Origin of the sequence: Novosphingobium lindaniclasticum LE124, from assembly GCF_000445125.1 — a bacterium.
Lineage (GTDB): Bacteria > Pseudomonadota > Alphaproteobacteria > Sphingomonadales > Sphingomonadaceae > Novosphingobium > Novosphingobium lindaniclasticum.
This window is the reverse complement of record NZ_ATHL01000082.1, coordinates 1-57671: the sequence shown is the minus strand read 5'-3', so window position 1 is coordinate 57671 and position 57671 is coordinate 1. Positions and strand designations below refer to the sequence as shown.

Sequence of the window (57671 nt, the reverse complement as noted above, 5' to 3'; positions counted from 1 at the left end):
GCCATGGTACAGGCCGCTGGCATCACCATGGCTCGCATGGATCAGAACGTGCGTATCAATCCAGACAACAAGCAACTCCTGACTGTTGCGGCGCTGGCGAACACTGGCCGCGCCGGCGCCGCGCTGAAGGTTCTGGGTGACAATGTCAGCGAACATGCCGAACCAGCTGCGCAGGCCGCGGAGACATGGCTGGCTCTCTCCGCAGAGGACCGGGCTGTAACCGCCGTCTTCGTTTCGGGGCGCGAGGCACGTTCCGAGATCAATACCAAAATTCAGCAAGGTTTGCGTCGGGAGGGCACTCTGAAGGGAGACAGCCTGGACCTGACTGTCCATGACCGGGTCAGCAAAGAGCGCGAGCAGCTGCGCTATGCCCATCACTATACCGTCGGCCAGACGCTAACGGTAACGGGGCAAATCCGAGAAGTCGGGCTAGGGCGCGGGCAGTATCAGGTCAGCCGCATCTTCGACAACGGCAAGGTCCAGTTGACGGGCCCCAACGGGCGCAACCTGCGCTTCGATCCCCAGAAGATCGATCCCAGCATCACCCGTAGCCGGCTCGAACTCTCCAACCTCGAAACGCTCAGAATCTATGAGGGCGACACGATCCGCTGGACCACCAACGACAAGGAACGCGGCCTGGACAATGCCGCACTGGCAACGATCGTCTCCATCGAGGGGGGAAACGTCACCGTCGAAACCGCGAATAACGAGCGCCTGACACTCGAGCGCGGTGATCCCATGCTCAGCAGGATCGGCCTCGCCTACGCCCTCAATATGCACATGGCTCAGGGCGTCACGGCCGATAAGGGGATCGGGGTGATGCTCTCCTATGAGCATAACCTCTCGAACCAGCGCCTTTTCAACGTCCTCGTAACTCGTGTGCGCGACGGCCTCACCATGATCGTCGATAATCGCGAGAAGCTGGAATGGCGCTTGAACTCCAATCCCGGTGACAAGACCTCCTCTCTCGAAAGCACCGGGCAGCTCGACATCGATGGTGTCGATGCCAAGCAGGAAGCGGCCGACGCTGCGCTTACCGCCGCATTTGATGCTCTCGAGGGTGAAAGAGGTGCCGGTGGCGCGCCGAACGACCCTGGCAGGGATGCCACCGCTGATTTGAGCGATCTGCCCCCAATGCCCGCGGCCGATGCACAGGACGGCCGCGCTGGAACTGGCGCCAGTGGCAACGAGAACGCGGCCGCTGGAGGCAGCGAAGTGGGGACGAGCCAGAACGGCATGTCCGGCCCCGATTCACTGGATCTGGACGACCTGCCCCCAATGGGGCCATGGGACACTGACTATTCCACCTTCGATGCCAGTGCTGATCAGATCTACGATCCCGGTGCCGACGAGCCTCCTGCCCCCGCGCAGGACCAAAAAGACGTCGATCCGTTCCGGCAAGCACTGCTGGATCACCTCGAGGGGGATGGCCTCGGCATCGGCGATACCGCCGTTGATGACCTAACCGGCATTCCGCCGATGCCTGGCCGCGATGACGATCAAATTCCAGGCCTGCCCGAAAAGAACCTGGGTCTCGATCTATGAGCCGAGACGAAGACGCGCTACGTCGAAGACGGCAGGATGCCGATACACAACAATCTTCTCGAACGTAACATCAGGGCTTTTGCAATAGGAAGAAAATCGTGGCTTCTCTGCGACACCGTGGACGGCGCAAGCGCGATTTCCGTCATCTACAGGCTGGTGCTGACTTGCCGCGCCTGCGGCGTCGAGCCTCTCGCATGGCTACGCCATGTCCTCACTGAACTGCCCCAGCGCCCTCACGACGCTGATATCGACGACTTGCTGCCATTCAACTTTGAAGGACAAGCCTGACCCGCCGACGTCGCTGCGGTGGCCTGTCTCGTCCAGCGTCAACTGTGATGGCCGCACTGCCCGCGGAAGCAGCGTGCTAAGAAATGCGCGCTTACGATGAAGTCGTGGCCGCCAGCCCTGCACCACTCGATGACCTCGGGGCAGCGATAGTGGCTGTCACGATGCAGCAGAATCTGCGTTTTTGGGCAAGCCTTGCGCAGCGCGCCCACCAAGGTGCCGCAGAAAAACCCTAATTTCTTTGCCTTTGGGCCGCTTGGCCGGGCGCAACACGTCGGTGATGAAGGGCCCTTCATCACCGACGAGGCTAGCAGGCAATGCCTAGCGCATGAAGTTAGGCGTCTCACTTTTCAAGCGAAAGCTCTCCGGCGAATTTCGAAGGGGTTTGGACTTCGCACACGCGAAATCGGGGGCGAGGAATTCAAGCCGACGCATGAAAGCGCTATTAGTCACGCTACGCCAATAGCTAGGCAACAATGCCCCATGCTTCATCCGACAGCTGAATCGCAAGTTCACAAATTCGACATGAGTGTCCAGACGGATTACGATTGATGAAGGCAATGGCTCCCAGCCCATTCTCCTTAGCATTATTCGTGCCCGGAGACCGTCCTGAATGGTTTGCTACGGCCGCAGCCAGCCAGCCCGACGCAATTATCCTAGATTTGGAAGACGCCGTGGCGCCGTCGGCAAAGGAGGCTGCGCGCAGCTCCTTACGATGTGATTTCACGCACTTGCCGGTGCTGCTGCGGATAAACCCTGTCGGAACGCCATGGCACGAACAGGATCTGGAGGTGGCGGCGCGATTGCCATTGGCCGCGATCGTTGTTCCCAAAGCTGAAGAAGTCGAGGATCTGGCCCGGGTTGCCTTACATCATCGAGTTGTGGCGCTCATTGAAACTGCCAGGGGAATGGCGCTTGCGCGTGACATCGCGTGCAGCGGTTCTGTCACACGCTTAGCTTTTGGATCGTTGGACTATATTGCCGATCTCGGATGTGACCACTCGCGAAACTCTCTGCAGACGGCCCGTGCGGAACTGGTGCTCGCATCTCGTCTCGGTGGGCTAGCAGCCCCGCTGGACGGCGTGACTACCAATGTCTCCGATGGTGCCGTCGTTCGGGACGACGCCCGATACGCCAAAGGTTTAGGCTTTGGAGGCAAGCTGCTCATCCATCCGCGGCAAGTCGACCCAACGCGTGAAGGCTTCAGGCCCACCGCCGCTGAAGCCGATTGGGCCAGGCAAGTTTTAGATAGCGGTGACGGAGCGGCCAAGGTGGACGGGGCTATGGTTGATGAGCCTGTACGTATTCGCGCTCGTGCAATCCTTGCAAATGAAGGCAGCCTAAAAAGACTAGATTGAAAGGTAGAACTCTCGATGAAAATTCTCGTGCCCGTGAAGCGGGTCATTGATTACAACGTCAAGCCGCGGGTGAAAGCCGACGGCACCGGCGTCGACCTCGCCAACGTCAAGATGAGCATGAACCCCTTCGACGAAATCGCCGTCGAGGAAGCCATCCGCCTCAAGGAAGCGAGCAAGGCCGAAGAGATCATCGCGATCTCGGTCGGGACGACGAAGGCGCAGGAAACTCTGCGCACTGCGCTCGCCATGGGCGCCGACCGCGCCATCCTCGTCGAGACGGACGCCGAAGTGGAGCCGCTCGCCGTCGCCAAGATCCTCAAGGCGATCGTGGGTGAAGAGAACCCCGGCCTCGTGATCCTCGGCAAGCAGGCGATCGACGACGATTCGAACCAGACCGGCCAGATGCTCGCCGCGCTCACCGGCCGTCCGCAGGGCACCTTCGCCAGCAAGGTCGACGTGGCCGGCGATTCGGTTGCCGTCACCCGTGAGGTCGACGGTGGTCTCGAGACGGTGAAGCTGGCGCTGCCCGCCATCGTGACCACCGACCTGCGCCTGAACGAGCCGCGCTACGCTTCGCTGCCCAACATCATGAAGGCGAAGAAGAAGCAGCTCGATGTGAAGTCGCCCGCCGACTACGGCGTCGATATCGCTCCGCGTCTCAAGACCCTCAAGGTCGCCGAGCCGCCCGTGCGTGTCGCAGGCGTCAAGGTCGCCGACGTCGACGCGCTCGTCGCCAAGCTCAAGGAACTGGGAGTAGCCTGATGTCCAAGACTCTCGTCTGGGTCGAACACGACAACGCCGCCGTCAAGGACGCGACGCTTTCCGCCGTCACCGCTGCTGCAAAGCTGGGTGAAGTCCACCTCCTCGTCGCTGGATCGGGCGCGCGCGCCGTGGCCGATGCCGCTGCGCAGATCGCTGGCGTGGGCAAAGTCCACTTCGCCGACGATGCCGCATTCGAGCACGCGCTGGCCGAAAACGTCGCGCCGCTGATCGTGGAACTGATGGGCCATCACGACGCTTTCGTCGCGCCTGCCACCACCACCGGCAAGAACGTCGCGCCGCGCGTTGCCGCTCTGCTGGACGTGGCCCAGATCTCGGACATCCTTTCGGTCGAAGGCGAGAAGACCTTCACCCGTCCGATCTACGCAGGCAACGCCATCGCCACCGTCGAATCGAGCGACGCCAAGCTGGTCGTCACCGTGCGCGGCACCGCCTTCGCCAAGGCTGAAGCCACCGGCGGTTCGGGCGTGGTCGAGGACGTCGCCAGCACCGGCGACGCGGGCCTCTCCAGCTTCGTGGGCGCGGAAATCGCCAAGTCGGAGCGTCCGGAGCTGACCAGCGCCAAGATCATCGTCTCGGGCGGTCGTGCGCTGAAGGATTCGGAAACCTTCGAAGCGACCATCCTCCCCCTCGCCGACAAACTGGGCGCCGCCGTCGGCGCTTCGCGCGCGGCTGTCGATGCGGGCTACGTCCCCAACGACTACCAGGTGGGTCAGACCGGCAAGATCGTGGCTCCCGACGTCTACATCGCCGTCGGCATCTCGGGCGCGATCCAGCACCTTGCAGGCATGAAGGACGCCAAGACCATCATCGCCATCAACAAGGACGAAGACGCCCCGATCTTCCAGGTCGCCGACATCGGCCTCGTCGCCGACCTGTTCACCGCCCTGCCGGAACTCACCGGAAAGCTCTGAGCGGGGATAACATCGCATACTCGACATCGTTCGATCCCCGCGCTGCCGAAGTGCAGCGTGGAGGAACGATGCTGTTATGCTCCACGACTGACAAGCAACGAGAGGTATCCATGGGCGACATTTCGGCTTGGATCGGCAGCAAGATGACACGGTCCGACCGGCTGGATGTGGCACGGGTCAACGCCCTGCTCGTGGCCTTGGGCGACGACCCGATCGCTAATGGTTCCATCTTGCCACCCCTTTATCACTGGCTGCACTTCTGGGACGTCTCTGCGCCCGACCACACCGGTCACGACGGCCACCCGCAGAAAGGTGGATTTCTTCCGCCGATCGAGCTTCCTCGTCGGATGTGGGCCGGAGGCTCCCTCCGGTTCATCCGGCCGTTACGTCTTGGTCAGGCAATTTCGCGGTCGTCGCAGATTACCGACATCTCGCACAAGGAAGGCAAGAGCGGCAAACTCGCCTTCGTGAAGGTCCATCACGAAATCTCGGACGATCACGGGGTCGCCATCGAAGAACAGCAAGACATCGTCTATCGCGAGGCGGCTCGCCAGACGTCGCCCTTGCCGATCGGTGGCGATCTGCCCTCCGCTCCCTGGCAGAACGATATCGTTCCCGATCCGGTACTGCTGTTCCGGTTTTCCGCTCTCACCATGAACAGCCATCGGATCCATTACGACCGGCCTTACGCATTGGCGGAGGAGACCTATCCGGCCCTGGTCGTTCAAGGCCCATTGCAGGCCATTCTCCTTATGCGCCTTGCCGCTCGTAACCTCAGCACGCCGGTCACTGCCTTCGAATTTCGCGGTTTGTCCCCGGCGTTCGACACAATCATGCTGCATACTTGCGGCGAAGCGCATGGTGCCGGTGCAAAGTTGTGGAACCGCCAAGGCAACACGATGACCATGTCTGCCTCAGCATCAACGGAATAGAACTATGAACGCCACTGATCTGGACGCGAACAGCACCGCCCTGCTGCTGATTGATCTTCAGAATTTCACGCTGGATTTCGCCACGCATCCCCGGACACCGGCGGAATGCGTGACCGGCGCTGCCCGCCTCGCCCGCGCCTGCCGAACGGCAGGCATGCCCGTCATCCTGGTCCGCGTCGGCCACCCGGGCAGCATGGTGCCTCCCCTCGCCCCCCTTCTCGAACATCCGGCGCAGGCCTATGCGATCGCGCCGGATGGCCATACTTTATGCGCCGCACTCGAGGTCCAGCCGCAAGACATCATCGTCGACAAATACAATTGGGGCGCGTTCCATGGCACCAGCCTCGACACCCACCTGCGTCGCCGCGGCGTAACAACGCTGATCGTCGGCGGCCTCGTGCTTGGGATCGGTGTTGACACCACCATGCGCGAGGCCATGGCACTGGGATATGACCAAATCCTGGCGGAGGACACTACGACCTCATTTTCAGCCGAAGAACACGATATGATATTGCGCTCGATCATGCCTCGGCTTGCGCGTATCCGGACGGTCGAAGCGATCATCGACGCGATCTTTTCCGGCCGCGAGGACGCGGATCAGACCCCTGCGAAATTATCATAAGCGCCGAAGCGCGAAGCCAACCAAGCCAAGCCGTCTTGCGTTGGTAACGATCAAGCGAAAGCCGTGAGGCGGCAGGCCCTCCTGCCTAATACCCCACGACCGGGTCGTTCATGTTGCCGGTAGATAGATGGTCTGCACTTCCTGAAACGATCGCAGCCCTTCGATCCCACCTTCACGCGAAACGCCCGACTTCTTGAGCCCGCCATAGGGCAGCGTCCTGTCGATATACAAACCAGCGCGCGAGACATTGCCCACTCGCAACCGGCCTGCGAGCCGGCAGACGGCATCCTCGTCATCGCTGTAGACACTAGCATAAAGCCCATAATCGGAGTCATTGGCGATTGCGATGGCTTCTTCCTCGCCATCATACTCGATGAGACTTACCACTGGCCCGAAGATTTCCTCCCGGGCAATACGCATGGAATTGGAGACGCGGGCAAAGATGGTCGGTTCATGATACCATCCACGCTCGAAACCCTCGGGACGTCGCCCACCGTATGCGAGCGTCGCGCCTTCGGCGATGCCTGAGCTCACATAGTCCTCCACTCTGTCCCGCTGCCTTTCCAGCGCCAGAGGCGCCAGCGAAGTGGCAGCGTCGTAAGGGTCACCCACCTTCAGTTTCGCGAACTCTGCGACGAGCGCTTCGGTGTATGATGCCGCGTGCTGCCTTGGCAGGAGGACGCGGGTCAGGGCCGAGCAAGCCTGCCCCGTCAAGCGCATGGATGCAGGGGCCAAGCGGCGAGCGACGGTCTCGGCATCCATGTCCCGCATAACAATCGCCGCGGACTTGCCTCCCAGTTCCAGCGCCTGCCGTGCGACCCGGGATCCGCACACCGCCCCTATATGCTGCCCTACACCGGTGCTCCCGGTGAAGGTGACCTTGTCGATCCGCTCGTCCCGGAGCAGGGCCTCGCCAGCATCGTTGTCTCCAGGAAGGATACTGACGACACCCTCGGGGAAACCGGCGTCGTCCATGCATTCCGCCAATAGCAACGCATCGAGCGGGGTTGAGGGCGCTGTCTTGAGAATAATCGTGCAACCCGCCGCCAGTGCCGGAGCCAGCTTGAGGATCGACAGGCTTAGCGGGGCATTCCACGGCACGATCGCTACGACAACCCCAACTGGAATCTGAGCGACATACGCCTTTCCGCCGCCCCAGGCGCGCTCCTCCCTATCGGGAACGGACTCGGCAAGGTCGGCATAGTAGTCGCAAAGATTTGCGGCGGCCCGTGCGCCTGCAAGGGATTCGCTCAGTAGCGCGCCCATCTCAAGTGTCACGGCGTGGCCAATCTCATCGGCGCGAGAGCGGATCGCAACGGCCAGCCGGCGTAGCGGCGCGGCACGTTCGGCCATGGCCAGCCTTGGCCAGGGTCCATGATGAAACGCTCTGTGCGCTGCACCCACCGCGCGATCAACGTCCCCCCGACCGGCCGCCGCGACCCGAGCGACCACATCGCCGCTAGCCGGATGCACGATGTCCAGTGCCGCCTGCCCCACCGGCCGCTGCCATGTGCCGCCGATGTAGAGACAGCCCGGGTGCCGCTGCTCGAAAGCGCGCATCGGCGTGAGGGTCGGGATCATCGGTTGTCCTCCAGGATCATGTCGGCGGCCTTCTCGGCAATCATCACCACCGGCGCGCAAGTATTGCCCGAAACCATCGCCGGCATGATCGATGCATCGACCACCCGCAGCCCGGCAAGGCCGTGGACCCGCAGGCGCGGATCCACCACTGCATCAGGCCCGGTGCCCATACGGCAGCTACCCGCCAGGTGATGGCCGGTGCCGGTACGTTCGCGGATATAAGCCATCAGTTCTTCGTCCTCAGCATCAGGCCCCGGCTCGCTCTCGCTCACGAAAGGTGCCATGGGCACAGCTTGCAGGAGGGCACGAAGCTGCTTCACGCCGGCAAGGGTCACGCGCCGGTCGATTTCAGAGCAAAGATGATTGAGGCGGATCTTCGGTGCCGACGAGGCGTTCGCATCTGCCAGCGCGACTTCGCCGCGGCTTTCCGGCCGCAACTGATAGCCCGAAGTCATGAAGCCTGAAAACGGTTCGAGCCGCGTGCCACTGGCGTCGGTGCGGAACAGCAGCAGATAGCCCTGAAAGTCTGGTCGAGTGAGCCTGGGATCGGTGCGGTAGAACGCCGCGCCGAAGCCAGCGCTCACAGTGAGCGGTCCGGTGCCCTTCAGCAGATATTCCAGCCCGGCACCCGCCTGGCCCCACAAGCTGCGCAGCCGATCATTGATGGTGATCGGACGCGCCGCACGATAGTTCAGTCGGACATTGGCATGGTCCGCTAGGTTGCGACCGACACCGGCTACGTCTGCAATCACATCTTTACCGAACCGTCCCAATTGCGCGCCCGGTCCGACACCGGACAGCAGCAGGAGATGCGGCGTTGCGATGGCGCCGGCGCACAGGATCACTTCGCGCCGCGCAATCATGCGCTGCGTGCGTCCACCACGCTCATACTCGACGCCGACCGCACGCCGACCTTCGAACAGGATGCGCGATGTGGTCGCGTGCGTGAGCACACGAAGGTTTGCCCGCTTGCGAACAGGGCGCAGGTATCCAGTCGCGGTGCTGGAGCGCCGCAAGCGCCGCGTGGTCATGTGATAGTAACCGACACCCTCCTGTGAAGCGCCGTTGAAATCGTCGACGCGCTGGAGCCCTGCTTCCTGTCCTGCCGCGATGAACGCCTCTGCGAGAGGATGATGAGCGGCGGGTGGGGAAACGCACACAGGACCGCCGGTGCCGTGGAAAGCATCGGCGCCGGCATGGAAATCCTCGGCCTTGCGAAAATAGGGCAGCACTTCAGCGAAGCTCCAGCCGGTGTTTCCGGCTGCCGCCCAGTCGTCGTAATCCTGCGCCTGTCCGCGCACATAGAGCAGCCCGTTGGTCGAACTGCAGCCGCCCAGCACCCGGGCTCGCGGGATGCCCAGGCAGCGGCCCGCCAGGGCGGCCTCCGGTTCGCTTTCATAGCGAACGCTGTAGCGCGGATGCGCGGCAAGCTTTCCATAGCCCAGCGGAATGTGGATCCACGGGCTGTTGTCTTCTCCGCCCGCCTCGATCATGCATGCCGTAGTCGTGCCGTCGGCCGTCAACCGGTTGGCGAGGACGCAGCCCGCGGTACCCCCTCCCACGATCACGAAATCAGCGCTTTCGGTGTTCATGGGAGCGTCAGAGCCGAAGGCTGCCGCCGTCGACGATGAACGACTGCCCGGTGGTAAATGCGGCATCCTCGCTCACCAGGAACGCGACCGTTGCGGCGATGTCTTCGGGCGTGCCGTCACGCCCGACCGGAACACTTGGCTTTGACCTGGCGATCGTTTCCTCGTCGAGGGGGACACCGCCCATCTTCTTGCTCATCCCGCTCAGGGTCCGGCTGGTAAATATGAAACCGGGCAGCACCGCATTGGCAGTGATGCCATCGCCGCCCAGATCGAGCGCGAAGGTCTGCGCCAGCGCAATCACGCCTGCCTTCGAGGCGGCATAGGCGGAATTGGCCTTCGATCCCACGCGCCCCGCCACCGAGGCGACGTTGACGATCCGCCCCCACTTGCCTGCCCGCATGAAAGGGATCGCCGCCTGCGACATCAGGAACGTGCCGGTGACGTTGATCTGCATCACGCGATCGAATTCTGCCGGATCGATGTCGGCAACGTCGCCGTGAGCCATGCTGAAAGGCGCACCGGCATTGTTGACGAGGATATCGACCTGCCCGAAACGCGTGGCGACCGCTGCGATGAGGCCGTCGACGTCGCCCTTGCTGCTGATGTCGCCGGTCAGTGCCAGCGCATCGCCCCCCGCTTGGGCGATCTCCGCAGCGAGATCGTCGACACCCTTCCACTGCGCCGTTTCCGGTCGGTCCTGCTCGAAGCGGTCGCGCACCCCGGTTGCCGCGATGTCGGTGACGACGACCGCGATACCCTGGCTGGCCAGGCGCCGGGCAATGGCCGCACCGATGCCATCGCGCTTGCCGCATCCCGTGACGATCGCCACCCTCTGCGTCGAACTCATAATCTCATACTCCAGAAAAAGGGACATGCGTTGGCGCGCGATGCCGATCAGCGCAGCGCGCTGCGGTGCGAATGGCGTACCCGCAACCCGGCGGCGAAGTAGAACAGTGCGGCCAGCAGAAACATGGTGCAGACGGTCACTTCGGCCCAGCGCAGCGGATTGGCGATACCGGCGCGATCATAAAAATCGCTCGCAGCGCCAGTGATCACCGGGCCGGCTCCGTAGCCCATCAATGTGAGGGCAACGGTGTGGATGCCGGTGATCGTCCCTCGGACCCAGGCCGGGGTGAGGCTGAGAAGCATGGAGAAGTGAGTGCCGTAGTAAAGCGCCAGCATGAAGTTGGAGAACGCCAGCAACGCCATCGCGACATGCCAGTCAGGCATCAGGAACGCCGCGATCGAGGTGGGAGCCGTGACCAGCATGACCACACCGATCATGAACAGCCCTGCCCCACCCCCGCGCCGCGCCATGCGGTCTGCCAGGAAGCCGCCTGCCAGTACGCCCAACACGCCCGGGACCAACTGGGCCATGCCGCCGGCAATCCCGGCCTCGGCGATGGTAATGCCATGTACGCGCATCAGGAACGGGGTGATGAAGGCATGGCTGCCAGCTTGGCCGACGACCAGGCTCATGCCAGCCAGCATCACCAAAGGAATGGCGGGAATGTCACGCAGCACTCGCAGCGCCGCCATGAGGGATGGCTTGTCCGCCGTAACCGCCGCCGAAACCGGTCCGACGCTTTCGAAGTTTCCGCGGCCGGGATCCTTGACGAACAGCAACAAGAGAACTGCGAGAATCAGGCCTGGTATGCCCGCCACCATGAACACCGTGCGCCAGCCGAATTCTGCGGCGAGGTAACCGCCCAGACCCAGCCCGATGGCAGTCCCGATTGGCGTCGACATGTAGAAGAACGACAAGGCGACACCGCGTCGTTCCGGTGGGAACAGGTCGCTGATGATCGACATCGAGGTCGGCGATGCGCCCGCCTCGCTGCCACCCACGCCGATGCGTGCGAGCGCCAACATGAAATAGGATTGTGCTGCACTGCTCGCGAACGTCAACGCGCTCCAGATCACCAGCAAAGCCGCCAGCAGGCGGGGCCGATTGACACGGTCGGCAAGCATGCCGAGAGGAATGCCGCACACCGCGAACGACATCGAAAAGAACAGGCCAGTCAGAACCCCCAATTGCGTGTCGCTCAGCCCGAAATCGCGCTTGAGTGGCTCCGCGATCGTCGAAATGATCATCCGGTCGATGCTGCTGCACAAGTAGATAAGTGTGAGCAGTGCGAGCGCGAGATAACTGGCCTTGCCCAGCCCCGCCCGGGCAGGCGTCACCGGCGGCGCGGTGATATCAGCATCCAGCATCTGGCCGCCTTTTCGATGGTCCCGATGCATACCGCACCTCACGAATTGCCGTTGATGGCGGTTTCGGCCGCAATGGCCCCAAAAGCGAAGGCTTCACCAAGATTGGCTCCAGGCGACGGATAGAGCATGCCGATGACACCGCCCAGTTCCCCGGCTCCGAACAGGCCCTCGATGGGCTCGTGGAAAGCGTTCAGAATGCGCCCGGATACGTCGCGGCGCGGGCCGCCGTTGGTGGTCGCGCCGCCCGGATATACCGGCACGCAGTAGAACGGCCCCTGATCAATGGGGACCAACGAATCGGCGGGGCGGCCCAGTTCGTCTTCACCGCTGGCGCAGACCTCGTTGTACTTCTCGATAGTCCGGGCCGCCGCTTCCGGATCAAGGCACCCGGCCGCCCGGGCTGCTTCCTCGACGGTGGCCGCCTCCTTGATCCACCCCATGTCTATCTCGGCCCGGTTGTCCTTGCTCCAGGCGTAGTGTCCATAAGAGCCTCCTGAGAGCGGCCTGGCATTGAGACGACGGGAATCGAAGATCCAGTAAGCCGGGATGCGCGGATGCTCAAGAAGGTCGGCATCGTAGTGCAGAAGTTCGTAGTAGAAGTTCGGCTTCGATACCGCCTGCAGGTATTCATTCGCGAACCGCTGCCCATACTTGTCAACGATCGCGTAGCCGGGCGGGTTGACCGAGATGTTGAAAGTGATCTCGCGCCCATCAGGGTGCTTGAAATGTCCGACTGCGCGGCCGATCATCTGGTTCATGTGCCACAGGTCGGCGCCCACGGCCTGGGCCATCCGGATGCCATCTCCGGTGTTGGCTGACGCACCATAGAAATAGATCGGATAGGCCTTGAGATGGTTGCGGATCATCTCCTGGTCCTGTTCGAATCCGCCGCAGGCAAGCACCACGCCCTTACGGGCACCGAAGGTCACTGAGCGACCATCCGCCTCGCAGGTTATACCCACCACTTTTCCGTCATTTTGCACCAGACGCGATGCGGCATGCTCGAAGAACACGTCGATCAATGGATGCGCGGCGACCGCTTCCAACAGCTGGTCATGAAGGGTTTGGCCATTCCCGAATGGAACCGGCCCCTTGAAAGCAAGTTCTCCCGGCGCTGGCATATCGATCTTCACGCTGGCCGGATCGATGCCTTTGTCGAGGGGGGCAAAGACCTCGATGGATTCGAACCCCGGCAGCTTGGGATACCATCCTCCCGCCATGTGCACCGTTTCAATGCCGATGTCGCGCAACCAGTCGCTTACCGTTATCGCCCGCTCCGCCCATGCCCGACTGACTTCAGGCGGAATCATGTCTCCGGAACAGGCGTCGAGGTAACGGGCGGCAGCATCCACATCGTTCGCACCCATGATCAGGCCGCCTGACATCCGGGTACTGGAATAATGCGCATCGGCAGGCTGCTTGTCCAACAGTGCTACGTTGGCGCCAAGCCTTGCCGCGGTGATGGCGGCAGCGGCACCGGCAGCGCCATAACCAACAACGACCAGATCGAAGTCTTTATCCATGCCCATCTGTCTCGACATCCCGTGCTTGGCCTGCGTGGCTCGTAGTATCTCTCAAGGCCAGCGGAAGCGGATGCTGGCGCCGATGAACCTGGGTTCAGCCTGTACGCCGTAGGCTCCGCTGACCGCAGTCGGCGACGTGGATACGCCGATGGTGTTGATGCCCACGTCGGTGAAATACTTCCTGTTCGACAGGTTGGTGCCATAGATCGCAAACTCCAGCCGATCGTTCGGGGTCGTCCACGATATGCGCGCGTCGAAGAGGTCCAGCTTGCCGGTCTCAGCACCCGGAAAACCGATCACGCTCAGCGTGCTGTTGCTCTGATGGTTCCAGCCACCGCCCACGCGCATTTCGCCGCCTGCGACGTCGCGGGTGTAGAGGAAGCCAAGGCGGCTGTTGAACTTCGGCGTGCTCAGAAACTTCTGGTCACTGAGGTCGAGCGGGTTTCCGTCGATGCCAGTCGTATCGAAGCGCTTGTACTTGGCGTCAGTGTATCCGAAGAACCCGCTGATCTGGAAGCCTTCGGCCGGACGCAGCGTGAAGTCGCCCTCAAGGCCCTGCACTCGCGCCGAGCCGGCGTTGATGATAAGGTTCGATACGCCGACGCCGCCAGGCAGAAGATTGCTGAGGTAGCGCTGCAGGTTCTGATAGTCGCTATAATACGCCGCAAGCGAGAAATCGAATGCGCCGCCGAACAGGCCGGAGCCCTTCAGCCCCACCTCGTAGTCGCGAACCCGTTCTGGCTTGTAGGGCGGAACCACGGTGGAGACGACCGGAATGTTGTATCCGCCAGACTTCTGGCCGAGCCCGGTGCGCGCATAGACCGAAAGGTCGTTGTCGATCTTGTAGCGCGCGGTGAATTCGTACGACCAGTAGCTGTAGTTCTTGCGCAGGGTCACATCCGGGCAAGCGCCCGAAGCGATCACGCTGGTGCCGACCGTTACGAAGCCACCAGCGGGCCTTAGTACGCCGTCCTGCGGACTGGTGAAAAGACAGCCGACGTTCTGGACCCGGCCCGCCTGGAACAGCGGATACGTGGATCCGTTAGGGTTGTCGTGCTCGAGATAGCGGTTCGGAGAAACCTCCCGCTGATCCTTGGTGTAGCGCACGCCGGCCGCCAGTTCGAGCTTGTCGGTCGCCTTCCATTCAAGATGCCCGTAGCCGGCATCGGAGATGTTGTGCGCATTCTCTCGGATGACGATGCTGTTGCGGAAGGGGGTTGTGGGCGCGGCGGCGTTGATGCCGTAGGAATAAGTGTTCGCGACCAACTGGCCCTTGTCGCTGTAGTGATAATACCCCAGGACATAACTAAGCGTGTCGCCGAACAGCGAACCCGAAAGCTGCGGCTCGATCGTGAACTGCTTCGAGGTGCCGCCATTCTCGCTTTCGAGCTGCGTGGCAGGTGACCCTTCGAGGTCGATGCCGCCCGAAGCCACGAATTCGCGATAGCCCGCAATGACCTTGAACGTCATGTCGTCGCTGATCTCGGCCTCGGCTACGGCTCGCACGAAGTCGATCTTCGCCCTGTCATTGGGCATCTCGTAACTGGTCGCACCGTCCCAGAAGCGCTTGGGCAGAAGCTCGTCGGCGCTATACTGCGCACCGGAAGGGTTCTGCGCGGTACGCGTGCCTGAAAGCAGTGCGTTGTACGTCAGACTGCCCGGAATCAGGCGCCGGCCTGCCGGGTTCTGGTCTATGTCGGTATGCTCATATGTGGCGCGGACCGAGATGCCGGGAGCCGGTTCGAACAGCACGCCCGCACGCACGATCCATTCGTTGCGTCCGCCGAAACCCTGTCCGGTGATGACGCTGTGGCCTTGTGCATCCTGTGTGATCCGCTGCGCGCCCAGACGCACGGCAAGCGTTTCACCCACCGGGATGTTGGCGATCGCGTGGAGCTGCAAATAATCGCGCGATCCGTAGGTTATGCCGCCATCGGCGGAATACTCGCCCAGTTCCGGACGGTTCGTGTAGACGCTGATGGCACCGCCGGTGTTGTTGCGGCCACGCAGAGTTCCTTGCACACCGCGCGCGACTTCCACCGATGCGATGTCGAACATCCCCGCGGTGGCGCCCTTCGGCTGGCCCAGGATAACATCGTCGAAATAGAAACCGATTGGGGAATCGTTGGCAATATTGGCCTGCGCGATGGTCTGCCCGCGGATAGTGGCCGCAACTGTGCCACCACCGCCGTTGGTCTGTCGCAGGATCACATTCGGCGCAACCTTGGTCAGATCGGTAAAGCTCACGACCGACTGGTCACGAATATTCTGGGCGCTCAGCGCGGTGATCGCCAAAGGTGCATCCAGTGCCGTTTCGGATCGACGCCGTGCGAAGACGACAATCGCGCCGCCGTCGGTATGAGGGGTTTCAGCAGCCGGCCCGCCCTGCTCAGGAGGTGGCGCTTGGACCGGTGGTGTCGTTGCGGCATCCTGAGCCGTCGCAACTGTCGCTCCAGCTGCAATTCCCAGCGAAATAACGGAAACCCGGATTCCAAGCCGAACCTTAGCCCGTGCGCGCCTTGATACCATGTTCTTGCCTCTCCCAGCCTTATTTGCCCTTTCGGCATGCCGTTGATTTTGCTTTTCTAACGTGGACTTGGTATCGTCGGACATTGCGGCTGGGAAGCCATTGTGTCGGCACTTCAACATTCATCGCTTATTCGAACACGCTTGGTTCTTGGATGATATCCACAATCTGTCGACAGTCTTGCTAGTATTGTAGGCTGAAGTAACCCCCGCCGTTGACGTGATGGAGGTCGCCACTGATCCCCGAGGCACGGTCACTGCATAGAAATGCAAAAGCCTGCGCCACCTCCTCTGCAGACAGGTAGCGATTAGCAACGGTCTGGTCGGCCAAGTGATTCACTGCCTCAGCCGGAATGTGTTTCAGGCGTTGCAGCTTGGGGCTTTCGGGCCGCTTGAAACCGGCTTGGGCGGTGCGCACGATCCCCGGGGAAACGGCGTTTACGCGCACCCCGTGTTCTGCTGCTTCGAGCGCCAGCGTGCGGGTCATGCTGACGATACCACCCTTGCCGGCCGCTTGCAGCGCGAAGCCATACATCGGGAAGAACGCAGCGTCGGCAGACATGTTTACGATCGCGCCAGATTTTTGCTGATACATGATGCGCAACGCCTCCTGGCAGCAGAAGAAAGTGCTGCGCAGATTGGCATTGAGCACTTTGTCCCAGAGTTCTTCGCTGACTTGCAGCGTCTCTCCACGCCAGGAATACCCACCGATGTGAACCGAAGCGTCGAGGCACCCGAATAGCTCCTGCACTGCGGCGAACGCGGCCCGAATTTCGTCGACCCTGCCCAGATCCGCAGTCAGGCGCAGCACTTCGACGCCCAACTCGGTCAGGACTGCCTCCGTCTCGCGGTTCGGTTCATCTGCGATGTCCACGCAAGCAATACGCGACGCCCCCTCGCGTGCGAATGCCAATGCCGTTTCCCGGCCGATCCCGCTTGCCGTTCCCGTTACCAAGACAGTTTTTCCTGCGACAAGGCCATTCATGCATTTTCTCCTTTGACGTCAAGGTGGCCGCATTCGGACGATCGAGATAGACCACGGATCACCCTCGACGATTTTTCGCATATTCGAACTCTATCAGAGCAGGGTGATTTCAGCGCATTGCGCCTCTAGCTTCCGTTGCGAGGAGGCGCCGATGCAGCGACAATTAGACGGCAAGGGATGGCGGCGCGCGGTGGAGCCACTGCGCATAAAGGTGTTCCGACGCTTCTGGCTTGCCGGCATTGTCGCCAATCTTGGCAGCATGATGCAGTCCGTGTCTGCGGCGTGGCTCATGACGTCGCTCACGCCGGGGGCGCAGACGGTGGCTCTCGTCCAAACCGCGACCAGCATTCCCATGATGCTGTTTGCTCTGGTCGCGGGAACATTGGCGGATATCGTCGACCGACGTACGATCATGATCCTGGGACAGGCTACCATGGCGATCGTCACCCTTTCGCTTGCCGCCCTGACCCTGGCCGGCTGGATTACCCCGGCAGGGCTGCTGATCACCACGTTCTTGATCGCCTGCGGGAATGCCCTTTATGCCCCCGCCTGGCAGGCATCGGTTGTGGAGCAGGTCAGCCGCCCCCAGCTCGAAGCGGCGACCTCTCTCAACAGCATCGGCTTCAACGTCGCCCGCAGCATAGGCCCCGCTATCGGGGGAGCGCTTGTTGCAGCGACGGGCAGCGGCGTGGTGTTTGTGCTCAATGGCTTGGCCAACCTGAGCCTTATCGGCGTGATCTCGACCTGGCGCAGGCCGAAGCCGGTCGTACAACTGCCCCCGGAAACGATCGCGGAAGGCGCCATCGCGGGCATCCGTTACGCCTGGCTGTCTCCCCATTGCTTCGCCCTGATGGTCCGCGCTGCCGCTTTCGGCTTCTGCGGAAGCTGCGTGTGGGCGCTCACGCCCGTGCTCGCCCGCAGCGTTTTCGGTGGCGGCCCCGTGACGCTGGGGCTGCTGCTGGGCGGCTTCGGCGCCGGCGCGATTATCGGTGCGATCATACGGGCGCACCTGCCGATCACGCGGGCAAACCTCCTGCGCTATTCGACGATGCTGACCGCCGTGGCTACGGTGGCGCTGCCACTGCTCCCCCTGTTGATTCCGGCAATCGTCCTCATGGCCCTGATCGGCGGAGCATGGGTGGCAACGCTGACCGGTCTAAGCGTGTCAGTGCAGATGATCGTGCCGCGCTGGGTCGTTGGCCGCATCATCGCCCTGAACCAGATGGCCGTCTTCGCGGGGCTGGGATCGGGCAGCTTGATGTGGGGGACGGTGGCCCAGTTCACCGACATCCGCAGCACTTTCATCGCAGCCGCCCTGACGATGGCGGCATCGCTGCTGCTCGACCGATGGTTTCCGGTCGCCAGCGATCTCGAACCGGATATCCGGTCTGTCCGCGACATGCCTCAGGACCCCATCTCTCCCCCGCTCGACGATGGCACAGGGTTGATCGTGATCTCGCTGACTTACGAGGTTCCTTCCGCGAACGCCCAAGCATTCGTTGCCGCCATGCAGGACCTCGGCAGGATCCGAAGCCGCGACGGCGCCCGTCGCTGGTCGATCCAGCAGGACCTTGATGACCCGAGGCTGTGGGAAGAGCGTTTTTCGAGCCCGAACTGGCTTGAGCATTTACGCCGCCAGGTGCGTCCCGTCCACGAGGACCAGTCGGTGCGGGAACGGGTGGCGGCCCTTCACATAGGGCGGCCGGTGATCCGGCGCATGATCGAACGCGGCCGCGTCAGCCTCACCAGACCGTGGGATGCACCTTCAGGCAGCGTTCCGCCGATCTGACGGTCCGCGGAATGCTCTCCGGTCAGCGAGGCGCTTTCCAATAGCTGTGATGGGCTTTCCAGTCCGGGTTGGGACGGATGAGCGGAGCGCCGCCATCGACCGAAATAGTCTGCCCGGTGATCCAGCGTGCTCCTGGCCCAGCAAGGAACGCAACCAGTTCCGCGATGTCCCAGGCATTCCCGCCATAAGGCAACACGACGCGCTTCGCGCGCTCTGCCTGAAGCGCCTGCGCCGCATCATCCGTGGGGCAGTTGCGGTCGACCATCGCAGTCCAGACCTCGCCCGGACGCACGGTGTTGCAGCGGATGCCGTCTGGCCCGAACTGCAACGCGATATGTGCGGTCAAAGCTTCCATAGCCGCCTTGGTCGCGCTGTAGGCCAAGCTGGCGGTTGGATGGAGGACCGCGGTGGTCGATAAATTAACCACCGAACCCTCAGCGCTCATATGCGGCAGGGTTGCCTTGGCCATGAACATGGCGGTCTTGAGGTTGACGCTGACTGCGACGTCGAAATCCGCCTCGACCAGATCGGTGACGACCGAGCCCTTGCCGATGCCGACGTTGTTTACGAGGATATCGATCCGGCCGAAGCGGTCGAGCGCGGTCTTGGCCACTATCTCGCATTCGGTCTCACTCGTCAGGTCGGCGCATACGGCCACGGCATTACCACCGGCATCGGAGATGATATCCGCTGTATGCTGCGACGCCTGCTCGTCAATGTCCGCGATCACGACGCTGGCACCCCTGCGGGCAAGCAACTGAGCGATCGCCTCGCCGATGCTGGGGACGCGACCATTGCCGGAACCAGCCCCGGTGACGATCGCCGTCCGCCCTTCAAACTCTGCCGTCATGCGCGGGCCTTCAAGTGCGCATAGCGCAGATCGTCAGGCGCCGGCCGGGCGAGGTTGCTGCCTTGCGGGGGAGTGCGGTCGACCGGATCGATGCGCGCCCATTCGTCGATGAGCGTGCGCGCTGAGAGTTGCCAGCCTGCGTTGCTGCGCACGAAACGATCAAGATAGCGACCGGCGCGCACGCGTGTAACCTGCTCGTCGTCCAGCATTTGGTCCTGCCACGAAACGATCTGCGATTCTGCGCAGGCGACGTCGCCGTCGAGCTGGATGATAGCATTGGACACGACATGCATGCGCCCGGGGCGGGGCGTCGCCGGGGCACGCAGCCCCGCGGCGAAGGCCGCGCCTGTCATGGGCGTTTCCCCTCCCATGTCGAGTACGGCGTCCGGTGCGATGGCGATCTGCAGCGCCGGCCCATCGTAGCGGTCGATGCCACTGGCGATCACATAGAGCAGTTCGGTGATCGCCGCGCGATCCTCAATGGCTCGCAGGCGTTGCTCGATCGTTAGCATGGAATCGCTCACACCGCTTCCTTGCTGGTTTCCACTTCGCCCCATGCCAGGCTCTGTGCTTTTTCGCCTGATGGCATGCCCAGCACCTTGATCTCCAGATAGGCCTCGAAACCCTGGCGCCCGTACTGACGCCCGATGCCGCTCTGCTTGAAGCCGCCGAAGGGGATGTCCATGTGCATCCAGGTGCCGCCGTTGACGCTGACCGTGCCGGTGCGCAGCTTCGTTGCGAACGCATAGGCCTCCTCGTTCGTGGCTGCAGCCACTTGCGCGGAAAGGCCGTAGATGCTGTCGTTGGCGATCTCCAGCGCGTGGTCTTCGTCATCGTATGGAATGACTGCCAAGACCGGCCCGAAGATTTCCTCTTGCGCGATGGTATCGCCTGGGCGGACATCGGCGAACAAGGTCGGCTCGATGAAGGCGCCATCGGGCAAGTGAGCCGGCACGTGCCCACCGTGAACCAGACGGTTCCCCTCCGCCAGTGCCTTTGCAATGTGGCTCAAAACCCGTTCGCGATGATGCTTGCTGTTGAGCGGTCCCATGAAGTTGTTCGGATCCTGCGGATCGCCATAGCGGACCTGCGCCATGGCATCCCTTGCGGCGGTAACACCTTCTTCGTACCGCGCCCTGGGCAGCAGCAGGCGGCTACGCGCCACGCATCCCTGCCCGGCATTGGCGCAGATCGTGCGCGCAGCCAATGCGGCATGCTCCGCCACATCCGCGCTTTCGAGCACGACATAGGCCGATTTTCCGCCCAGTTCGAGCAGCAGCCGCTTCAGCGATCCCGACGCCGCTTCCGCAACGCGCCGACCGTTGGGAGCCGATCCGGTGAAGGCGACCATATCGACGCGAGGGTCGAGGGTCAGGATTTCGCCGGCGAGATTATCCCTTGACGTGACGATGTTGACGACGCCGGCCGGGATATCCGTTTCCTCGGCGATCAGCTTGCCCAGGATCGTTCCCATCCATGGAGCATCGGGAGACGGCTTCAGGATGATGACACTGCCTGATGCGAGCGCTGGCCCGACCTTGCCAAGGCCCGAACCCCACGGACCATTCCACGGGATGATCCCAGCGACGACGCCAACCGGTTCGTAGCGGATACGCCGCTTGCTGACGACACCCCGGAAATCGACGTCTTCCAACTCCTCGTCGAAAGCGAAATTCTCGGCCTTGTCGGCATAATCCAGAAGCCGCTCGACCGGAACGTCGAACAGCGTATCACGTGTCAGCCATATAGGGGTGCCGACTTCCGCCACTAGCAGCGGACGAATTTCCTCGGCATGGCGTTTGAGAGCCGCGTGCAACTGGCGCAGGCACCGGGCTCGCAGCGCGTTGTCCCGCGACCAGTCGGTTTGGTCAAAGGCCCTGCGCGCAGAAGCGATCGCCAGTTCGAAATCCTCGCGAGTGCCGTCTGCCGTCACGCCCAGAACCTGTCCGGTGGCCGGGTTGACGTTGTCAAAAACCGCTCCGGACGAGGCTGGTACAAGTTGGCCGTCGACAAGCATGCGCCATTCGGCGATCGGCGGGTTCTTGATCTCGGCCATAGCTCTCTCCATTTCTGTTTATGTCGACACTATGCCGCTTCTCGGCATTCCCGCAACTGCCCAAACAGCTTATCGAGCATGCGAAGTGCCCCGCCTGCGGCGGCTGATTTGATCAATACGAACGTGGGAGCCCGAGGACATGCTCCGCGATGTACGAGAGGATCAGGTTCGTCGAAATCGGCGCCACCTGATAGAGCCGCGTTTCGCGGAACTTGCGTTCCACATCGTACTCCTCGGCAAAGGCGAAACCACCATAAGTCTGCACGCACATGTCTGCCGCAGCCCAGCTAGCGTCGGCTGCCAGCATCTTGGCCATATTGGCCTCAGCCCCCGGATTCGAGCCGGTGTCATAAAGTCTGGCCGCATGGTGAACCATCAGTTCGGCGGCGCGCATCTGGGCATATGCCTTGGCGATGGGGAACTGTACCCCCTGGTTCTGGCCGATTGCCCGTCCGAACACTTGGCGTCCGCGCGCGTAGTCTGTTGCACGCTCAACGAACCATTTGGCGTCGCCGATGCATTCCGCCGCAATCAGGATACGTTCCGCGTTCATACCGGACAGGATGTAGCGAAAGCCCTTCCCTTCCTCGCCTATGATGTTGGCGGCGGGCACGACCATGTTGTCGAAGAACACCTCGGTCGTCGCGTGATTCATCATCGTGCGGATTGGCCGGATGGTCATGCCGTTGCCCACAACCTCCCGCATGTCGACCAGAAACACCGACAGCCCCTCGACCTTCTTGGCGACCTGTTCAGCCGGAGTTGTCCGGGCCAGCAGGAGCATGAGATCACTGTGCTCGGCCCGGCTCGTCCAGATTTTCTGGCCGTTGATGACGTAATTGTCGCCATCGCGAACCGCTGTGGTGCGCAAGCCCAGCGTGTTGGTGCCACTCGTCGGCTCGGTTACGCCAAAGGCCTGAAGCCGCAGAGATCCGGCAGCGATACCGGGCAGGTAGCGCTGTTTCTGCTCCTCGCTGCCATAGCGCAGGATGGTGTTCATCACGTACATCTGCGCATGACAGGCAGAGCCATTGCATCCGCTCGCCTGGATTTCCTCCATGATGACCGCGGCGGCCATCAGGCTCAATCCGCTGCCTCCATAGGCCTCGGGAATCAGCGCGGCGAGAAAGCCCGCTTGCGTCAGGGCGTCCACGAAGGACGTGGGATAGGCTCCCTCACGATCCAGCGCGCGCCAGTATTCTCCCGGAAAATCTTCGCACAAGGACCGCACCGCACGCCGAATTTCGGCCAGATCTTCGGTTTCTTCGGTTAGCGCAAGCGTCATCGGGCTCAATCCTTCCAGCCGTCGAACACGTCGCCGGCTTCGCGCTGAACCATCGTTGCCGCCTCCATCTGGCCATAGACCAGGGCGTTTCCGATCGTGTCGAGCGTATCGCTGCGACTGACGCCCCAGGCCTTGCAGAGCAGCACGTTTTCGCGGATGCCTTCGGCAACCCGGCTCATGACGTGGTAGTACAGCATGGCGGTGGGCCAACACTGCTTGGGCAGAACATAAAGCATGTTTTCCATGCGTGCACGGTGCGTCTTCAGCAGCATCGGGCGATGTTCGGCAAGAAACCGCACGTAAGGCGGAATTTCACCGATGGTGCGCAGATACCAGTCGTAGAGCTTCGACTTCTCGCCATCGTCCAGCGTCACCGTGGTGAAGTCCAGCCCCGACCGGAATGCATCCAAGTCCGGCGCCCAGCCCTGCGGGAACCGCGCCGGCTTGTCCGGCTGCTCGGGAAATTCCAGTCCCTGCATGGCCTCCTGGATCGTCTCCATGCCGCGCGGACCGGCATGTACGAAGGCCAGGGCGATCATTTCATCCGCTTGCGCACGGCTGAGGCCATCGTTCAGGAAGCTGTGCATCACATAGCGCGCACCTTTTACGTAGCCCATGAGCATGTAGTACGCGAGCGTCCCCCCGCCCATCACAGCAGGCTCGACGCGCAGGGTCAGGCTGCAGTACAGCCGGTAGCGCTTGAGCACTTCGGGATTGCGGTCAATCCACCAGTCCAGCCCGGTCATCGGTACACCGAACTGGCCGCCGTAATGCCTCTTGAACGCCTCGATTTCCTCCGGGGTGATCGTGGTCGGCGCCGAAAGATCGAGCCCGCGGTGAACCCAGTTTCCGCTGGCGGGGGCAAAGCCGCCACTGACCTGACGACGATCCTGCTGATCGGAAACTGACATGCCTATTCTCCCAAGAATTTCCTGCGCCCTGCAGTAACTGTCGACAGTTACTGCTTCGGAACCATCGAGCCTAGGTGGCCGCGATAATTTCGGACTGGCGATGGATCATGCAAATTCGCGCAAGACCTTGCCCGGACGGGCACTTCCAACTTCGATAGGGCCATCGGCATTCGCCACCTGCACGCCGTTGACCCACACCCCATGCACGCCAACCGGATCCGTGCGCAGGCGACTGGCCCCAGCAGGCAGGTCGAACAAACGTCGCTTCGCGCCGATGCCAACCGTCGCCGGGTCGAACAACAGGATGTCAGCGGCCGCTCCCGGCTTCAGTTCGCCCCGGTCGACGAAGCCGAACAGGTTCGCCGGCTGGGAAGTGAGGCGGCGCACCGCTTCTTCAAGGGACAGCACACCAAGGTCCCGCACCCAGCGCCCCAGCAGGTGCAGGCCGAACCCGGCCTCGCACAGGAAGGACAAGTGCGCGCCGCCATCACCCAGTGAAATCTGGTTTTCCGGATCCGCCAGGATGCGGCCAACCGCCTCGACATCGTAATTGGAAAACTCGGTCGTGAAATTGGTGCGCAAGTCTTCCGACAGACCCAGGTCGAGGAAATAGTCCAGCGGGTGGACACCGCGTTCCGCCGCCAGTTCGCCCACCGAACGCTCTTCGAGCCCCCGGTTTTCGGGTGTACCGGCTTCCGCGACCATCATCTTGAACCAGTCGCCCCGAAAGATCCGCGCGCCGGCGCCGTTCTCGATGTCGCTTTTCATCGCCGCCCGGAAATCGGCAGAGGCGAGCACGGCCTTGTAGGCATCGCCCGATCCGGCGCGGATGGCTGGCGCCCAGGCGTCGTAAGCTTCGAACGGATAGGGATCGGCCAGCGTGAAATCCATCGACATCGGCATGCACGAGCATTGTCCGTAAAGCCGGTTGCCCCGCTCGCGCGCTGCACGCATCTGCCGCAGGTCATCGAACACCTGGTCGGGCTTAGAGGGGTGATGCCGCATCGCCGAGACGAGCATCGGCCTGTCAGCCGCTTCCGCTAGGCCTTCCAGATAGGGCACGCTGGTGGCGGAGCCCTTCACGACCATCAGCATGCCCTTGCCACTTTCCCCGACCGCACCCATCAGCGCGCGCATCTCGCGCTCGTCGGCCAGGCGCGACGGCATCGGCACGCCGCCATCACCGACATGCTGCTCGTGCGTCGAAGTCGAAAAGCCGGCCGCACCCGCGACCATCGCCTCGGCCACGATGCCACGCATGACGGCGATTTCCTCGTCGGTGGCGACTCGGCTCGTCGCGTCGTCCCCCATGACATATGTGCGCAATGCGGAATGGCCGATGTAGACCGCGAGATTGGGGCCGACACCCTGTCGCTCCAGCATGTCGAGATATTCGGGATACGTCTGGAAATCCCAGCGGATACCTTCTTCCAGCGCCTCGATCGACATGCCTTCCACCCGCATCAGGTGACGCATCATGCGCTCACGGTGGGCAGGCTGGGTCGGAGCGATGGTGAAACCGCAATTCCCGACGACGACACTGGTCACGCCATGCGCCGGCGAAGGATCGCAGAACGGATCCCACGTTACCTGAGCATCGTAATGGGTATGCGCATCGATGATGCCAGGCATCAGCGCAAGCCCCTTGCCCGCAACCTCCTGCCGCCCCGGGCCGATCTGGCCGCCTACTGCGCTAATGCGATCACCGTCGATCGCCAGATCCGCGATGAAGGGCCTGCCACCGCTGCCGTCGACAATTGTTGCTTCGCGAATGACGATATCGTGCACGTTGATCTCCTTTCCGGACCACCAATGCGTCCGGCATTGAATGCGATGCTCTGCTATGCAGGTCCGATCACCTGCGGCACAGCAAGCCCGTGATCGGCAGTGGCGGAAAAAAGGGGTTCAAAGCCGATCCGCACCTGCTGGCCCGGATCGACGCTGACGGTGCCCGGCACATAAAGGGGGATCACCGCCTCTTTCACTGCCACCATGGCGATGCCGTAAGGCATGAGGGGCGCAAAGGCCTGCTGGAAGGCGCGGCGATAGACGCATAGCGACCTTACCGTGCCGACCGGCGTCACCTCCACCCATTCGACCGAACCCCAATCATGCGGGCTCACCGGTGCCGGCGGCCAGAACAGCCGCCCCGTGCCCAGGCAACGCGGAAGCACCAGGCTGCCACGCGAACCGGCTTCCCAGAATGGGCGATTCAGGTCGTTGACCGTCGGGGCTATCGTTTCACTGCGCATCAGGCCTTCTCCAGGACCAGCGCATCGCCGCCGACCGTCGCCCACATCGCGGTCCTAGCCGCGGTCACCTGTCGCGAGCCGGCCTCACCCCGCAACTGGGTCACGAGTTCCCGGATCTGCCCCCAGCCATTCATCTGCGCTTGGCTCAACTGTCCGCCGCTGGTGTTGATGGGAATTTCCCCGCCCAGGCCGATGCGCCCGTCCTGAACCCAGGCCAGCGCCTCGCCTTCTCCGCAAAAGCCGAAATCCTCCAGCGCATAGAGCGGCAACGGTGAGAACGAATCGTACAGGCCCAGCACGTCGATGCCGTCAGGGGTCATGCCAGCCATCTCATAGGCGGCCTGCCCGCGTGCCTGCGTGCGCGTCAGGCGCTGCCCGGACTGCTGCCCGACACCCAGGCCGTGCGGCGCGAAGATGAAGCTGTCCCGCCCGGCACGGATGCCCTGGACGCCGGTGATGACGACCGAGCGGCTGTCCTGCGGCGCGGAGACGATCATGCACACCGCCCCGTCCCCCACCGGCGAGCAATCCAGCAGCCGCAGCGGATCGATGATGGGGCGAGCGGCGTGATAGTCCGCCCAGTCCATTTCGCGGGTCATCAGGGCATCGTCGGTAAGGCGGGCATGGCGGCGAAACGTGATCGGCACCGCGCCCAGCAGTTCCCGGTCGTGGCCATAGCGCCGGCAATAGAAATCGAACGCCATCGCCGCCCCGGCGATGGGAGATGCCATACCGACATGCCCCGCTTCGCCGTGCGGCCCTCCGTTTTCGCGGAACTGTTCGTGGAAGAACGGATTGTTGGCCTCGCCGATGCGCCCCAAGTCGCTGTTCTTCATCGCCATCACGCAGGCGACACGGGTGGCGAGCCCGGTTGCCACTGCCATCGCCGCATGGGCGAGCACGGTGGCGGCGAACCGTCCATGCGCCCAGGTCTGGCTGCAAAACCGCGGTGTCAGGCCGAATGTTTCGGCGATGCCATCATAATCCGCGCCGCGCGGGCTGCCAACCTGAACGATGAGACCGTCGATCTGCTCCTTCACCAGCCCCGCGTCAGCAACTGCAGCTACCAGCGCGTCGCCAGCGAACTGGAACACCGAGGCGTCCGGTCGCTGCGCAAAACCGCTCGCCCCCACTCCGACAATGGCGGCCTTGCCAGACAGGCCGAAAGGCTGGAAGTCAGAGTCCGAGTTCACGCCGGGCTTCCTGCGCCAACTGGTGCTTTGCCACCTTCCCGCTGGCCAGGCGGGGAAGCTGTTCCTCGCTGCGGAACAGCACGTGATTGGGCACCTTGAAAGAGGCCGCACGCTCCTTGACGTAAGCCTGCACGTCCTCGGCCTGCAGCGGCGTCAGCGGATCGACGAAGGCGACGACGAGCTCGCCTTTCACCGGGTCGTCGCAGCCGACCACGTAGGCATCGCGGATATCGGGGTGGCTGGCGATGAGTTGTTCGACTTCCACCGGCGAGATATTAATGCCCCCGCTCTTGATGACTTCCTTCAGACGGGCATGGAAATGGAAGCGTCCATCAGCGTCCAGGAACGCGAGGTCGCCGGTATCGAAGAAACCGTCCGCCCCCATAGAGCGTGCGGTTTCCTCCGGGTTGTTGAGGTACTGCTGCGCCACATGGCCCCGGATCAGCACCAGTCCGGTCTGCCCCTGCGGCAAATCGTTTCGGGTCTGCGGATCGACGATGCGCACTTCCATGCCGTCGAGCGGGGTTCCGCTGGTTTCCAGCTTCGCCTCCAGCGGATCGTCGGGCCATCCCACGGTGGCGTTCCCGTAGGTTTCGGTAAGGCCATAGGCCGGCACCGCGCCCCTGATCCCCATTTCCACAAGCGTCAGGCGCTTGTATTCGGCCATCGTGCCGGCATTGCCCTTTTGCAGCGAGCCAATGCGTGCCTGGCGATAGTCAGGATGATCGAGCATCGCGCGGGTTATGTTGCCGGTGCCGTAATAGACCGTCGCTTGGGTGGCCGCGATCGTCTCGATCGCGCTGCCGGCCTCGAAGTAGTCCTGCAAGACCAGGGTCGCCCCTCGGGTCAGCGTCGCCGGCAAGGCATTGGTCGCCCCCAGGCCATAGAACAGCGGAGTGCCCAGCCAGACCCGGTCCTGCGCGACAATGCCGCGCCTCAGCCCCAGTTCTAACCCGTTGGCGACGACGCCGCCATGGCCGAGCACGACGCCTTTGGGGTCAGCGGTGCTGCCCGAGGTATACAGGACGAATGCCGCGCCTGTGGCCGATACCGTCGCCTCTGCCGTCGCCAGCTGCGACAGGGGAACGGTGTCACCCAGCCGCAGCAGATCGTTCCAGCTGGCCGATCCCGACGGCGCCTCGCCCACGAAAAGCAGGCTGCCCAGCATCGGGAATCGGGAGTCGGCGGCCTCGCCCAGCTTCTTGCCGAGCGCTTCGGGGGCGACCTGATGCAGCAGCGCAACGAAATCGGTGCGGATGAACCGGGGAACCGCAACGAGCAGGCGCAACCCGCAATGTTCGAGCGTCCAGGCCAGTTCGGTGCGCTTGTACCAGGTGTTGAGCGGTACGAACGTCGCGCCGATACGCGATGCGGCCAGTGCGATGACCACCCATTCGGGCTGGTTGCCCAGCAGCGCGCCGATCCGGTCGCCAATCCCTATGCCCAGGGCAAGCAGCCCGCGTGCCGCGCGACAGACCTCGTGATCGAGTTCGGCGTAACTGATGGATTGCCCGTGATAGAGGATCGCGGGGTGATGGGGCTGGCGTGCCGCGGTTTCGGCCAGCACTCTTGAAAGCGTATCACCCTGCGGTCGGGGCCTGCCGTCCATGTTCATCCGTTTGCTTCCTCGATAACCCAGCAGCGCTGCATGTCGGCAATGGCAAGAGTATCCATCCGGGCTTGCGCGAGCAGAGCATCGGTCTGGCCGATCAGGCCATCGGCAGCCAGGCCACGCCACAGCGCGCCCAGCGCGTCGCTGACCGCGGCCACCCCGTTGAAGGGATAGAGCGCCAACGCAAAGCGCGCACCGGACAGATCTTCCCTTGAAGGAACCGGCGCGACTACGCCGCCGATCCATATCACCGGCAAACCGGGCACTGCCGCCTGCAGCGCAGCCACGTCGGCCGGTGCCAGATCCAGTACGATAAGACCGTCGATCCCGGCCTGGGCATATCGCTGTGCCCGCTCGATCGCTTCATCGAGCGAGCCGGAAACCCGCAGTGCATCGGTACGGGCAAACACCAGCATGTCCGAACGCGCAGCGCAGGCTACCCGCAAGCGCGCGACCATGGCATCCACTGGCACCAGCGCCCCCCGCCCCCGATGATAGTCCGCCTGCTTGGGATAGGGCTGATCGTCGATATGGATCGCAGTGGCGCCGGCTCTTTCCAGTTCGCGCACCGCAAGATGCAGGTGCGACACCGCGCCGAACCCCGCGCCCGCATCCACCACAAGCGGCAGATCCACCACGCGCGCTACGCCAGCGGTGATCGTGGCCGTTTCGGTCAGGGTCAGATAAGGCTGGCCCTTTCCCAGCCCCAGCGCCATCGCGTTGCCGCCCAGATAAAGCACTTCATGTCCGGCCATCGCGGCTATCCGCGCGCCAAGAGCATCGTGGATGCCCGGCGCCGGGACCGCACCGCTACGCTGCAACAGGGCCCGCAGCTCGTGGATGGATGCACTGGCCATTGTCAGGCCGCCACGGCAATGTCGAAGCGGGCCTTAAACAGGGCATTGGCCCCCGGCACGGGATGCATGTCGAGGATCAGGTCCTCGCTCACCGCGCCTTCCACATAATCGCTGGCGAGATAGGGGTTGCCGGGAATGAAAAGCTGCGTGATCAGACGCTGCTCGCCTCCCACGCGCACCAGCAGATGGATGTGCGCGGCACGGCGGTTGTGCCGGCCCATCGCCCGGAACAGTTCGCCGATGGGATCGTCGTCGTGATCCGAGTAATCCTTGGGAACCGCAGTGCGCACCCGGTAACGCCCCTCGGCGTCGCTGACGACAACCCCCGAAAGGTGATGCCCATGGCGATCGTAGTGCCCCTCGTGGTCGGCCTGCCAGAAATCGAGCAGCGCACCAGCAATCGGTTGCCCGGTCGCAGTATCGGTAACAGTGCCCTCCAGGATCAGCACCGGCGATCCTTCCGGAGCATCGGCATCGAACAGATCGCCATCCAAGCGCACGGGCGCGGTCTCCTTGTGAAACGGCCCCTTGAGGTTGGGCCGCGTGCCGCCGGAAACCCGCGCAGTTGCATCCACGCTGGTCATTGCCAGGGAAACGTCGACCAGGCTGCGGCAGAACCCGGACTGACCAAGCCGGTTGAGATAATCGCCCGCGACGTGAAGTTCTTCCTGGGTGATCTCGAATTCGCGGACCACTTCCTTCATCTTGTCGACGATACATGTGTAGATCGCCTTGAGGCGTTCATCGGCAACCACGCCGGGAAGCTCTGCCCCGATCTGCTCCGCTCCGAACTTGTCCTGCATCATGGCTTCAGCACCACGCGACCTGCCGTCGCGCCTCCTTCTACGAGCCGATGAGCATCGGCCACTTCGTCGAGCGTCATGATCTGCGCGATCTCGGGTCGGATCATGCCGCGGGCGGTAAGCGCGATCACATCTTCCAGCTGGACGCGGCTGACGCTGCCGACGCCCAGTATCTGTGCGCGCTTGAAGAATATCCGCGCCGGGTTGATGGAAATGGATTCCCCGAACAATTGCCCCACCATGGCATAGCGCCCGTGGACGGCGAGGCTGTCGAATGCGGCATCAAAGACGCGGCTTCCGATCGTATCAACAACTACGTCGACGCCTCGACCGGCGGTCAGTTCGCGTACCTGAGGCGCAAAATCGGCCGGGCCAGCCACGACGACATCGTGCGCGCCCACCGCTTCGAGCATGGCACGCTTGCCTTCGCTGCGGGTCACCGCAATAACCTTGGCACCCATGCCGCGGGCGATTTGTACCGCCGGCACGCCAACACCGCCTGTGGCACCCGTGACCAGCACTGTCTCGCCAATGGATATGTGCGCGGTATCGCGCAGGGCATTCAGGGCCACGCCAGCGCCCGGGCCAAGCGAACAGCTCACCTCGAAAGGCATGTCAGCAGGGGTCTGCACGCAAGCGTCCTGAGCCAGCACGACATATTCGGCATATCCGCCACGCACCGTGCGCCGCTCGGCACACGTCGTCTCGCGCCCTTCCCGGCAAAGGCGGCAATTGCCGCAACTGGAAAACGCCTTGGTGCAAACCCTGTCGCCCACGTGCAGACGGGTAACACCCTCGCCACGCTCGACGATCGTGCCGCTGATCTCCAGCCCGATAATAAGCGGATAGCTGACGTCACGCCGATAAGTGCCGTTGCGCTCGACCACGTCGCGAAACGATACCCCGCAAGCGCCGACCCGGATCAGCACTTCGTCAAACCCGACAGGAGGCTGCGCCACATCCTCGATGACGAAGGCCTCGGGTGCGCCGGGCGCATGAAGTACGGCAGCCCGCATGGATCAGCGTGCTCCCTCTAAGAAATGGCGATTGGCAGGCCGTGCCAGCCCCAGACTGTCGCGCAGGGTGCTGCCTTCGTATTCGGTACGGAACAGACCGCGCCGCTGCAGTTCCGGGATGAGCAGATCGACCAGCGCGGTGAGCCCATCGGGCAGCGAGGCTGCAATCAGGTTGAACCCGTCGCACGCCTTATCGGCAACCCATTCCTGCATGATGTCGGCAACCTGTTCGACGCTTCCCTTCATCAGGACGTGACCGCGCGCCGGCAATATCCGGCGGTACAGTTCGCGCATCGTCAGATTGTCACGCCGCGCCATTGTCTCGATGAGATTGCGGAAGCTGGTTATGCCCTTGGTTTCAGGCAGCGGTGGCAATGGATCACCCGGAGAAAAGCCCGAAAGATCAAGGCCGCAAAGACGACCGAGCGTCGGCATGCCAACGCTGTCGGGGATCAGTTCCTGCAGGACGCGATAGCTGCGTTCGGCAGCCTCCTCGTCCGCGCCGACGAAGACACTGGCGCCGGGCATGACAACTAGGTCCTCGGGCTTGCGGCCGTACTTGGCCATGCGTCCCTTCACGTCGGCATAGAAGGCCTGCGCGGCTTCCTTCGTCTCGGCAACCGTAAAGATGACATCGGCCGTGCGGGCCGCAAGTTCCATGCCGTCCGGCGATCCGCTGGCAACGACCACGACGGGGTGCCCCTGCGGCGGTCGGGCGCTGTTCAACGGGCCGCGCACAGAGAAATGCGAGCCTTTGTGGTTCAGAAGCCTCACCTTGTCCGCATCGAGAAACTTACCGGCCTCCTTGTCAAAGAGGAAGGCGTCATCATCCCAGCTGTCCCACAGATCCTTGACCACATCGACGAATTCACTGGCCATCTCGTAGCGCCTGGTAGCGCCAGCGTGTTCGAGATGGCCGAAGTTCTTCGCATCGTCCGGATTGGACGAGGTTACGACGTTCCATCCTGCACGGCCCTTGCTCAACCAATCGAGGGCAGCATAACGCCGGGCGACGGTGAATGGCTGGTCGTATGTGGTGGTCGCTGTCGCAACGAGCCCTATGCGAGTGGTGACCATCGCCAGAGCCGAATGAAGGCATACCGGCTCAATCACCACCGGGCGCGTGGTCGGGTTGCGGCTGAGCAGTTCGGGATTGTCTATGCCGTTGACGCCATTGCCATCGGCCAGGAACAGCATGTCGATCTTGCCGCGCTCTGCGATCCTGGCGAGTTCGACCCAGCGGTCCACCTCATAGCCCGCATCACAAATCGCCTCCGGTAGACGCCAGCCGCCAACGTGCCCGCCAGTGGGCGACATGAAAACGGACAGCTTCATCATGCAATTGCTCCTCTCCGACCGTTGCCTTGGCAAGGTGTCGACATTTCATGTTTCAATGACGGGGCGCATCCGCTTCGTCAACACGCGCCACTTCTGCCGGCGATTGATCGAGTGGGCGAAGTGATCCCACCATCCGCCCTCAGCGGTTCGATCATGCGATGAATAGGGCGCAGGCAGATTGCGCCTATGGCCCACCCGTCAGGACCATGCGACGAAGACGCGTGGCCCCGCATTCACGGGCATGACCGGAACGAGAGGAGATTATATGCCTTCGGAGACAGTGGCGACCTTGCGTGCCATCAACCACGGATTCGACCCTTCCAGTGGCAACTGGACCCACCGCGGCCTCGATCTGTCGACACCACAGACGATTACGGCGCAGGAGAAGGACGCTTTCCGCAGCCACTACGCGGCCCAGTTCGGTCATTCGCTGGACGGCCTCGACTGGTGGCTCGATCGCAATCCTGAGGTGCTCAAACGCTACCGGCTCTATTCGAGCCTCACGTTGCGCGTCGAACCGGCCCTGACGGGAAATGGTACCCTGACATTCTATGCTCTGCGCGGCCATGTCACCGGAGTACGCTACGTCCTGCACAGCTGGCTCAAGCGCGGGGTCAACCAGGCGCAGGCGCTCGAAATGCTGGCGATTGCCTTCATCCACGCCGGTCCACGGGGTATGGAGGCGATTCAGGAAGCTGCGCGCGACATCCAGTTTCCGGAAGTTGCCGAAGCTCCCGCACGATTCCCCGAAGGCTGGGCCCCGGACTTGGAAGCATTCCGTTCTGGGCTGGACTTCTCCACCGTGACCCTGGACGATGGCGAGAAGTCGAACCTCTACGACTGGTATCTGCGAACCATCGGCGAAATCCCGCCTTACGTGCGGTTCCTTGCGGAACATCGCCCGATGCTGCTGAAGACGCACCGCGCGCGCATGGAGAACATGCTCTACGTCTTGCCTAAGCAGTTCTGGCCCACCTCAATGCTGTACTACCACGTCATGAGCCGGGTTGCCGAAGGCATCCGCGAGAACGTGCTGCTCTGCAAGGCCTGGGGTGTCAGCCGCGCCGATACTCTCGACACCATCGGAAACGCCCTGGTTTATGGCCAGATGGAAGCCGCAACCATGATCCAGCGCGAAGCAGGTGACGTGTTCGACGGATGGTCCGCGTGACCGGGCGCCGCTGGCTCATCACCGGCACGTCCAGCGGACTGGGCGCGGCGCTGGCGAAGGCAGCCCTGGCGATCGGCGATCAGGTTGCCGGCACTACCCGTTCGCCCGATGCCGCCCGCGCGTTCAGCGCGATCGCGCCCGGTCGATCCTTTGGCATCCATGCTGCCTGCCAGGATGTCGGACAAGCCGCTGCCATCGTCGCAGAGGGCATCGCCGCCATGGGCGGGCTGGACCGGCTGGTGAACAATGCCGGCTATGCGCTGTCCTGCGCAGTCGAGGTCGCCAGCGAAAGCGAAACACGCGCGCAGTTCGATGCCAACCTGTTCGGTCCGCTTGCACTGGCCCGCGCCGCCCTGCCGCATCTGCTGGAAACCGGAGGACGCATCCTCAACATCTCGTCACTGGCGGCGCTGGAAAGCTATCCCGGCCTCGGTCTGTATTGCGCATCCAAAGCGGCCCTATCGGCAGCTTCGGAAGCTCTGGACCGTGAGGTTGCGCCTCTGGGAGTCCGCGTGATCGCCATTGAGCCGGGCGGCATGCGAACCGCGTTTGCAGGGGGGAGCTTGCGCACCGGCGAAGGGCAGCTGGATCGCTACGTCAGCTTCGATGCCGATCGGAGAGCGGCCTTTGCACGCTCCGACGGCAATCAGACAGGCGATCCAGCCCGCATTTCGCAGTTTGTGATAGCTCTCGCCGACCATGCCTGCCCACCTGCGCGCGTGCTGGTCGGAGACGACGTCCTGACCCGGGCCGAGGATGCGTTCGCCGCAAGGCTGGAAGGGTATCGCCGCATGATCGCACTCAGTTCGGATATCGCCTTTCCCTGAACGGAAGAGCCGCCCGGCCTTGGCGCGGGCGGCCCTGACCGTCAGACAGCATCCCGAATGGGCAGCCTCTGACCGAAGACGCCTTCGGCGATCCGATTGAGCAGGATTTCGGTGGTGCCACCCGCGATCATCCAGCCTCGCGTGCGACGGAAGCAATATTCGATCAGGCTTTCCTCGCTATAACCCATGCCGCCCATGATCTGCATGGATTCATGCGCCATCTCGAAACCGGCCCGGTTGCATGAAAGCTTTGCGATCGCGGTATCCTGCGGTGAGGGGAAACCGGTATCGGCACCGATTGCCGCGCGGTAAAGAAGCAGTTGCGCGGCATCGGCCTTCACCTGCATTTCGGCGAATTTCCACTGCAGTCCCTGGAAGTTCGCCAGCCGCTGGCCGAACTGCCGGCGATCGACCGCGTGCTCGCGGGCGCGATCCATGGCATAGCGGCCAAGGGCCAATGAGCGCGAACTGTTACCCAGGCGTTCCACGTTGAAGCCGGCAATCTGCTTCTTGAACCCGCCCGGGCCCAGGACGACGTTCTCCTTGGGTACGTAGACATTGTCGAAGTAGAGCGTGTTCCAGTCTTCTCCCGACAGGAAACGCGAAGGCTTGCCAAAGCTGAACCCTTCCGCGCCGCGTTCGATCAGCACGGACCCGATCCCATCAAGACCCGGCCCGAAGCGAACATAGACGAGGAACACGGTCGCATGCAGGCCATGGGTGGTGAACACCTTTTCCCCGCTGATGCGGTAGCCTTCGCCATCGGGCGTAGCGCTGGTGACCAGTTCGGTGACGGCCGAACCGGCACCGGGCTCGGTCATGGCGACTGCGATCAGCGCCTTGCCCTTCAGCAATGGCTGCAGAACCCGCTCTTTCTGGTCCGGCGAGCCATACTGCGCCAGCACGCGGATCGCGCCGAAGTTCCCGGCCTGGACCACATCGGCAGACCGCGGACAGGCGCCCGCTACTTCCTCGATTGCGATCACCGCATCCATCAGGGTTCCCCCGACGCCGCCATCCTCGGCCGGCGTGGTGATCCCGATCAGTCCCGCCTCGGCCATGCGTTCCGCAACATCCCAAGGGTAGTCATCGCAATGCGCGCGTTCGAGCGCACCGTCCTTCAGATAGCGCGCACCGAACCCCGCGACGGAGTCCCGAAACATCGCCTGTTCTTCAGTCAGTTCAAAATTCATGAGTAAAACCCTGTTCAGGAAGGTTGGCGTTCCAGTACCATGGCGATGCCCTGCCCCAGACCGATGCACATGGTGACGAGCGCGAACCGGCCCTGACCGCGCTGCAACTGGCGCGCAGCGGTGATCGCCAGCCGTGCGCCGGACATGCCCAATGGATGACCGATGGCGATCGCGCCGCCATTGGGGTTGACGCGGCTGTCTTCGAAATCGACGCCCAATAGCTTCAGGCATCCCAGCGCCTGGCTGGCGAAAGCCTCGTTCAGTTCGATGAGGTCGATATCGGCCAGCGAAAGGTTCGCCCGCTCAAGCGCCTTCAGGGACGCGGGCACCGGACCATAGCCCATCACTCGCGGCTCGACGCCTGCCACTGCCGCGGAAACAATGCGGGCCAGCGGTGCAATTCCCGCCTTTTCGCCTGCGGCGAGGCTGCCCACGAACATCGCGGCCGCGCCGTCGTTCACACCCGACGCATTGCCTGCAGTCACCACCCCTCCATCGAACAGGGCGGGCAGCTTGGAGAGACCCTCCAACGTGCTCGATCCACGCGGATGTTCGTCCTGGTCGACCACGCTGATCGCGCCCTTGCGGCCGGTAATCGTCACCGGCGCGATCTCGCCGGCGAAGAAACCATCGACCGCGGCACGCGCATATTTGGATTGTGAGGCCAATGCAAAGCGGTCCGCCTGCTCACGGGTGATGCCCTGTTCCGTCGCGACGTTCTCGCCGGTCTGCGGCATGCTTTCCCGCCCGAACTGGCGATGGATGATCGGATTGGGAAAACGCTCGCCCAGCGCCTCGTACACGGTGGCCTTGCGCGCGAACGCCGTTTCGGCCTTCGCTATGACGAAAGGCGCGCGCGACATGCTTTCCACCCCTCCTGCGATGAAAAGCCCCCCCTGTCCCACCTCGATGGCGCGGGCCGCATCGGCCACCGCCGCGAGCCCGCTTCCGCACAGGCGGTTGACGGTCTGTGCGGCAACGGTCACCGGGATGCCTGCAACCAGCGCGGCATGACGCGCGACATTGCGGGCATCTTCGCCTGCCTGGCTCGTACACCCCATGATCACGTCCTCGACGTCCGCCACGTCAAAGGAATGGGCATCCACCAGCGCCCGCAGGACGCCGGCGAGGAGATCGTCGGGCCGCACCTGAGACAGTGTACCGGCATAGCGCCCTACCGGAGTGCGGAGGCCAGGATAAAGGAATGCACCGCTCATGAACTCGCCTTCACATAGATTTCGCCGTCCTTGATCTTGACGGCATAGACCGGCACGTCCTGCCAGGCAGGGCCGCCCGGAACGCACTTCCCGGTACGCACTTCGAAGCAGGACTGGTGAAGCGGGCATTCGATGCGCCCGTCCTCGAACCAGCCGGTCGAAAGCCGGACATGTTCGTGGGTGCAGATGTCACCCATCGCCAGAATGTCTCCTTCCATTCGGTACAGAGCGATCTCGACACCGTCGATTTCGGTCGGGAAGGGTTCGCCTTCCGTTACGTCGCCTTCGTCGGCAACTCGGGTCCAGTCAGTCATGGCGTCTCTTGCTTCAGAGTTTCATTTCGCGGCGGTAGAATTCATAGAAGGCGCGGATCAGCGTCTCCGTCATCATCGTGGATTGCGCCCCGGTGCCGTGCCCGCCCATTTCCAGCACCTGCTGAGAATCCGGGCGGCTCTCGACTACCGGCTGCATGAGCGAGAGAACCTCGCTGTCCTCGAGCGAAACGAAGCCTGCGGGTCCAACCAGATTGCTCTGCTTGAGGCGCAATTCGCGCATCTTCTCGTCATCGTCCGCGTAGCCGAAGTAGGTCCACGCCAGTTCATGCGCGCCCGGCCCCTTGGGGATCATATGCCGCACGACAAGGCAGTTGAAATACTGTTGCACGAGCACGGTAGGGAACAACTGAAAGGCTCCCATCATGCCGTCGTTGAATTCGTCGATCACCGAAGTGACAACTTCGGTGTCCTGGATCTTGAGGTCGTTGCTGATGCTCTTGATCTGCTGGCTTGCTTCCGAGGTGCGATTGCGCAGTTCAGGATCGAACTGGGAATAGGTATATTCGTGCTTGCCGCCTTCGAGCGGCACGCTGTGATAGTCGCCATCGGTGCGGAGGATGCCGAACGTTGATAGAAACGGGTGCATCAAGGTCGCGTGGTAGGGATCGCGACTGTTCTCCCAGTAGAGCTTCCAGTTGCTTTTCACCATCTGGCGGCTGTAGCCGACCAGGCGCAAGGGGCGCCGCGATACCAGACGGTCCAGCCGTTCGAGGATCTCCGGGCCGGTGTATTCCTCGAACGATAGGGTGTCTTCGCTGTAAGTCGCCCATACCGTGCCCCCGCGCACCGCGACGCGCAAGCGGGTCAGGCCATGCTGGCTTTTGTCGAAGCCACGTGGCATCCCGCCCTTTCCCTGCGCGCCGCGCAGGAACGGCAGGCCCATCAGGTTGCCTTTCAGGTCATACGACCAGTGATGGTACGGGCAACTGAGATCGCGCGCCTTGCCGCGCGTTTCCCAGCAGATCAGCGAACCTCGATGCGCACAGCGGTTCTCGACGACATTGATCGTGCCGTCATGATCGCGCACCATGATCACCGGGCGCTCGCCCACCCAACTACGTTTGAATGAGCCCGGTTCAGGCACTTCGCAGTCCAGGCCGACGAAGTTCCAGGTCTTTCCGTAATGGAAAGTCTGCATCTCCCGCGCGTAGATGTCGGGATCGCTGTAGATCCACGCCGGAACACGGGTGATGCCATCTTCAGGCCAGCACTTGGCCGGCGGCGTCTCGATAGCTGCAGTCGTCATGGGATCGGCCTTTATGCAGGGATCACAAGCGTGGTGCGGATGTGATAGTTGTCGTAGACACAGGAGCGTTCACGGAACCGCAGTTCCCCCTCCTCACGAACGATCCGGTCGAGATAACGACCGACCATCAGGATTTGCGGCTCCTGCTCCACCAGCGATTCGATGATCAGGAAGTTTGCGCTCGACCGGATTTCGTCTCCGTCGTCGGACAGGATCCGCACACCGCTGATGAAGTGCCGCAGCGAACGCGGCTGGTAGAGCGCCACTTCTCGCGTGGACGTCACGCGGTCTATGATCATCGCCTTTCCACGGCAGTGGATCGGGGCATGGTCCAACCCGTCGTCGTGGTTTTCTCGGCTAATGACGCGATAGAGGCAGTCCTGCGTAAAGAATGCCGGGAACGCCGCCAGATCTTCAGCATCGAGAACTGCCGCACAGTCATCGTAGAAGTCCCGGATTTCTGCGCGCGATGCAGTAGCCTTTGTCACGCTGCCTCCTCTCAATATGTCGACACTTATAGCCTTAATTCGGCTTTCTGTAGTGATTACGCTGCAAATCCGGAATATCGAACTGGCGAAATGTCGCCACTCTAGCCGCCAAAGCAGTTGCCATGCCCGGATATCGGGCGCTTCATTCCCCCATGATCTGGGAAATCAATCAGTTCGAAACGGACCCCGCGCTGGCAAGGGAGTTCGAAGGCGCTTTTGCCGAAGCAAGACCCCTGCTGCTGGACGTGCCAGGATGTTGCGAAGCACGCCTGCTACGGTCAGTGGAACGCCCCGGAGTCTATCTCGTGCAAGTTGGCTGGACTAAGCTTGCAGACCACACCGAAGGCTATCCCGCCAACCCGCTGTCAGCGCAGGTTCGCGCATTGATCGGCCCGTACGTGCGCCGCATTGAGCCTGGCCATTTCACGGAAGCCTGATATCCGGCGCACCATTCCAGAGGCGACGCCGCCTACCTCGCGATCGCAAGCGGCAATGACATCGGCGATCTGCACGATGTGCATGTCGTGCTCCACGGCGAACGCTTCCAGATAGGCTGGACCGGCGAGATTGCCCTGCTCATCCAATATCTCGCAGATCACGCCCGCCGGCGTCATTCCTGCCAGAAACGCAAGGTCCACAGCTGCTTCGGTATAGCCTGCATGCTGAAGCACGCCACCGCTCTCCGCGACGAGAGGAAATACATGCCCCGGCGTCACGAGGTCGCCCGCAGAGGCTTCGGGGTCCAGCGCCGTCGCGATCGTGCGCGCACGGTCGAATGCCGATATTCCGGTTGTGACACCTTCACGAGCCTCAATCGAAACGGTCGATGCACTCTCTTGGCTGCGTCTGTTGCGGGCCTCCATCCGCTGCAGGCCAAGTTTCCACGCACGCTCCACCGTCAACGCCAAGCAGATCAGGCCGCGTGCGTGACGCGCCATCAAGTTGATGGATGCAGGCGACGCATGCTGCGCCGCGACGAAAAGGGCGCCCGCCATTGGTCGGTCGCTTGAACCGACAAGCACCACCGGACGACCTTCACGAATATCGGCAAGCGCCAGGTCAAGCGGGACGGTCATCGTTGCGCTCCCATGGCAGCCGGCCACGAAGGACGTGCGGAATGGGCTGGCGGCATCACTTCGAACAAGCCGAGATGGCGGGACATCGCGCTCTGCATCATTCGCAGCATTGTCTCGCGGCAAGCCCCCGGCCCGACTCGCAAACCAAGAGCAAGCGGCTCCGTCGGCTCGCTTTGCGGCAGGTTCACCGCGATCGACAATCCACCTGCATGCTCGACCCAGGCAAAGCCGCTATCGCTGACTTCATCCAGGCGCGCCGCCAGTTCATCGAAGCTGACACGGGCTTCCGCATCGACGGCCTCGGCGTTCAGGCGATGCACGTACCGCCGCACCAATTGCCGCTCACAGCGGGACAGGAGAACCAGACCTTCGGCAGAATGAAGCAACGGCAACATGTCGCCCTGCTGCACAGCGCCGATGGAATCCCCTCCGCCGACATCGTTACGACACACCGCATGAAAGCAACGCAATTCGACGCCGTTGTTGCTGGCAAGCACCACGGAGCCGCGCGTTTGCTCGGCAAGGCTGTCCATCAGTGGCAGGAGCCGGCCGTCACGCACGAGCCGCGGCTGCACCCAGGCACCGAGCATGGCCACGCGCATCGACAGTTCATAGGACCGGCTGCCGCGTCCGCGACGCAGATAGCCGAGCGAAACCATGTAGCTCAGCAACTCGGACGCGCTGGACTGCGGGTAATTGAAGCGCCGGGCGATATCCATGACACCCGCCTCGCGATGATCGGCATCGAAGTATTCGAGAACCTCGAAGACGCGCTGCGCCGACTTGATGGATTTCGCGCCGATCTGTCTGGACATGCTTCTCTCCTTTGCCAGGGCTTTTTTGCCCCGTTACCGAAAGCATGCACCACGATTGCATAAGTGTCGACACTTTTTTGCACCTCCGCCGCGGGTCTGTCGAAGGCACATCAATCCGCAAGCTACCTTTTGGCTGAAACCGGCGGCTTTCCCGGGCATGGCCCGCAAACGCGACTCGCATGAGAAAGAGCGATCTGGCCCAGCATCGTCATTTCGATAAGTTCCACAGTCGTATGTCGACAGTTTTTTCCACGTCGCGTTTTGGCTAGGCACAGTGAAGGCGCTGCCCACAGTCCCGGAACACCCCGGAAGGAAACACGAGTGCAAGACGATATCCGGATCCCGCAAAACCCATCGCGAGCGGGATCGCTTGCCTGCTTTCTCGATCCCAGATCAATTGCCGTGGTCGGCGCCTCCGAAGATGCCACCAGGATCGGCGGTCGCACCGTCGCGAACCTCCTGCGAGGGCGCTACGCGGGACCGATCTTCCCGATCAATCCCAAGCACGAGACGGTGCAAGGCCTGCCCGCGTGGCCCTCGATCGCAGAAGTTCCTCATGCGATAGATACCGTCGTCATCGCCGTCCCGGAGAATCACGTCATTCCCGCGGTGCAGGAGGCGGCCGCCAAGGGCGCGCGCGGTGCCGTGATCTTCAGTGCGGGTTTCAATGAGGCAGGCCCCGATGGCGAAGCACGACAGAGGGCCCTGGACCGCATCTCGCAAGAGAGCGGCCTCCGTATCATCGGCCCGAACTGCCTGGGCGTCTACAATGCCCGTAATGGCGCCTGGCTGTCGTTCACTACGCAGTTTCAGGAAACGGTCGACGGCCCCACTATCGGGCTGGTCAGTCAGAGCGGCGGTTCCGCGGCCCATATCCTGAAGCTGGCGCAGCAGCGCGGACTGACGATCGGCACGTTCTTCACCACGGGCAACGAGGCCGATGTCGAATTCGGCGAAGCGATGCATGCACTGGTGGCGGATCCGGCGACGAAGGTGATCGTCGCCTACATCGAAGGCATCCGCAACGGCGCTTCGGTTCTTGCGGCGCTCGAAGCGGCCCGCCGCGCCCGCAAGCCTGTCATAACACTGAAGGTCGGGAGGACCCAGGCGGGCGCCCTCGCGGCGGCATCGCACACCGCCTCTCTGGCGGGCGAAGATCGCGTCTACGACGCCATCTTCCGCGCCTATGGCGTCCATCGCGCGGGTTCGACCGAAGAACTGCTCGATGTTGCACAGGCGGCGCTACACTCGACCGGAAACTTTCCCAAGGGGGGCCGGCTTGGCGTGGCGACCATCTCGGGCGGCATGGGCGCACAGATCGCCGACGCTGCGGCAGATGCCGGGCTGACCACGCCTGCGATCGACATGGCTTCACAGGCTCTGCTGAAGGCGCTTTGCCCCCCGGGAAGCCCACGCAATCCGGTGGACATCACCGCACAGTTGTCGACCGATCCTGACCTGCTGGGGCAAAGCCTTCGGATCATGGCAGGTAGCAATGCCTTCGACATGCTGTTTGCATTCTTTGGGGTCTACGCAGATGTCCCAGGGCTGTCGGACAAGATCCGCGAATCCCTGGTCGCCTTTCGCGCCGACTATCCGGACATCGCGGTCGGCCTGGGTATCATCTGCGGCGAACAGGATGCCAAGCGCTATGCCGAGGGCGGCTTCCTGGTTTTCGAGGAGCCTGCACGCGCCGTGAAGGCGATGGCCGCGCTGGCTCGCTTCGAGTCCTGTTTTGGCAAGACGGGCACCGTCGATGCCACGACACGTGTCCCCCGCCTTGCAGACAACCGATCGTTCAACGAGGCAGAGGCCAAGGACGTGCTGCGCAGCGTCGGCATCGCCATCCCTGAAGAGAAGATCGCCCGCGACCCAACCGAGGCCGCCAGTCTGGCGGGCACGATGAAGCTTCCTCTGGCGCTCAAGATCGTGTCGCCCGACATCTTGCACAAAAGCGATGTGGGCGGCGTGCGCCTGGGACTGACCTCGCCGCAGGACGTCCTGGAAGCAGCCGGCACCATGCTGGAAGCCGTCGGCCGTGCGTTGCCGGAGGCAGGCATCGATGGGCTGTTGCTGTCCGAAATGGTCCCACCCGGCGTGGAACTGATCCTGGGCACACGCCGAGATGCCGCTTTTGGTCCGATCGTGATGATCGGGCTTGGCGGCGTCACCACCGAACTTTTCGAGGACGTTGCGATCCGCCCTGCCCCGGTCACGCTTGATGAAGCGCACGTCATGCTTCGTGAGTTGAAAAGCTACCCTCTGCTGGACGGGTATCGCGGAGATGCTCCATCCGACGTGGACTCTGCAGCGCGGGCAATTGTCGCGGTCGCCGCGCTCGCCGTTGCCAATCCCCGTGTGGAAACACTCGAAATCAACCCCTTACGCATCCTGCCAGTCGGTTGCGGGGCAATTGCCCTCGACGCGGTTATCGAATTGCGCAGTCAAGGAACTCTCTCATGATTCCACCCGTTTCCGTGCGTTACGACGCCGATATCGCCATTATCGTCATCAACCATCCGCCAGTGAATGCACTCAGCAACACTGTGAGAGCCGGTTTGTTGGATGCCGTGGAGGCCGCGGATTCGTCCGCCGAAGTCACCGCGATCGTGATCTCCTGCGCTGGTCGGACGTTCATTGCGGGCGCAGATGTGACCGAATTCGGCAAGCCTCGCCAACCTCCCGCTCTGGCAGATTTGTGCAACACCGTGGAAGCCTGTGCGAAACCGGTCGTCGCAGCTCTCCATGGCACAGCGCTCGGCGGCGGCTTTGAAATCGCATTGGCCTGCCACTACCGCGTGGCGATCGACACCGCTTCGATGGGACTGCCCGAGGTCAAGCTGGGCTTGATCCCGGGAGCCGGCGGTGCAGCTCGCCTGGCAAGGCTGGCGGGGGCAAGGCCGGCGCTCGCTCTCACGCTGAAGGGGGACCGCCTTTCGGCATCTGCCGCATTGGCGCAAGGCATCGTCGACCGGGTGGTGGGGGAAGATCTGCTGTCTTCGGCCATAGCCTTTGCGCGGGAAATCATTGCTGACGGCAGAGGGCCGCGTCCCACCCGAGCGATTGATACACACTTGGCAGGCGATCGCAGCGATCTGGCTGCATTCGACAGCCACGCGCAAACCCTGCTTGCGCGATACCACGGGCAAGATGCTCCAGCGCAATGCGCTGCATCCGTGCGCCGCGCGCTGACAATGGACATCGACAGCGCGATCGCCGCCGATCGCGAGGCATTCGCCGCCCTGTCGCAAGGCGACCAGTCGCGAGCGCTGCGACACGTCTTCTTCAGCGAGCGGCTTGCGGGAAAGTCGGACCACGCCGCTCCAGCCGATCTTCCTTCCAGGGTCGCGATACTCGGCGCAGGCACGATGGGTGGCGGCATCGCCATGGCCTTCGCCGCGGCCGGATACCCAGTGAACCTGATCGACGTCAGCGCGCAAGCGACGGAAGCGGGAATGGTCCGGATTCGCGCAAACTACGCCAATTCGGTCAGTCGCGGCTCACTGCGCGAGGAGGAAGCACAACTGCGGCTCGCCCGCATATCGCCTCACGGAGCGCGCGAAGCGGCGCACGATGCCCAACTGGTTATCGAAGCCGTTTTCGAAGACATGGACCTCAAGCGCGAGGTTTTCCGGGACCTGGAGCGCATCTGCGCTGCCGACACCATCCTGGCCACGAACACATCGGCTCTCGATGTCGATCAGATGGCAGGATTCCTGCAGGATCCGTCGCGATTTGTCGGCATGCACTTCTTCTCGCCCGCAAATGTCATGAAGCTGTGCGAGATCGTCCCCAACCAGGCAACCAGCGAGGGCACGATAGCGACGGCCATGGCGATGGCCCGTGCCATCGGCAAGGTCCCCGTGATCGCCGGGAACTGCGATGGCTTCATCGGGAATCGCATGGTGGCAAAGCGCTCCGCACAAGCGGAAAGGCTGCTGCAGGAAGGTGCGCTGCCGGGTGATGTCGACGCGGCGATCAGGGACTTCGGCTTCCCCATGGGGCCCCTGCAAACCAACGACATGTCTGGCCTTGACGTCGGATACGCCATCCGCAAGCGGCGGGGGACGCATTTCCCGATTGCCGATCGCGTTGCCGAAAGTGGTCGTCTTGGCCAGAAAACCGGCGCGGGTTACTATCGCTACGCCAACGGGTCACGCCAGCCGGTGGATGACCCTGTGGTGGCCGAGATCATTGAGGATGTGTCCTCGCAGCTGGGCATCGCCCGTCGGCAGATCGATCGAGCGGAAATGATCGAGCGCATGATCTTCCCGCTCATCAACGAAGGCGCACGCATACTGGAAGAGGGCCTCGCGCGCCGCCCTTCCGACATCGACGTGGTCTGGATCTATGGGTACGGCTTCCCGCGTTGGCGCGGTGGCCCGCTATTCCACGCGGATCTGATGGGGCTGCCTTACATCGTCGAGAGGCTTGAAGCGTTCGCATGGCAAACCGGGGATGCATCGCTGGAACCGGCGCAGCTTCTGACCCATCTCGCCGCCACCGGATCGACATTCGCACAATGGCAAGAGGCCCGCATCCTTAGTGGGCACGCAATAGCAGGAGAAGCAGCATGACGACCCAACGCCCGTGGTTAAACCCGGTCACGTATGACCGCTACACGTTCATGAAGGTCGAAGTGACCGACGGGATCGGCGTCGTCACCATGAACAGCGCGGAAACGCTGAACTCGATCGGTCCCGAAGAACATCGCGAGATGGAGGACATCTGGCTCGATCTGGCGCGGGACGAATCCATCAAGGTCATCATCCTCACCGGCGCTGGCCGCGCCTTCTCGGCCGGGGGCGACGTGAAGCGGATGGCGGCCCGGGCCGGCACCGAGTTCGGCCTGGAATATGCCTTGCGCGTTCCCCAGAACACGCTGCGCCTGTTCGAGCACATGCTGCTGGTGCCGCAGCCGATCCTTGCGGCCGTAAACGGGGATGCCATAGGCCTTGGCATGACCGTGGCGCTGTTTGCCGACATGAGCTTCGTCGCGGACGATGCCAAGCTGGGCGATACGCACGTCAAGGTCGGGCTTGTCGCGGGCGACGGCGGTGCAGTGGTATGGCCCCTGCTTGTCGGCCCTCAGCGCGCGAAGGAATTTCTGATGCGCGGCAAGTTGCTCAAGGGCGCGCAAGCGGCGGAGATGGGCCTGGTCAACTACGCCCTCCCGCGCGAGGACCTGATGGCGGAGACCCACAAAATTGCGCTGGAAATCGCCGCCAATCCGCTGTGGGCGGTGCGCTGGTCGAAAGCGGCGATCAACAAGCAGCTCAAGGCGCAGCTTGGACAGATTCTTGAACTGTCGATCGCTTATGAAGCCATGACCATGATGACGCACGACTACAAGGAAGCGGCGACCGCATTCTCCGAGAAGCGCAAGCCGACATTCAAGGGATACTGAGGAATTGACAGAAGCCGGCACTGTGAGGTGCCGGCTTCTGCTCTATGTATGCCAGGCCTGCGAGCATCTGACGCTGCAGACCTGGAAAACCGCGAGGGCTTTGCCAACCTTCATGAAACAAGATCATGAAGGTTGGCTGTCATGCGTTCGCCAGAAGGCCTCCGGCCTGTGCCAGCGCATCCAGGTGATGGTCCGCATCACCGAACAGCGCGTCTATCGCCGTCAACCGTTTGAAGCCGTGGCCGACCTTGTACTCCATCGTCAGGCCGATCGCACCATGCAACTGCACTGCCTGCTGGCCCAGCATGCGCGCGGCGCTTCCCACGCGCGCCTTTGCCGCGGCGATGTTGCGCGCGCGTGGCTCGGCATCCAGTTCAAGGGACATCGCTGCCAGCATCGCCATCGAGCGGGCCATCTCAAGCTCCATCAACATGTCGACCGCGCGATGCTGCAACGCCTGAAAGCTGCCGATGGGCACGCCGAACTGCGTGCGCGTGCGCAGGAACTCGATCGTCGTATCCAGAATGTCCGACATGATGCCCACGGCCTCTGCGCAAACCGCCGCATTGGCATGTTCGAACACCGTGCGCAGCGTTTGCGCGCCTTCGCCCGCGACGCCCAGGCAATGCGCTTCGTCCAGTCGCACATCGTCGAAGGCGATGTCCGCCAGCGCCACGCCGTCGTAACCGTGACGGCGGACCACCGTCACGCCCGGGTTCGCGGCATCGACCAGGAACAGGCTTGGCCCCTGCGGCGCCAGCGCGCTGACGACAAGTTCGTCTGCCGCGGCGCCTGCGATCACCGCCGTCTTTCGTCCGTCAATGCGCCAGCCCCCGCCTTCGACGGGCAAGGCCTGCGTGGTCAGCCGGGTCAGGGTATGACGCGGCCCATCGGGCTCGTGATGCGCCAGCGCCATGATATGCGCGCCGCTGATGATCTCCTCGATCCGTTGCGATTTCTGCGGGTCTGACCCCGCCAACCTGAGCGCGCCACCGGCAAGGATCGCGGTCGCCAGGAATGGTTCCAGCAGCAACCCCTTGCCGCAGGCCTCCATCACGATCATCGTTTCCAGCCCGCCGCCGCCGAACCCGCCGTCCTCTTCGGCAAAAGGCAGCGCCAGCAGTCCCAGTTCGGCAAGCTCCTCCCAGGTCGAACGGCTGAAACCGTCCGGCTGGGCCATGGCGGCAAGACGATGTTCGAAATCATAACGGTCGGTGACGAAGCGGTTGATCGTGTCGGACAGCAGGCGCTGCTCGTCATTCAGGTTGAAGTCCATGATACCCTCACAGCCTCAGGATGGTCTTGGCGATGATGTTCTTCTGGATCTCGTTGGAGCCTCCGAAGATCGACACCTTGCGCATGGTGAAGTAGTAAGGCGCCGCGTTCGCCAACCAGCCGGCCGGTTCCTCGTGGCCCCCCTCGATAGCGTCGTCATGAACCGGCAACGCCAGCCCGGCCGGTCCGGCAAGCTCTGCGACCAGTTCGGTCATGCGCTGCTGCAGTTCGGTGCCCCGGACCTTGAGGATGGATGCGGCGCTATTCGCCCCGCCGCCATGCGCGTCCGCCGACACTACCCGCAACTGCGTCAATTCCAAAGCGCGCAGTTCGACCTCCACTTCGGCCAGGCGCCGCGCAAGGCGGGCCTGTTCGCCGCTATCCAGCCGGCCGTCTGCGGCCATCGTGCGTTCCAGATGCCGCAACTGCTTGAGCCGCTCTTTCGACAGGCCGATGCGCGCGATCCCCGATCGCTCGTTCCCGAGAAGATGCTTGGCGTAGTCCCAGCCCTTCCCTTCCTCGCCGATGCAGTTCTCCACCGGCACCCGCACATCGTCGAAGAACACCTCGTTGAGGTCGGATACGCCGTCGATCGAGGGGATCGGGCGGATCGTAATGCCCGGAGTGGTCATATCCAGCAGCAGGAAGGTGATGCCCTGCTGCTTGCGCCCGGTAGCATCGGTGCGCACGAGGGCGAACATCCAGTCGGCATGCTGGGCCTGCGTGGTCCAGATCTTCTGCCCGTTGATCACATAGACATCGCCCTCGCGCACCGCGCTGCATTTCAACCCTGCGAGGTCCGACCCGGCCCCGGGTTCGGAAAAGCCCTGGCACCACCAGATGTCGATGTTGGCGGTTGCGGCAAGGAACCGCGCCTTCTGGTCCTCGGTCCCGAACCGGCACAGGATCGGACCAATCATGTTGACGTTGAAAGGAGAGCCTTCGGGCGCATGCGCCAGCGCCATTTCCTCTTGAAAGATATAACGCTGCGTCGGCGTCCAGGATTGGCCACCATAGTCCACCGGCCAATGGGGAACCGCCCATCCCCGTGCGTTGAGGATCCGCTGCCATTCCACGATATCCGCCTTGCCCAAGTGGGCACGCGCGATCATCTTCTGACGCAGATGGTCAGGCAGCGTATCCTGCAGGAAACCACGCACTTCATCACGGAACCGCAGGTCGTCTTCGGTAAAATTCAGATCCATGCCAGAGCCCTCATTCGGCAAATGCGGGCGCGGCCGACAATGCTGTCATCAGCGGCGCTACATCCGTCAGGGTTTCCAGAGCCTCCAGCATGGCTGCCGTCTCTGCCTGGATGCCAGGTGGCAGAAGGCCCTTGGTGCAACGCATGAACTTGTCGAGGGTCTCTGCACGGCTCAGCGGATCGTCAGCATCGCCGTGTGCCCTCACTGCCGTCGTGCCGATCTGGCGGCCGTCCCGCAAGGTGACGGTAATGATATCCTGCGCGCCCAGCTGGTCGTAGCCCCACTCGGGATGCACCACCATGCGCACTTTGCCACGATCGGCCGCAATGCGCGGATCGGCAACCTTGTCCGCGGCAAAACTGCGAACATCCATGGCCTCTCCAGCCAGCGTCGCGGCAACGACATGCTGCAGGCTGAAGCGCGCCTCCTCGACATCGGTGGGCACATCGTACTTCATGATCGCCGGGAAAGCCGCATTGACCTCGACCATGACATCCTCGACATCCTCGCCGGAGAAGCCGTGATCGGCCATGGCAGCCTTCAACGCATCGATGGTGCGTTGCAGCATATAGCAGCACGGATACTTCTTCTGCCCGACTGCCATAATGCGAAAATCGCGGCCGGCCCCCAGTTCCATCGCAAGGTCGGGCTGCCCTGCCAGGGCATCGAAATAGCCGGCCTCACCATCGAAAATGCGCGGATGACCGCCAATTCCCCGTGCTGCAAGACGGGCCGCGGCAATACCGTCGCGCCCGACAAAGCCGGCCTCGACGACGTGCGCCCCCGATCCGGTCTGCCGCACCAGCCCACCGCCCAGCGATGCTGCAAGCGTGATCGCATCGCGCGTTTGGGCGAAGTCGAGTTTCATGAGACGGGCGGACGCAGCAGCCACGCCGAGTACGCCAACATTTGCGCACGACAGCCAGCCGCGTGCGGCAGCGCCGCCGTTGGAGCACACCATCCCCGGCCGGGCTGCGACCTCGAACCCGATCACGACCGCCTCGATCACGTCCCGACCCGACGATCCAAGAGCCTGCGCGAGAGTGAAGACTGCCGGTATGATGCAGCAGGTATACTGCGCTTCCGGCCAAGCCACGTCCTCCAGTTCGGTGCAGTGCGAGGAATCGCAATTGATCATCGCCGCCTGTTCGGCCGTGGCGCCGAAGGCGAAACCGATCACGCTGGCTTCATCGCAGCTGCCCTGCTCACGCACATACTGCGCCACGGTGCGTGGCACATCCATGGTTGCGCCAAGCACTGCGGAGCCGAGCGAGCTGATGCACAAGTCCTTGGCACGCTCGATCACGGCCGGGTCGATGTCGGCATAATTGGTGTCGCAGGTAAAACTAGCAAGGCGATCGGCGATCGTCATCACGAAACTCCGGTTGGTCTCCCGGGCAAAGAGCAGCAGCGCGTGAAGGGCGTCAATCGCGAGGGTCCTGAAGCAGGTGAGTGTTCGGATGGGCGAACCTTATGGGCAGTGGCGCACCCTTTCATCGCATAAGCGAAAATGCGCCGCCGGGTTTTGACCTGAGCGCCAGCAGGTCGTTTGTCTCCATGCGGAGGACATATCCATGACAGTCGAAACCACCATTGCGGAAGGCGTTGCCACCGTAACGCTGAACCAACCCAACAAGCGCAACGCCATCTCGCTCGCCATGCGGGAGCAGCTATGGACCACGTTCGAGAATCTGGCCGAGATCGATGCCGTTCGAGCCGTGGTCCTGACCGGCGCGGGCGAACATTTCTGTGCCGGTGTCGACGTCACCGAAATGGGAGAGCGAAGTCCCGCCACCTCGATGATGCGGATGCGAAAGTTGCACCGCGTCGCGCGGGCGATCGCCGGCCTGAACAAGCCGGTGATCGCGGCGGTGGACGGCGTATGTGTCGGCGCGGGATGGAGCTACGCCCTCGCTTGCGACATGGTCGTTTGTACCGATCGCGCAAGGTTCGCACAGATCTTCCGCAACATCGGCCTCACCCCCGATGCCGGGGCAGCGTGGCTGCTTTCGCGGCAGATCGGCATGATGCGGGCCAAGGAGATCGTGTATTCGGGCCGCATGGTCCATGCCGACGAAGCTCTTGCGCTGGGGCTCGTGCTCGAACGGGTTTCGCCCGATCAACTGGCAGAACGGACCCAGGCCCTTGCCGCGTCCTTTGCGGCAAGCCCCACCCTTGCCTTGGGCATGGCCAAGCGCCAGTTCGGGATCGCATCGGCCAGCTCGTTCGACCAGTTTCTCGAAGCGGAATTCGCGATGCAGCCAGTCATGTCCCAGACCGAGGACCACCGCGAAGGCGTCGATGCCTTCCGCGAAAAACGTCCTCCCATGTTCGGGGGCCGCTGATGTCCGCGCAGACGACGGCACAATGGCAGGAGAACGCCCGCCGCATTCTTCCACCTCAGGTCTGGGAGTATCTCCAGCACGTTGCCGATGGCGGAACGGAAGCGGCCTCGCAGGCATGGGACAAGCTGGCGCTATACCCTGCGATATTGCGCGGTGTGCAAAGCGTCAGGACCGATGCGACGATATTGGGCGTCGATGTGGCCTTGCCGGTCCTGACCACGCCGAACGGGCGAGCGACCCGTTACCACCCTGACGGCGAACTGGCTGTGCTTCAGGGCGCGGCGAAAGCGGGGACGATCGCGGTGCTTCCCAGTTCCGTGATCGACAGCACTCCTGAACTGGCCCGGCGCGTTCCGACGGCGCGATGGTGGCAGCAGCTTTACGTGACGCATGACCGCGCGTTGATGGCAGATCGCATGGCAATGTTGCGCGCCGCCGGGTGCCGGGCCTTGGTGCTGACCGCAGACCTGCTGCCCGACGGTCGCCCGGCGCCGCCACCCCCACCGCCTGCGGAATGGGAAACGATCGCAACTGGCATGGGCGAGCCAATGTTCACCGGTGCCGGTCTTGATGACCTGGCCTGGCTGGCCGCCCATGCGGCGATGCCGGTCATCGTCAAAGGGGTATTACGCGCAGATGACGCCAGGCTGTGCCTTGCCAATGGCGCGGATGCGATCATCGTGTCCAACCATGGCGGCAACCAGCTTTCCGGGGCGATCGATACAGCCACGGCCCTGAGGCCGGTGATCGAAGGCTGCGGACCGCACACCGTTCTGGTGGACGGCGGCATCCGCAATGGCACCTCAGTACTAAAGGCTCTCGCGATGGGAGCCGCCGGAGTGCTCGTAGGTCGGCCGACCAGCCATGCCCTGGCAGTTTCCGGCGCCGATGGTGTCCATGACTTGCTCTGTTCCCTGGGCTCGGAGCTGGCACGGGCCATGACGCTGTGCGGTGTTGCCAGCACCACGTCCGTCGCGGGCGCTTCGCTTCTGTCCGCTGGCGACAAATGCCGTTCGACCCCCACCTGACCAAACAGGCATGCGCAGAGATTTCGATCGAAACCTCTGCGCATGCTTGGACGAAAACTATCGAAGGGCCTCGATTGTACCGCTTATGCTCTTACGCCTGATGTGTCGACACGTTGGTCAACGCTGCGGTCGAAGCAGGACAGCTCGATCCCCTTCGAACGCCGCGATCACCGCGTCCCCGACCTGCACGCGGGACACCATGTCCGGCAAGGGAATGCGCGCACCCGTCAACCCCCGACAGTACGTGCCTTCATCGAGAATGAGGCGCACGTCGCGTCCATCGTGGTTGGCGATACGCACATAGCCCTCGCCAATATCCAGGACGGTTCCGACAAGCGGCAATTCGCCATCGATCGGCATTACCCGCACGTCGACGGAAAGACGGAACCGGTCAGAATGGTTGACCATTCCGCTATGGGGGATTTCCGGACAGAACATGACGAGATCTCCGGGGCGGTAGTCGCTGCGGTGCCATACGTCGTCCGGGATCGTCCCGTCGGGGATGCGATGGCGCGGTACATCAAGTTGGTCGTGTAGGATGCCGCCGGTCTGCAGACCTTCGGCCAGAGCCAGCCCCCCAACCGTTCCGTCGATATCCGTCAACGGCACCCAGCAGGTCAGCATCGGAATGCCACCATTCGCGAAACCGTCCTGATGACGGCCGGTCAGGAAATCGCGGGCCGCACCGGTCTTGGGAGGAGTGATACGGTATTCAACGCTGGGTATCCAGAACGGGGCCGCACCGAGCAGGCGCGTGAAGAACGACTGGATTTCAGGCTCAGCTACGAAACTGCGCCACGCCCGCTGGTCGTGCAGCGCCTCGATCTTTTCGGGGAAGCCTTCCAGAGAGCGCCCATTCCAGATGGGCTCCCCAGCATCCGGCGCGATCAGCTCCATGTCCCGCAGGACCGCGAGATAACGCTCCCGCATTCGCGCCACCGCACCCTGATCAAGCACCTGACGAAAAAACCAGTATCCCCGTTCGCGGAGGACATCCTGCAACGCGGCGCGGTTCCCGATGAGTGCCGTGGCATCTTCCAAAGGGTCCATGTGAGGTATGTCGAGCAGCATGGTCATTCGGTTCCTTTCACCTCGTCATGAACTGGCGACGCAGAAGTGTCGACATATCGACTCACTTCATCGAGCAGCCGATATCCGGAACCCCGCACAGGTAACGAGCACTTTGCCGGGACGGGCCGATTGTCTATGCAGTTCAAATGGAACACGAGCCTCAAATTCAGCCGAACTTCGTCGCTGATACGCATGTCCCGCTGGAGCTGTATGAGCGACAAGATCTTCTGGTCGGCCAGATCGCCGCCGAAGTCGCCCGCGACATCACCGAAGGACGCCTGCTCCCCGGTGCCGATTTAAATTCCGTGGAACTGGCGAGCCGCTTCAACACAAGCCGAACTCCGATCCGGGAAGCACTGATGCTGCTGGAGAAGGAGGGCCTAGTAGAAATCCTCCCCCGCCGACGGCCGCGTGTGGCCCACATCAGTCTAGCGGAAATTGCCGAATTATACGACATTCGAGCCGTTCTGAATGGGTTCATGATCCGCAAATTCATCGAAAATGCATCTGGCGAGGACCTAGACGAAATGGATGCAATTTTGGCGAAATTGCGCACAGAAGCGGCGCGCCGCGACGTTCCCAGCTTTCTGGCGACTCGGACCGCGCTTCATAACTTCTGGGTAGATCGGTGCGGCAACAGCAGTCTTCAGCGCCTGTTACGTTCGTGGAAAATGCGCATGAGCGTTACTCGCCTCGGCGGCGATGTATCCCGGGAATTCGACCGAATATTGCTCGACAACGAACGCCTGGCAATCGCCTGTCGTGAACACGATTCCGCACTGGGTGTTGCCTTGATCACATCCATGACGCATTTTGGCGAACACATGATCCGCCAACAGCAGACAGCCCGGCGCGAAACCGGAATGATGCCCTAGAACCGCGTTGCGGCTGCTCGCCTAGTCTTCGCAAATGCGAAATCACGCAGGTGCAGCTATCGAATAGCCGTTCCCAACGGTAAGTTCGGCCCCTCACCCACCATTGATCGGGCTGATGAATGACTGTTGCAATTCATGCCGACGCCGTTGACGAAATTTTCCGCAATGCTCGGAGTTTTGAAAGATTTCTAGACATTCCGATTCCGCCGAAGTTGCTGGAGGAGATATGGGACATTATGAAAATGGGGCCGACATCGGCCAATCAGATGCCAGCCCGGATCGTGTGGTGCGCAAGCGACAAAGCGAAAGCGCTGCTCTCCAAAGCATGTAGCCGCGAGAACGCCGATAGAATCGCAAGCGCACCCGTGACAGCGGTAATTGGGATGGATCTTGAGTTCCACGAGCATTTGCCTGAACTGTTTCCAGCCGCCGACGCGCGCAGCTGGTTTGCGGACCCAAAGTCAAGAGAGATATCGGCGTTTCGCAATTCTAGCCTGCAAGGTGCCTATCTGATGATTGCAGCCCGAGCCGTTGGGCTGGATGTCGGCCCCATGTCGGGCTTCTCCGCGCCGGAGGTCGAGCGCGCATTCTTTTCATCGGCACCGTCGATCAAGGCCAATTTTATTTGCTCCATTGGCTACGGTGATAAGTCGAGCTTATCGATTCGACCACCTCGCCCTCCATTCAGGAAGTTTAACTCTATCGTTTAATTTCACGGCTGCGCCTTCGGCGGTGCGCGTGGCGTGGATCAGCGCGTGTCAATTACCAGAACATTATGGTTCTCCTTGCGTAGATCGTAAGCGTCCGCCCGGGACCGTTGTCGGGAGAAAACGCCCGTCAGCAGGCGGCCTCTACCCGAGCTTTTGGCCTAGTTAAATGATGAGCGACAATCCACGATATGCCGCTGCCGAGGCCAAAAGCACCGCCAAGCCACCAGAAACCGAATTCGCTGGCTGGCTTCGTGTATTCGGGAGCACTCCCAAAAATGAGTGGCATCGCAATTGTACCGACGCTGAAGCCCGCCAACATCACTGCGGCGTAGGATTGCCTACGGCTGAGGCCTATTGTTTCGCGTGCGATGAAATAGGCTGGAACAAGAACGGCAAATGATCCGAACAAAGTGGCGGGCCACATGCCGATGCCGCCGATAGGGTTCGCACCCAACATTCCAGCGCCGAGAAACCCGCCGCCTATGCTCGCCGCTACGGTCACCCCAAGGCCTCGGCCAATCTGTTGGATAACGCCCCGTTTCATCTACCCATTATGAGCGCGATGGGGAACAGCACAATGGCTGAAATCCACCCAAAATGCGCGTTCATTCCGGCGGGGTGGCCCAGTTCCATGGCAGCAACTCGTCGATCCGGTTGATCGGATGCCCTGTGCCGATGCGGTCAAGGACGTCAGCCAGCCATTCCTGCGGATTGACGCCGTTGAGTTTGGCCGTTTCGAGAAGTGTATTCATGGCGGCAGCTCGCTCGCCGCCGCAATCGGCACCGGCGAAAAGCCAGTTCTTCCTGCCAAGGCCGAAGCGTGTTTCATTATGCACTCCATATTCAAGTATCTGTAAACATAGGGAGCATATCCGCGTCAACAACGCGACACGGGCGACCCTTTCGGGCCACCGCAGATTTTACCGCTTCCAACATCAGATCGGCGGAGCGGATTTGATGCGGCGCGCGCGGTACGACCTGCACCGCCGGAAGCACGCCGGTTTTGATGAGAAGTCTTACCGTATGGCTTGAGGTACCAAGCGCTTTGGCCGCCTCAGTCATGGTGAGCCATTCGCCGTCTTTCACCGCAGACCGGTAGGCATCGATCCCTCGCACACGCCGAACAGAGTAGACCCGGTGCGCCGTCCAGGTTTTGCCTTGGCCTGTAGGCAAGCCCATCCGGTTGAGCGTCGCGGCGATATGCTCGTCGGACCAACGGCCCGCCATGCTGCGCATCACCTCAAGCGCATCCTCCGCTGTTGCACATCCGTGCTCGCCGGCTTTCGGCTTGCGAACCCGCAGTTCCGAGTGCTGACCGCCCCGCCAATGGATCGTGAGCACGACGTCACGCACAGCATCATCGACATCGACGACGATGTCGGCGATCAATGTGCGCAGCAGTTGCTGGCGAGCGCGCATCGTCACATCCGGAGCGTTCCACGCCGCCGAAAGGTTTTCCGCCAGATCGGCGAACGCACCCTGATCGACCTCAATGGTTGCCGGGTTTTCCGCGGGCTGGCGCGCCTACAGGTCACGGATGCGCCGCAATGCGGTTTCCCAGCTTTTCTCCAGCTGCGCCGCTATCAGGCGATTATCGGGATCACAGGCAGCGTAGCGGCGTTCGGCAAGGTGGGCCTCGTAACGCGCCTGCTGAAGTTCCAGGTCGAGAATCTGGCGCTGCTCTTCTTGTCGTTCCCTGTGCATCCGCTCCGCCTCGAACGCGGCCTCGATCGCCAACGGTTCTACCGCGCGTAGCAGTTCGCGCGCAACTGCTGCATCCACCCGTGGACCGCCGAAGGTCATGCATCGGGGCAAGCCCATCATAAGGTTTGGTTTGTCGCAGCGATACACCGGTCGGCTCTGCGGGTTTCCGGTGTAGGTGACCGTCAGTCGCCGTCCACACCGTCGGCACGTCATGATGCCCGAGAGTAGCGCTCGCCCCCCTCGGCCGGATTTCACACCGCCGGCGCTGCCATAGTTGTTGAGTGCCAGCTGCTTCTGGTTGCGCTCGTATTCTTCCCAGCTGATGTACCCCTCATGGTGATCCCTGATGAAGACTTCCCAGGTCCCCACCGGCTTGCCGTGCCCGTAGCTCCGCCGGGCTCGGCCATCGACAATGGAGGTTCGCTTCTCGCTTTTTCCATAAACGTAAACGCCTGCGTAGAAAGGATTTTTGAGAACGGCGATGACGTTGCGATAGCGGATCGGCAACTGATCTGCCCCCTTCTGAGTGGCCCATCGACTATCGTAGTCTGGACCACGAAGGAGGAATGGAATGGCTCGGAAGCACAAGCCCGAGGAGATCATCGGCAAGCTGCGTGAGGCGGAGATCGTGTTGGCGCAGGGCGGGACGGTGGCCGACGCCTGCCGGCGGATCGGCGTCACCGAACAGAGCTATTACCGCTGGCGCAAGGAGTACGGCGGGCTGAAGATGGATCAGGCACGGCGGATGAAGGATCTCGAGCGAGAGAACGCCCGGCTGCGGCAGGCGGTGTCGGATCTGACGCTCGATAAAATGATCCTGCAGGAGGCAGCGCGGGGAAACTATTGAGCCCCGCCAGACGCCGC

52 protein-coding genes and 3 pseudogenes (1 of these 55 running past the window's edge) are annotated in these 57671 nt (G+C 62.6%); 20 read left to right on the top strand and 35 right to left on the bottom strand.

The annotated features are described in order from the left end of the window. The 7 genes and pseudogenes from mobF to L284_RS37265 form a co-directional block, all read left to right on the top strand. Positions 1-1545, top strand: the 3' portion of a protein-coding gene (gene mobF / locus L284_RS49100; protein ID WP_021234458.1) for a MobF family relaxase. Its footprint begins 1896 nt before the window's first position; only the last 1545 of its 3441 coding nucleotides appear in the window; the start codon falls outside the window, past its left edge; the stop codon is at positions 1543-1545. A 3-nt stretch (positions 1546-1548) separates the two neighbouring features. Continuing rightward, positions 1549-1833 (top strand): annotated as a pseudogene (locus L284_RS47465) (transposase domain-containing protein); the annotation flags it as partial. A 548-nt stretch (positions 1834-2381) separates the two neighbouring features. After that, positions 2382-3188: an HpcH/HpaI aldolase/citrate lyase family protein gene (locus tag L284_RS47460; RefSeq protein ID WP_235054388.1), complete on the top strand. Its 807-nt coding sequence runs from the start codon at positions 2382-2384 to the stop codon at positions 3186-3188. A 15-nt stretch (positions 3189-3203) separates the two neighbouring features. Continuing rightward, positions 3204-3950, top strand: a complete 747-nt coding sequence (locus L284_RS37280) for an electron transfer flavoprotein subunit beta/FixA family protein (RefSeq protein WP_021234456.1) — start codon at positions 3204-3206, stop codon at positions 3948-3950. Then, the gene (locus tag L284_RS37275) at positions 3950-4882 is read left to right on the top strand and encodes an electron transfer flavoprotein subunit alpha/FixB family protein (protein WP_021234455.1); all 933 of its coding nucleotides are present in this window, start codon (positions 3950-3952) and stop codon (positions 4880-4882) included. Before L284_RS37280 ends, L284_RS37275 begins: the two co-directional genes overlap by 1 nt. A gap of 110 nt (positions 4883-4992) precedes the next feature. Next, positions 4993-5814 carry an FAS1-like dehydratase domain-containing protein gene (locus tag L284_RS37270; protein WP_021234454.1) on the top strand — a complete coding sequence of 274 codons (822 nt, stop codon included), beginning with the start codon at positions 4993-4995 and terminating at the stop codon, positions 5812-5814. 4 nt (positions 5815-5818) lie between these two features. Continuing rightward, positions 5819-6436 (top strand): isochorismatase family protein, encoded by a 618-nt coding sequence (locus L284_RS37265; RefSeq protein WP_021234453.1) that lies wholly within the window; start codon positions 5819-5821, stop codon positions 6434-6436. Positions 6437-6544: 108 nt separating this feature from the next. On the opposite strand, the gene L284_RS37260 is transcribed toward L284_RS37265, so the two are convergent. From L284_RS37260 to L284_RS37230, 7 genes are all read right to left on the bottom strand, one after another. Beyond that, positions 6545-8017: an aldehyde dehydrogenase gene (locus tag L284_RS37260; protein ID WP_021234452.1), complete on the bottom strand. Its 1473-nt coding sequence runs from the start codon at positions 8015-8017 to the stop codon at positions 6545-6547. Further along, positions 8014-9609, bottom strand: a complete 1596-nt coding sequence (locus tag L284_RS37255) for a GMC family oxidoreductase (protein WP_021234451.1) — start codon at positions 9607-9609, stop codon at positions 8014-8016. Before L284_RS37255 ends, L284_RS37260 begins: the two co-directional genes overlap by 4 nt. 7 nt (positions 9610-9616) lie before the next feature. Beyond that, positions 9617-10456, bottom strand: a complete 840-nt coding sequence (locus L284_RS37250) for an SDR family NAD(P)-dependent oxidoreductase (RefSeq protein WP_021234450.1) — start codon at positions 10454-10456, stop codon at positions 9617-9619. A gap of 47 nt (positions 10457-10503) precedes the next feature. Next, entirely contained in the window at positions 10504-11823 is a 1320-nt protein-coding gene (locus tag L284_RS37245; RefSeq protein ID WP_160172131.1) for a spinster family MFS transporter, read from the bottom strand. Between the two features lie 38 nt (positions 11824-11861). Beyond that, positions 11862-13346 (bottom strand): FAD-dependent oxidoreductase, encoded by a 1485-nt coding sequence (locus L284_RS37240; protein ID WP_160172130.1) that lies wholly within the window; start codon positions 13344-13346, stop codon positions 11862-11864. A gap of 51 nt (positions 13347-13397) precedes the next feature. Continuing rightward, positions 13398-15641, bottom strand: a complete 2244-nt coding sequence (locus L284_RS37235) for a TonB-dependent receptor (protein ID WP_021234447.1) — start codon at positions 15639-15641, stop codon at positions 13398-13400. A gap of 415 nt (positions 15642-16056) precedes the next feature. Then, positions 16057-16857, bottom strand: a complete 801-nt coding sequence (locus L284_RS37230) for an SDR family NAD(P)-dependent oxidoreductase (protein ID WP_081674019.1) — start codon at positions 16855-16857, stop codon at positions 16057-16059. A gap of 151 nt (positions 16858-17008) precedes the next feature. Here L284_RS37230 and L284_RS37225 point away from each other — a divergent pair, with 151 nt between their 5' ends. After that, positions 17009-18646: an MFS transporter gene (locus L284_RS37225; RefSeq protein ID WP_021234445.1), complete on the top strand. Its 1638-nt coding sequence runs from the start codon at positions 17009-17011 to the stop codon at positions 18644-18646. A gap of 22 nt (positions 18647-18668) precedes the next feature. Here the strand turns inward: L284_RS37225 and L284_RS37220 are convergent, their stop codons facing one another. The 13 genes from L284_RS37220 to L284_RS37170 all read right to left on the bottom strand — a co-directional run bounded on the left by L284_RS37220 (position 18669) and on the right by L284_RS37170 (position 32798). Further along, positions 18669-19496, bottom strand: a complete 828-nt coding sequence (locus L284_RS37220) for an SDR family NAD(P)-dependent oxidoreductase (RefSeq protein ID WP_021234444.1) — start codon at positions 19494-19496, stop codon at positions 18669-18671. Beyond that, positions 19493-20020, bottom strand: a complete 528-nt coding sequence (locus tag L284_RS37215; protein WP_160172129.1) for a nuclear transport factor 2 family protein — start codon at positions 20018-20020, stop codon at positions 19493-19495. Before L284_RS37215 ends, L284_RS37220 begins: the two co-directional genes overlap by 4 nt. After that, complete coding sequence (locus tag L284_RS37210) at positions 20017-21552, bottom strand: aldehyde dehydrogenase family protein (RefSeq protein WP_021234442.1); 1536 nt, start codon at positions 21550-21552, stop codon at positions 20017-20019. Before L284_RS37210 ends, L284_RS37215 begins: the two co-directional genes overlap by 4 nt. Positions 21553-21664: 112 nt before the next feature. Next, positions 21665-22837 (bottom strand): acyl-CoA dehydrogenase family protein, encoded by a 1173-nt coding sequence (locus tag L284_RS37205; RefSeq protein ID WP_021234441.1) that lies wholly within the window; start codon positions 22835-22837, stop codon positions 21665-21667. A 5-nt stretch (positions 22838-22842) separates the two neighbouring features. Further along, positions 22843-23748 carry a hypothetical protein gene (locus L284_RS37200; protein ID WP_021234440.1) on the bottom strand — a complete coding sequence of 302 codons (906 nt, stop codon included), beginning with the start codon at positions 23746-23748 and terminating at the stop codon, positions 22843-22845. 105 nt (positions 23749-23853) lie between these two features. Next, positions 23854-25536, bottom strand: coding sequence for an N-acyl-D-amino-acid deacylase family protein (locus tag L284_RS37195; RefSeq protein WP_021234439.1), 1683 nt, complete (start codon positions 25534-25536; stop codon positions 23854-23856). Between the two features lie 53 nt (positions 25537-25589). Further along, the gene (locus L284_RS46905) at positions 25590-26000 is read right to left on the bottom strand and encodes a Zn-ribbon domain-containing OB-fold protein (RefSeq protein ID WP_021234438.1); all 411 of its coding nucleotides are present in this window, start codon (positions 25998-26000) and stop codon (positions 25590-25592) included. Continuing rightward, on the bottom strand, positions 26000-27193 hold the full coding sequence (locus L284_RS37190; protein WP_021234437.1) for a thiolase family protein: 1194 nt from the start codon (positions 27191-27193) through the stop codon (positions 26000-26002). The genes L284_RS46905 and L284_RS37190 overlap by 1 nt, the downstream gene beginning before the upstream one ends. Further along, positions 27177-28802 carry a class I adenylate-forming enzyme family protein gene (locus L284_RS37185; protein ID WP_160172128.1) on the bottom strand — a complete coding sequence of 542 codons (1626 nt, stop codon included), beginning with the start codon at positions 28800-28802 and terminating at the stop codon, positions 27177-27179. The genes L284_RS37190 and L284_RS37185 overlap by 17 nt, the downstream gene beginning before the upstream one ends. Positions 28803-28804: 2 nt before the next feature. Then, the gene (locus L284_RS46900) at positions 28805-29662 is read right to left on the bottom strand and encodes an isocitrate lyase/PEP mutase family protein (RefSeq protein WP_021234435.1); all 858 of its coding nucleotides are present in this window, start codon (positions 29660-29662) and stop codon (positions 28805-28807) included. A 2-nt stretch (positions 29663-29664) separates the two neighbouring features. Beyond that, positions 29665-30468, bottom strand: coding sequence for a dioxygenase family protein (locus L284_RS46895; protein ID WP_021234434.1), 804 nt, complete (start codon positions 30466-30468; stop codon positions 29665-29667). Further along, positions 30465-31481, bottom strand: coding sequence for a quinone oxidoreductase family protein (locus L284_RS37175; protein ID WP_021234433.1), 1017 nt, complete (start codon positions 31479-31481; stop codon positions 30465-30467). The genes L284_RS46895 and L284_RS37175 overlap by 4 nt, the downstream gene beginning before the upstream one ends. 3 nt (positions 31482-31484) lie before the next feature. Then, entirely contained in the window at positions 31485-32798 is a 1314-nt protein-coding gene (locus tag L284_RS37170; RefSeq protein WP_235054389.1) for an LLM class flavin-dependent oxidoreductase, read from the bottom strand. Between L284_RS37170 and L284_RS48410 the strand changes: the two genes are divergently transcribed. The 3 genes from L284_RS48410 (at position 32788) to L284_RS37160 (ending at position 34817) form a co-directional block, all read left to right on the top strand. Then, positions 32788-32943 carry a hypothetical protein gene (locus L284_RS48410; protein WP_021234431.1) on the top strand — a complete coding sequence of 52 codons (156 nt, stop codon included), beginning with the start codon at positions 32788-32790 and terminating at the stop codon, positions 32941-32943. The two genes, L284_RS37170 and L284_RS48410, sit on opposite strands and share 11 nt — an antisense overlap. A 141-nt stretch (positions 32944-33084) precedes the next feature. After that, positions 33085-33990, top strand: a complete 906-nt coding sequence (locus tag L284_RS37165; protein WP_021234430.1) for a hypothetical protein — start codon at positions 33085-33087, stop codon at positions 33988-33990. Further along, the gene (locus L284_RS37160) at positions 33987-34817 is read left to right on the top strand and encodes an SDR family NAD(P)-dependent oxidoreductase (RefSeq protein WP_160172127.1); all 831 of its coding nucleotides are present in this window, start codon (positions 33987-33989) and stop codon (positions 34815-34817) included. Before L284_RS37165 ends, L284_RS37160 begins: the two co-directional genes overlap by 4 nt. A 41-nt stretch (positions 34818-34858) precedes the next feature. Here L284_RS37160 and L284_RS37155 read toward each other — a convergent pair whose 3' ends face one another. From L284_RS37155 to L284_RS37135, 5 genes are read right to left on the bottom strand one after another with little or no spacing between them, the layout of a single operon-like run. Next, positions 34859-36010, bottom strand: coding sequence for an acyl-CoA dehydrogenase family protein (locus tag L284_RS37155; RefSeq protein WP_021234428.1), 1152 nt, complete (start codon positions 36008-36010; stop codon positions 34859-34861). Between the two features lie 14 nt (positions 36011-36024). After that, a complete protein-coding gene (locus L284_RS37150) occupies positions 36025-37227 on the bottom strand; it encodes a 3-oxoadipyl-CoA thiolase (RefSeq protein WP_021234427.1) in 1203 nt (400 codons plus the stop codon). Then, positions 37224-37541, bottom strand: a complete 318-nt coding sequence (locus L284_RS37145; protein WP_021234426.1) for a non-heme iron oxygenase ferredoxin subunit — start codon at positions 37539-37541, stop codon at positions 37224-37226. The genes L284_RS37150 and L284_RS37145 overlap by 4 nt, the downstream gene beginning before the upstream one ends. 13 nt (positions 37542-37554) lie before the next feature. Beyond that, positions 37555-38808: an aromatic ring-hydroxylating oxygenase subunit alpha gene (locus L284_RS37140; RefSeq protein ID WP_021234425.1), complete on the bottom strand. Its 1254-nt coding sequence runs from the start codon at positions 38806-38808 to the stop codon at positions 37555-37557. Positions 38809-38819: 11 nt separating this feature from the next. Next, positions 38820-39296, bottom strand: a complete 477-nt coding sequence (locus L284_RS37135) for an aromatic-ring-hydroxylating dioxygenase subunit beta (protein ID WP_021234424.1) — start codon at positions 39294-39296, stop codon at positions 38820-38822. Between the two features lie 122 nt (positions 39297-39418). Between L284_RS37135 and L284_RS49095 the strand changes: the two genes are divergently transcribed. Beyond that, complete coding sequence (locus tag L284_RS49095; RefSeq protein ID WP_081674016.1) at positions 39419-39733, top strand: antibiotic biosynthesis monooxygenase family protein; 315 nt, start codon at positions 39419-39421, stop codon at positions 39731-39733. On the opposite strand, the gene ribB is transcribed toward L284_RS49095, so the two are convergent. Further along, entirely contained in the window at positions 39662-40372 is a 711-nt protein-coding gene (ribB, locus tag L284_RS37130; RefSeq protein ID WP_021234423.1) for a 3,4-dihydroxy-2-butanone-4-phosphate synthase, read from the bottom strand. The genes L284_RS49095 and ribB overlap by 72 nt on opposite strands. Next, positions 40369-41187: an IclR family transcriptional regulator gene (locus L284_RS0124325; protein ID WP_021234422.1), complete on the bottom strand. Its 819-nt coding sequence runs from the start codon at positions 41185-41187 to the stop codon at positions 40369-40371. Before L284_RS0124325 ends, ribB begins: the two co-directional genes overlap by 4 nt. Before the next feature lie 321 nt (positions 41188-41508). On the opposite strand from L284_RS0124325, the gene L284_RS37125 reads away from it, so the two are divergent. Genes L284_RS37125 through L284_RS37115 form a run of 3 tightly spaced genes read left to right on the top strand, consistent with a single transcriptional unit; the run spans position 41509 to position 46594 of the window. After that, entirely contained in the window at positions 41509-43650 is a 2142-nt protein-coding gene (locus L284_RS37125) for an acetate--CoA ligase family protein (protein WP_152524677.1), read from the top strand. Then, on the top strand, positions 43590-45764 hold the full coding sequence (locus tag L284_RS37120) for a 3-hydroxyacyl-CoA dehydrogenase NAD-binding domain-containing protein (protein ID WP_235054387.1): 2175 nt from the start codon (positions 43590-43592) through the stop codon (positions 45762-45764). The genes L284_RS37125 and L284_RS37120 overlap by 61 nt, the downstream gene beginning before the upstream one ends. Then, the gene (locus L284_RS37115) at positions 45761-46594 is read left to right on the top strand and encodes an enoyl-CoA hydratase/isomerase family protein (RefSeq protein ID WP_021234419.1); all 834 of its coding nucleotides are present in this window, start codon (positions 45761-45763) and stop codon (positions 46592-46594) included. The genes L284_RS37120 and L284_RS37115 overlap by 4 nt, the downstream gene beginning before the upstream one ends. A gap of 139 nt (positions 46595-46733) precedes the next feature. Here L284_RS37115 and L284_RS37110 read toward each other — a convergent pair whose 3' ends face one another. The 3 genes from L284_RS37110 to L284_RS37100 are packed head-to-tail and all read right to left on the bottom strand — an operon-like array spanning position 46734 to position 50446. Then, entirely contained in the window at positions 46734-47870 is a 1137-nt protein-coding gene (locus L284_RS37110; protein WP_021234418.1) for an acyl-CoA dehydrogenase family protein, read from the bottom strand. 7 nt (positions 47871-47877) lie between these two features. After that, the gene (locus L284_RS37105) at positions 47878-49074 is read right to left on the bottom strand and encodes an acyl-CoA dehydrogenase family protein (protein WP_021234417.1); all 1197 of its coding nucleotides are present in this window, start codon (positions 49072-49074) and stop codon (positions 47878-47880) included. Positions 49075-49084: 10 nt separating this feature from the next. Then, positions 49085-50446 carry an MmgE/PrpD family protein gene (locus L284_RS37100; RefSeq protein WP_021234416.1) on the bottom strand — a complete coding sequence of 454 codons (1362 nt, stop codon included), beginning with the start codon at positions 50444-50446 and terminating at the stop codon, positions 49085-49087. A gap of 202 nt (positions 50447-50648) precedes the next feature. Between L284_RS37100 and L284_RS37095 the strand changes: the two genes are divergently transcribed. Both L284_RS37095 and L284_RS37090 read left to right on the top strand, forming a co-directional pair. After that, positions 50649-51419 (top strand): enoyl-CoA hydratase/isomerase family protein, encoded by a 771-nt coding sequence (locus L284_RS37095; RefSeq protein ID WP_021234415.1) that lies wholly within the window; start codon positions 50649-50651, stop codon positions 51417-51419. Continuing rightward, positions 51419-52447, top strand: coding sequence for an alpha-hydroxy acid oxidase (locus L284_RS37090; RefSeq protein ID WP_021234414.1), 1029 nt, complete (start codon positions 51419-51421; stop codon positions 52445-52447). Before L284_RS37095 ends, L284_RS37090 begins: the two co-directional genes overlap by 1 nt. A gap of 117 nt (positions 52448-52564) precedes the next feature. On the opposite strand, the gene L284_RS37085 is transcribed toward L284_RS37090, so the two are convergent. Then, positions 52565-53524: a phytanoyl-CoA dioxygenase family protein gene (locus L284_RS37085; RefSeq protein WP_021234413.1), complete on the bottom strand. Its 960-nt coding sequence runs from the start codon at positions 53522-53524 to the stop codon at positions 52565-52567. Positions 53525-53664: 140 nt separating this feature from the next. Here L284_RS37085 and L284_RS0124320 point away from each other — a divergent pair, with 140 nt between their 5' ends. Together L284_RS0124320 and L284_RS37080 are read left to right on the top strand one after the other, a co-directional pair. Continuing rightward, a complete protein-coding gene (locus tag L284_RS0124320) occupies positions 53665-54393 on the top strand; it encodes a GntR family transcriptional regulator (protein WP_021234412.1) in 729 nt (242 codons plus the stop codon). A 119-nt stretch (positions 54394-54512) separates the two neighbouring features. Beyond that, positions 54513-55103: a malonic semialdehyde reductase gene (locus L284_RS37080; protein ID WP_021234411.1), complete on the top strand. Its 591-nt coding sequence runs from the start codon at positions 54513-54515 to the stop codon at positions 55101-55103. 127 nt (positions 55104-55230) lie between these two features. Here the strand turns inward: L284_RS37080 and L284_RS37075 are convergent, their stop codons facing one another. From L284_RS37075 to L284_RS48795, 4 genes and pseudogenes are all read right to left on the bottom strand, one after another. Further along, the gene (locus L284_RS37075; RefSeq protein ID WP_152524676.1) at positions 55231-55605 is read right to left on the bottom strand and encodes a hypothetical protein; all 375 of its coding nucleotides are present in this window, start codon (positions 55603-55605) and stop codon (positions 55231-55233) included. 103 nt (positions 55606-55708) lie between these two features. Further along, positions 55709-55915: pseudogene (locus L284_RS37070) on the bottom strand (transposase domain-containing protein); the annotation flags it as partial. A gap of 31 nt (positions 55916-55946) precedes the next feature. Beyond that, the gene (locus L284_RS48800; RefSeq protein WP_235054386.1) at positions 55947-56522 is read right to left on the bottom strand and encodes a helix-turn-helix domain-containing protein; all 576 of its coding nucleotides are present in this window, start codon (positions 56520-56522) and stop codon (positions 55947-55949) included. Positions 56523-56627: 105 nt separating this feature from the next. Then, complete coding sequence (locus L284_RS48795; protein ID WP_235054385.1) at positions 56628-57314, bottom strand: recombinase zinc beta ribbon domain-containing protein; 687 nt, start codon at positions 57312-57314, stop codon at positions 56628-56630. Between the two features lie 64 nt (positions 57315-57378). On the opposite strand from L284_RS48795, the pseudogene L284_RS37060 reads away from it, so the two are divergent. Further along, a pseudogene (locus L284_RS37060) lies at positions 57379-57671 on the top strand (transposase); the annotation flags it as partial.

What these genes read in the sequence shown, in the direction of transcription:
- L284_RS47460 (WP_235054388.1), top strand. Translation starts at nt 2,382, where the DNA reads ATGAAGGCAATGGCTCCCAGCCCATTCTCCTTAGCATTATTCGTGCCC.
- L284_RS37280 (WP_021234456.1), top strand. Translation starts at nt 3,204, where the DNA reads ATGAAAATTCTCGTGCCCGTGAAGCGGGTCATTGATTACAACGTCAAG.
- L284_RS37275 (WP_021234455.1), top strand. Translation starts at nt 3,950, where the DNA reads ATGTCCAAGACTCTCGTCTGGGTCGAACACGACAACGCCGCCGTCAAG.
- L284_RS37270 (WP_021234454.1), top strand. Translation starts at nt 4,993, where the DNA reads ATGGGCGACATTTCGGCTTGGATCGGCAGCAAGATGACACGGTCCGAC.
- L284_RS37265 (WP_021234453.1), top strand. Translation starts at nt 5,819, where the DNA reads ATGAACGCCACTGATCTGGACGCGAACAGCACCGCCCTGCTGCTGATT.
- L284_RS37260 (WP_021234452.1), bottom strand. Translation starts at nt 8,017, where the DNA reads ATGATCCCGACCCTCACGCCGATGCGCGCTTTCGAGCAGCGGCACCCG.
- L284_RS37255 (WP_021234451.1), bottom strand. Translation starts at nt 9,609, where the DNA reads ATGAACACCGAAAGCGCTGATTTCGTGATCGTGGGAGGGGGTACCGCG.
- L284_RS37250 (WP_021234450.1), bottom strand. Translation starts at nt 10,456, where the DNA reads ATGAGTTCGACGCAGAGGGTGGCGATCGTCACGGGATGCGGCAAGCGC.
- L284_RS37245 (WP_160172131.1), bottom strand. Translation starts at nt 11,823, where the DNA reads ATGCTGGATGCTGATATCACCGCGCCGCCGGTGACGCCTGCCCGGGCG.
- L284_RS37240 (WP_160172130.1), bottom strand. Translation starts at nt 13,346, where the DNA reads ATGGATAAAGACTTCGATCTGGTCGTTGTTGGTTATGGCGCTGCCGGT.
- L284_RS37230 (WP_081674019.1), bottom strand. Translation starts at nt 16,857, where the DNA reads ATGAATGGCCTTGTCGCAGGAAAAACTGTCTTGGTAACGGGAACGGCA.
- L284_RS37225 (WP_021234445.1), top strand. Translation starts at nt 17,009, where the DNA reads ATGCAGCGACAATTAGACGGCAAGGGATGGCGGCGCGCGGTGGAGCCA.
- L284_RS37220 (WP_021234444.1), bottom strand. Translation starts at nt 19,496, where the DNA reads ATGACGGCAGAGTTTGAAGGGCGGACGGCGATCGTCACCGGGGCTGGT.
- L284_RS37210 (WP_021234442.1), bottom strand. Translation starts at nt 21,552, where the DNA reads ATGGCCGAGATCAAGAACCCGCCGATCGCCGAATGGCGCATGCTTGTC.
- L284_RS37205 (WP_021234441.1), bottom strand. Translation starts at nt 22,837, where the DNA reads ATGACGCTTGCGCTAACCGAAGAAACCGAAGATCTGGCCGAAATTCGG.
- L284_RS37200 (WP_021234440.1), bottom strand. Translation starts at nt 23,748, where the DNA reads ATGTCAGTTTCCGATCAGCAGGATCGTCGTCAGGTCAGTGGCGGCTTT.
- L284_RS46905 (WP_021234438.1), bottom strand. Translation starts at nt 26,000, where the DNA reads ATGCGCAGTGAAACGATAGCCCCGACGGTCAACGACCTGAATCGCCCA.
- L284_RS37185 (WP_160172128.1), bottom strand. Translation starts at nt 28,802, where the DNA reads ATGGACGGCAGGCCCCGACCGCAGGGTGATACGCTTTCAAGAGTGCTG.
- L284_RS46900 (WP_021234435.1), bottom strand. Translation starts at nt 29,662, where the DNA reads ATGGCCAGTGCATCCATCCACGAGCTGCGGGCCCTGTTGCAGCGTAGC.
- L284_RS46895 (WP_021234434.1), bottom strand. Translation starts at nt 30,468, where the DNA reads ATGATGCAGGACAAGTTCGGAGCGGAGCAGATCGGGGCAGAGCTTCCC.
- L284_RS37175 (WP_021234433.1), bottom strand. Translation starts at nt 31,481, where the DNA reads ATGCGGGCTGCCGTACTTCATGCGCCCGGCGCACCCGAGGCCTTCGTC.
- L284_RS37170 (WP_235054389.1), bottom strand. Translation starts at nt 32,798, where the DNA reads ATGTCGCCCACTGGCGGGCACGTTGGCGGCTGGCGTCTACCGGAGGCG.
- L284_RS37165 (WP_021234430.1), top strand. Translation starts at nt 33,085, where the DNA reads ATGCCTTCGGAGACAGTGGCGACCTTGCGTGCCATCAACCACGGATTC.
- L284_RS37155 (WP_021234428.1), bottom strand. Translation starts at nt 36,010, where the DNA reads ATGAATTTTGAACTGACTGAAGAACAGGCGATGTTTCGGGACTCCGTC.
- L284_RS37150 (WP_021234427.1), bottom strand. Translation starts at nt 37,227, where the DNA reads ATGAGCGGTGCATTCCTTTATCCTGGCCTCCGCACTCCGGTAGGGCGC.
- L284_RS37145 (WP_021234426.1), bottom strand. Translation starts at nt 37,541, where the DNA reads ATGACTGACTGGACCCGAGTTGCCGACGAAGGCGACGTAACGGAAGGC.
- L284_RS37140 (WP_021234425.1), bottom strand. Translation starts at nt 38,808, where the DNA reads ATGACGACTGCAGCTATCGAGACGCCGCCGGCCAAGTGCTGGCCTGAA.
- L284_RS49095 (WP_081674016.1), top strand. Translation starts at nt 39,419, where the DNA reads ATGCCCGGATATCGGGCGCTTCATTCCCCCATGATCTGGGAAATCAAT.
- ribB (WP_021234423.1), bottom strand. Translation starts at nt 40,372, where the DNA reads ATGACCGTCCCGCTTGACCTGGCGCTTGCCGATATTCGTGAAGGTCGT.
- L284_RS0124325 (WP_021234422.1), bottom strand. Translation starts at nt 41,187, where the DNA reads ATGTCCAGACAGATCGGCGCGAAATCCATCAAGTCGGCGCAGCGCGTC.
- L284_RS37115 (WP_021234419.1), top strand. Translation starts at nt 45,761, where the DNA reads ATGACGACCCAACGCCCGTGGTTAAACCCGGTCACGTATGACCGCTAC.
- L284_RS37110 (WP_021234418.1), bottom strand. Translation starts at nt 47,870, where the DNA reads ATGGACTTCAACCTGAATGACGAGCAGCGCCTGCTGTCCGACACGATC.
- L284_RS37105 (WP_021234417.1), bottom strand. Translation starts at nt 49,074, where the DNA reads ATGGATCTGAATTTTACCGAAGACGACCTGCGGTTCCGTGATGAAGTG.
- L284_RS37100 (WP_021234416.1), bottom strand. Translation starts at nt 50,446, where the DNA reads ATGACGATCGCCGATCGCCTTGCTAGTTTTACCTGCGACACCAATTAT.
- L284_RS37095 (WP_021234415.1), top strand. Translation starts at nt 50,649, where the DNA reads ATGACAGTCGAAACCACCATTGCGGAAGGCGTTGCCACCGTAACGCTG.
- L284_RS37090 (WP_021234414.1), top strand. Translation starts at nt 51,419, where the DNA reads ATGTCCGCGCAGACGACGGCACAATGGCAGGAGAACGCCCGCCGCATT.
- L284_RS37085 (WP_021234413.1), bottom strand. Translation starts at nt 53,524, where the DNA reads ATGACCATGCTGCTCGACATACCTCACATGGACCCTTTGGAAGATGCC.
- L284_RS0124320 (WP_021234412.1), top strand. Translation starts at nt 53,665, where the DNA reads ATGGAACACGAGCCTCAAATTCAGCCGAACTTCGTCGCTGATACGCAT.
- L284_RS37080 (WP_021234411.1), top strand. Translation starts at nt 54,513, where the DNA reads ATGACTGTTGCAATTCATGCCGACGCCGTTGACGAAATTTTCCGCAAT.
- L284_RS48800 (WP_235054386.1), bottom strand. Translation starts at nt 56,522, where the DNA reads ATGCGCGCTCGCCAGCAACTGCTGCGCACATTGATCGCCGACATCGTC.